Source organism: Flavobacterium panici, from assembly GCF_024499525.1.
Lineage (GTDB): Bacteria > Bacteroidota > Bacteroidia > Flavobacteriales > Flavobacteriaceae > Flavobacterium > Flavobacterium panici.
Genome location: NZ_CP100437.1, coordinates 3,402,619 through 3,460,289, shown reverse-complemented (window position 1 = coordinate 3,460,289; position 57,671 = coordinate 3,402,619). Strand labels below are relative to the sequence as shown.

The following is a 57,671-nucleotide window of genomic DNA, read 5'->3' as shown; positions in this document are numbered from 1 at the left end:
ACTGCTTCAATAAATTAAAATTTCAGATCAGAAGGAAATATTTTTTTTACTGTTTCTTTTTTTTGCCATTTTACGGGACAAAAGATAAAAATCATCTTTTGTCCTATTTTTTCACTTCGTAAATCAGTGTTAATTAGATACAATAACTCGATCTGGATACCTTTTTTGCTATAAAAAGTTAAGGCGGTTTTTAAAGATATTTCACCTGTTTAAGTTTTGCGGCAGAATCGTGGCACAGGGCTATTTTGAAAAACAAAAACTCAGCAAAATCACTGTATGCTAAGCTTAGGTTCGAAACTTTACAATCCCATAAAGAACTATATTCTTTATCCCATAATCTATCTATTTCAGATCCTATCAAGTAAATCTGATTCGAAAAATTGAGAAAGATATTTTTTAATAAATCTCAATTAAATCCGACCTATAGAAAAAAGTGCTTTGCATGATTATTTTTCTAAAATCCAGAATAAAGTACTAATTTCAAAATTTAGTACTGCCAATAAAACTCATTGAGTTCTAACCGAAACATGCCACTTTTGTTCAATAGCTAGATTCACAATATTTGAGCTCCATATTACATATCTACACTAAAATAACACATTCAAGTCCAATATCGAATACATTTCCATCCACTTTATTTTTTCTTAATTGATACTTTTACACCTCAGATTCTCTTTCTTATTGAAATAGATTATGACAAATAGAGATTATGCTGTTAATCAGTAAAGAATTCAATTTTTAAACTTAAAATATTTTAGTAAAAAAATCATTTATGAGTTATGCACTTCTTTTTACTTTCAATATATTCTTAAATTTTTATATTAATGAAAATGATACACTCGTTTTTTAATCTCGTAAAACTATAAGTAGTATTCTCTTTCATTCAAATATTAACCATAAAAAAATAGTTCTAAGAGTAGTTTTACAACAGTTTTTCTAGATTGGACAAATAGTTTTTATCCTTCATTACGAAATTGACAATTGCACTTTTTTTTCAAACTATTTACTTTCAGAACATTAAAACAAATAAAGCTAATTTTAGAAAAATTTACAAGTACCATTTTATTTAAAAAAAAATCTTTTAAGTCACAAAATAAATTTAAAAAATAACTAAATAATTATATGAATAATCGTAAACGAAATTGGTCATAAATACCAATGAAGATATCGAATTACATATTACCAATAAAAAAAATTCACCTATGAAAGGAAACAAAATATGTTTAAGCTTAATCACTACTGGATTGGTATTAGCATCTTGTGCTACTAAAAATTACAAAAAGACTAATAATGGCATAATTGTGAACATAAACACTGCTAAAGAGCACCAATTAAGCAAAGTCCGTTTAGAGGTTTTAGGAAACGATTTGATTCACGTGTCTGCAACACCAGAAAATGAATTTTCAAAAGATTCCAGTCTAATTATTGTACCTAATATAGAAACTGTTCCGTTTAAGGTTATCAAAGTAAGGGATTCTATCAAATTAGCTACCGAAACTTTAAACGTTATGATTTCCTCAAAAGATGGAGGTATTAAGTTTAAAGATAAAACCGGAAAACTTATTTTGTCTGAAAGTTCTGGCGGAGGCAAGACATTTAATCCGGTAGAAGTCGAAGGAACCAAGGGGTATACAATTCGTCAGATTTTTGAATCACCAAAAGATGAGGCCTTTTATGGTTTAGGACAACATCAGTCAGATGAGTTTAATTACAAAGATAAAAGCGAAGAATTATTTCAATATAACACTAAAGTTTCTGTACCATTTATTGTTTCAAATAAAAACTACGGGCTTTTATGGGATAGTTATTCATTAAGCCGTTTTGGTGACAGCCGTCCTTATGAACAGTTAAATGCTGTTTTTAAATTATACGATAAAAATGGTGAACCGGATAATTTAACAGGCACCTATATTACGCCGGATAATGGAAAAATAGAACTAGTTCGTAAAGAAGCATCTATTTTCTTTGAAGACATCAAAAGTTTTAAAAACTTACCGGCAAATTTTCCTTTAAAAAATGCTAATGTAACTTATGAAGGCGATATCGAAGCACCACAGGATGGGGAATATAAATTTACTTTATATTATTCAGGGTATGTCAAAGTGTATTTAAATAATCAGTTAGTAGTTCCAGAGCGCTGGAGAACTGCCTGGAATCCTAATAGCTACAAGTTTTCAATGCCTTTAGAAGCAGGTAAACGAATTCCTTTACGAATAGAATGGAAACCTAACGGGGGAACATCTTATTGCGGATTAAGAGTAAGAACTCCTCAACTCATTGAAGAGAAAAGCAATCAGGTATGGTGGAGTGAAATGAATAAAAAATTAGACTATTATTTTATTCATGGAAATTCTATGGATGAAATAGTTAAAGGATATCGTACTCTGACAGGAAAAGCTCAAATTATGCCAAAATGGGCAATGGGTTATTGGCAAAGCCGAGAGCGTTACAAAACAGAAGCCGAGATTCTAAGCAATTTTAAAGAATTTAGAGAACGTAAGATCCCTATAGATAATATTGTACTGGATTGGAATTATTGGGAAGAGGATTCCTGGGGAAGTCATAAATTTGATCCAAAACGTTTTCCTGATCCAAAAGCAATGGTAGATTCTATCCACGCGATGAATGGTAAAATGATGATTTCAGTATGGCCTAAGTTTTATAAAACAACGGAACATTTTAAAGAATTTGATCAAAAAGGATGGATGTACCAACAGGCCATTAAAGATAATGTTCGGGACTGGGTTGCTCCTGGTTATGTAGGTTCTTTTTATGATGCTTATTCAGGTGGTGCGCGAAAACTATTTTGGAAACAAATTTATGACAATTTATATCCGACGGGAGTTGATGCCTGGTGGATGGATGCCAGTGAACCAAATGTATTGGATTGTACAGATATGGATTATCGCAAATCCTTGCAAGGCCCAACAGCCTTAGGGTCAGCGACAGAATACTTTAATACTTATGCTTTGATGAATGCCGAAGCCATTTATGATGGGCAGCGTAGTGTAGAGCCAAATAAACGTGTGTTTTTATTAACCAGATCAGGTTTTGCAGGATTACAACGCTATTCGACAGCAACGTGGAGTGGTGACATTGCAACACGCTGGGAAGATTTAAAAGCACAAATTTCGGCAGGTTTAAACTTTGCAATTAGCGGTATTCCATATTGGACTATGGATATTGGCGGATTTTGTGTCGAAGATCGTTATGTAGATGCTCAAAAGCAATATGACAAAAATGGAATAGAAAATTCAGACAACAAAGAATGGAGAGAATTAAATACACGTTGGCATCAATTTGGTGTATTTGCACCATTATACAGATCGCACGGACAATTTCCTTATCGTGAGCCTTGGAATATAGCCCCAAAAGGTCATCCTGCTTATGAATCTATTTTGTTTTATGACAATTTGCGTTATAGATTAATGCCTTATATCTATACGATGGCCGGAATGACCCATTTTGACGATTATACCATTATGCGTCCTTTGGTTATGGATTTTTCAAACGATAAAAATGTTATAAATGCTAATGATCAATTTATGTTTGGTCAAAATTTCATGGTATGTCCAGTTTATAAATATGGTGTTCGTAAAAGAGAGGTTTACTTTCCTGCAGGAACTAACTGGTATGATTTTAACACTGGAAATTATATCAAAGGGGGACAAACTTTATCCGTAGATGCACCATACGGCCGTATTCCTTTATTTATTCCTGAAGGAGCAATTATTTCTGTTGGACCAGAAATACAATACACCGATGAAAAACCAGCAGATACTATTGTTCTTTACGTGTATAAGGGGAAAAATGGAAGTTTTAATTTATATGAAGATGAAGGTGTAAATTATAATTATGAAAAAGGACTCCATGCCAGCATTCCATTTATTTACAATGAAGCAAATGGCGTCTTAACTATTGGCGAGCGTAAAGGAGAATTTAATGGAATGTTGAAAAACAGAAAGTTTGTTATTGTAGCTATAAGTAAAGAAAACCGTAAAGCTTTTGTATATGATGCTCAAGGGCAGGTTGTCAATTATGACGGGCACCTACAGACCATTATATTAAAATAGCCGAAAAGCAAAATAATCGAAATGAAAAATTAATAAAACCAGGAAGAGTCTTTTTTGTTAAGCATCTATGATTAAAAATAATCCCGAAGGACTAATTCTTCAAAATGATTTCAATAAAAACCATATGAAAAATAAAATTTATATATCGCTTTTGTTTGTCTTATTAACTATAGTTGTTAAGGCTCAAGATTCTCATCGTTTCTTTCCGAAGGAAAATCTAATGTCCATGGGAATTTATTATTATCCAGAGCATTGGAATAAAAATGACTGGGAACGGGATATTAGCAATATTTCAAAGATTGGCTTTGAATTTATCCACATCGCTGAATTTGCATGGATAGATATGGAACCTCAAGAAGGCGATTATAAATTTGAATGGCTAGATGAAGTTATTACCCTGGCGGCTAAGTATAAATTGAAAGTTATTTTAGGTACACCAACTGCTATTTCGCCTGTATGGATGGGTATTAAATATCCGGAAATTTATGCCATGGGGTCTGATTATCAGCGTGCAGAACATGGAACCAGAGCACAGCAATCATTAAGCAATCCGGTTTGGAGAAATTTTTCTAAAAAAATAATTACAAAACTAGGCGAGCGCTATGGTAATAATCCTAACGTAATAGGCTGGCAATTAGATAATGAACCCGAAGCGAAGGAAGATTATAGTCCTTCTTCTCAAGAAGCTTTTAGAAAATGGTTAGAAAATAAATACAAAACCATAAGCGCTCTTAATAATGCTTGGGGAGCCCAGTTTTGGAGTCAAACTTATAGCGATTTTAGTCAAATTAAGATTCACAATGCAAATCATGTAGGATGGTGGGGAACTAATCCGCATGCCTTATTAGATTTTAAGCGGTATACCGCCGATACACAGGCAGAATTTTTAGATTATCAGGCGAATATTCTCAGACCTTTAATTTCTAAAAATCAATTCATTACGACTAACTACACCGCCACTACACCTTTTGCCGACCCCAGAAGAACCAAAGAATTAGATTTTAATTCGTTTACAAGTTATCTAAATAAAGGAAATGCCAATATAGGGGATAAAGGATTTCGACTGGGAGATCCCAAAGAACTTTCATTTGCCTTGAGCTTTTTCAAACCTGATAGTAAAATTTCCGGAATTATGGAACTTCAGCCAGGATTTGTGAATTGGGGAAATGTAAATCCATTATTGCAGCCGGGAGCAGTACGTATGTGGCTATTTCATTGTTTTGCAGAAGATATGTCATTTGCCTGCTCGTATCGATATAGACAAATTAATTATGGTGCAGAACAATACCACAGTGGCATTACCAAATTAGATGGCGTTACCTTATCTCAGGGCGGAAAAGATTACAAGCAAACGATTAGCGAAATGAAATTATTACGCGATGCTTACAAACCTAATGCAAAAGTTCCAAAAGAAATCAAAACGCGCAAAACTGCTTTATTATGGAATTATGATAATTTATGGAGCATGGGCCGTCAGGGGCAAACAAGTCAGTGGAATACCTTGCAATTTTTTCAAAAATATTTAGAAATAGTAAAATCGTTTGGAGCCCCTGTAAATATAGCCTATGAAGATGATGACTTAGACCAGTATGCTGTTGTCATTGCTCCTGCCTTTGAGTTGGTTGACAACAAGCTTATTACCAAATGGACTAATTATGTTAAAAAAGGTGGAAATTTGGTACTAACTGTGCGCACAGGGGTTAAAGATCGAAATGGCCATCTATTTGTCGGGGGTTGGGGACAATCTATTTATCCCTTAATTGATGCCAATATTGATGACTTTGATCATTTATTACCCTATGCTAAAGGAACTATAAAAGGCTTTAATAAAGATTATAATTGGAACAATTGGGCAGATTTGATTACTGCTAACAAGTCCGAAAATGTATTGGCAACCTATACCAATCAATTTTATGCGGGGAAAGCTGCAGTTGTTACCAATAAAATAGAAAAAGGAACCATCACTTATATTGGGGTTGATACAGACGATACCCAACTTGAGAGAGATGTCCTGAGAGAAGTATATGCTCAGGCGAATATAACAATCGAAAATTATCCTGAAGGCGTGTATGTAAAATGGCATGATGGTTTTTGGGTAGCGGTAAACTATTCCTCTGATAATTACGAACTAAAAAACATATCCGGTAAAGCAAAGATATTAATAGGAACTAAAACAGTACAACCCGGAGGAGTAACAGTTTGGCAAGAATCGGATTAGAAATTGACAAACAGTTTTTTAGGGTTAAAATAAAAGCTGAACAACCAAATGTATTATTTTTAATATAAAATTAAGAATCGTGCAAAGCTAGAGTATCCCTCATAGATATTATAAACTTATTATAAGATGAAAAAATATAAAATACAGTTATATATTCTTGGATTTATTTGGATTACTTCATTCCAAAATATTGTTGCACAGTCAAATTATATTTTTCATCATTTGAATACCAATGAAGGGCTTCCGAGCACCAATGTAAAGGCAATACTAAGAGACAATTACGGATTTCTTTGGATAGGAACTGAAGGGGGCTTAAACAGATACGACGGATATGGATTCAAAGTTTATACAACCAATCCAGGAAAGCCTAATGCATTGCTATCAAACAATATTTATGGATTACAAGAAGATGGTCGGGGAAATATTTGGGTAGACCTCGGGTATACTTATATGGTATACTGGAGAGATAAGGATTGTTTTATTTCAGACGTAAAATTATTTTTAAAAAAATTACACATACAGACTGATCAAAATTATAAGATTTATGTCGACAAAAAACGAAATTTATGGGTTCTAAACAATAAAAAAATTTTTCTCTACAATTTTAAGAAACAACATATATCGGTTTTCAATGTAAAGGATTCCATAAAGGACGTCTCTTCAATTAATATAACTGATAATGGCGAGTCTTTGTATTATATCCAACCCTCTGGTAAATGTTGGCAATTAAACGGTAAGTCGGGCAAACTTACTTTGATAAAATTACCCGACTCAATTAATAAAAAAACAGCTAATTATCCGGCCAAAATTTTTTTTGATAGCGACAACGATTTATGGGTATATGGTGATTCAGATCAGATTTCATATAGGAATAAACAAACTCAGCAATGGAAAACAATGGTATTAAAATCTCAGGTAACCATTGAAAGTAATACTGTTACAAGTATTGTTGAGAATAGTCCCGGAGAAGTTTGGATTGGTACAGACCACAATGGATTGTTCATTTATGACAAAACCAGAAATTTAATGACAAATATTGTTTATGATTCATGGAAAGATAACTCATTATCTTCCAACAACATAAACTGTTTATATCGCGATAATAATGAAACTATTTGGATTGGCCACAGTAAAAAAGGGCTTTCATTTTACAATGAGAGTTTTAGAAATTTCATAAATTTTAAATATCCCCAATGTTCCGATATTAGTGCAATAATGGAAGATCATAGGGAAAATATTTGGCTTGGAACTGATGGGAAAGGATTGTTTTTGAAAGAAAAGCAATCAGAAAACATCGTAAAACTTCCCATTTCAAATACTTCAATAATGTCTATAATAGAAGACCGTAAAGGCCGTATTTGGATAGGAACCTTTAAGAAAGGTTTGTTTTGCTATCAAAAAGGTAAAATGGTTCAATATACCAAAGAAAATAGTAAATTAAGCAATAACAATATTTGGAGCTTAATGGAGGACAGGTATGGGAATATTTGGATTGGAACGCTGGGGGGAAAAATCCAATTACTACCAGCTGCTGCTGCAAATTTTGATTTTTTGCTATCCCCTTTTAAAGAAGATGTATATGCACTGGATATGTTTTATGATGGAGGAGATAAAATCTTTGTCGGGACAAGCTATGGACTTTCTGTAATTGATATTACAAATAATAAAAATGTAATGTATTATGGAAATAAGAAGGGAAATCAAAAATTTAAGCAACTTCAAATATCAAGTGTTTATAAAGATAAACACGATGTTATATGGCTCGCTCATAATAACGGCTTAGACATATGGGATCAAAAGGAAGATACTATCTACTACTTTAACAAGTCAAATGGCTTATGTGATAATTCTACCAAAGGCATTCTGGAAGATGGCAGGAATAACATTTGGGTCACCACAAGTAATGGGCTCTCCATATTAACTGTTAAACGTAATATAAATGAAAAACTAATCATAACAAGTAAAAATTACTCCATTAAAGATGGCCTTATGGATAATTATTTCAATAGGCATTCCATAATTAAGCTAAGGAATGGAGATTTTTTACTTGGAAACATAGATGGATATACTATTCTTAATCCAAATAAATTAGTTGAAAAGAATCGGCCAATAGCAAAAATTGTTTTTGCCGGATTAAGCGTCGGTAATCAAAACATTGAAGTTGATTCGATTTATAATGGCCGTAAATTACTTGAGCATTCAACGGAATTAACTTCCGGGCTTACCTTCAAACATGACGATAAACTCATCACCTTAAAATTTACAACAGCCGATTTACTTAATGCTGATAAAGTGAAATACATTTATAAAATTGAAGGATTTGATACAGAATGGATTCCAATTCAAGAAAATAAAATAATATTATCTGCCCTCCCTCCTGGCGATTACAAACTTTTAATAAAGGCATCTAATAGCGATGGTGTATGGAAAAATAATGCCACAGTATTGCCTATAAGTGTAACACCCCCTTTTTATTTATCCCTTTGGGCATTTTGCATCTATGGAATAATAGGTATTGTTATCCTTTTATATCTTAACCATAAATCAAAAGTCCGCAATCTGTTAAAAATAGAAGAACATCGAATAAAAATGGATCGTGAAAAAGAATGGCAAATAAATGAGATGAAACTCAAGTTCTTTACAAATATAAGTCATGATTTGCGTACCCCATTGACCCTAATTACAACACCGCTTCAGGTTTTGCTAAGTGGTACAATGGAAGAAAATATGAGAAACAAGCTGAGCATTATGTATAAAAATGCCAATCAATTGCTTTCATTAATAAATTCGCTGCTGGACTTTCGCAAACTGGATGTTGGGATAGATACATTAAATTTAAAATCAGGAAATTTTATAAATTTCATCAGGGATATCCATGCCTCCTTTAGTGTTTATGCAGATGAACGCAACATTCACTTATCGGTAAGCAGTGAATTGGAAAACTTATTAATGCAATTTGATAAAGATAAAATACAGAAAACACTTACCAACCTTCTTTCTAATGCATTTAAATATACACCTGATGGCGGAAATATTAGCATACATATAAGCAAAGAGGAAGATGATGTTTGCGTAAGGGTCTCCGATACAGGTTCAGGAATAAATGATGAGGATAAAACACATGTTTTTGAACGATTTTATCAAGCTCCACAAAGACAAGGTGAAACCGGCAGCGGCATTGGCTTACATATTGCAAATGAATATGTAAATCTGCATGGCGGGACTATCACAATAAAGGATAACACACCAAAAGGATGCATATTTACTTTTAAAATTCCCATTAGGGAAATAGATAATGCCCAAAGGCCCCTTACAACTATACAATCCAGCTACGATAATGTGGAAAATATTGAAAAAAAAGAAATTATTCGTAGTAAGCCAATATTACTATTTGTAGATGATAATAAAGATTTTTGTGATTTCATGGCTGATAACCTTGGGGATGAATATTCTGTAGCAACAGCTTATAATGGACAAGAAGCAATAGAACAATTAAACAAATATGCTGTAACAATTATCGTAAGCGATGTTATGATGCCGGTTATGGATGGAATTGAGCTCTGCAAACAAGTAAAAACAAATATTCATTGGTCTCATATCCCAATTATTTTATTAACCGCGCGTACGGCAGAAGAACATCAGATAGAAGGATTAGAATTGGGTGCAGATGATTACATTACTAAACCATTTCACTTTAATCTTCTTAGACTGCGTATTCAAAAATTTATTGAATGGACAAAAAAAAGCCATAGGGCATTTAGTCAAAAAATCGATGTTAATCCTAGTGAAATCACCATTACATCTTTAGATGAAATGTTTATAAAAAAAGCAATAAAGATAGTAGAAGATAATTTAGGCAATCTCCAATTTTCAGTTGAAATTCTAGGAGCCGATCTAGGTCTAAGCCGAGGACATTTATATAAAAAATTAATAATAATTACAGGTAAAGGCCCCGCTGAATTTATTCGTACAATCCGATTAAAGCGAGGACGCCAGCTTCTTGAAAAAAGTCAATTGCAGATTTCTCAAATAGCACATCAGGTAGGTTTCAACTCTCCGAAAATATTTTCAAAATACTTCCGCGAAGAGTTTGGCTTATCACCATCTGAATACTTAAAAGCTTATAAAAAACTCTAAAAAAAAATATAGATAAAATCAAACTTCTTTTTATTTAAACGCAAATTAGCCTGTCAAATATTACTGAAAGTTATGTAATAATAATAAAAAAAAAGAGGGCTTTTGTACCATTCAAAATTAATTTTGGATACAATAACCCTCTTTTTTTGGATACTTTAAACACTATTTTTTAAATTTTAATAAAAACAAATCATTTTTCATTTTTCTTAATATATAAATCATTTCCTACCAGAATATTGAATACAAAGCAACTAACACTCCTATTATAATAAGGCTGCCTGCTAAAAAGCCATTATTGACTTTAAACATTTTTGTATCGACCTCTAATCCCTTTACATTGACTTGTCTCTTAGCATCAAATAGGCTAATTGCAATCATAAACAAAACACATATTACAAAAACAAATCCCATTCGGTCTAAAAAAGGAATTTCATAAACAAATGTCATATCTTTTTGTTCTACCAATGTGGCAAATCCTGTACTGCTCAAGAATTCTAAATTCATGAAATTTGGCAGGAATTTAAACATTACTGATAAAATGAAGCCTCCAATTGTAGCAAACATAGCTGCATTAGAACTTGTTTTTTTCCAGAAGAAACCTAAAATAAACATGGCAAAAATTCCAGGACTTACAAATCCAGTATACTCTTGAATAAATTCAAAACCCCCTTTTTTGTCAATACCCAGGAATGGAGCAATTATCACGGCAATAAACATAGAAACTACAACTGTCATTTTACCCACTTGCACCATTTTCTTTTCAGTAGCTTCAGGTTGAATTTTTTTCTTAAAAATATCAAGCGTAAAAATAGTGGAGATACTATTTACCTTTCCTGCCAATGATGCAACCACAGCTGCTGTTAACGCTGCAAATGACAAACCTTTTAATCCCGTTGGCAATAAGTTCAATAATACAGGGTAGGCTCTATCAGGATTTAACACTCCATCAGTTCCAAGCATTTCAGTTTGCAAACCACCTTTCATGTGAATGACAAAAGCAGCAATTCCTGGTAATACCACAATCACAGGCATCAATAGTTTTAAGAAAGCAGCAAACAAGATTCCGCTTCGGGCTGTTTTTAAATCAGCCCCTAAAGCTCTTTGAGTAATATATTGGTTGCAACCCCAATAATTTAGGTTTACAATCCACATTCCTCCCAATAAAACCGTCAATCCTGGTAAACTAGGAAAATTGGCATTATCCTTCTTGAAAATCATATGAAAATGATCCCCAGATTGATTCATCATATAGTTGAATCCATGAATTATACCCTGCTGTCCATTTAAGTCAGCAACTTTATCTAAAGCTAAATAAGTAGTTACTAAACCACCAAATATTAAGAAAACAACCTGAATAACATCGGTGTATCCAATAACTTTCATTCCCCCTAAGGCAATAATAATGGCAAAAATAGCTAAAGCATACATACATAAATCGACATTGATTCCCGAAATTCCATTTATGGCCAATGCCCCTAAATAAAGAATGGAAGTCAAATTAACAATCACATAAAGCAACAACCAAAATACAGCCATAATCATGGCAACATTTCCATTATAGCTTTCACTTAAAAATTGTGGCATAGTATATATCTTGTTTTTTAAATAAACAGGAATAAAAAAGACAGCTACTATAATTAATGTCAATGCAGCCATCCATTCATATGTGGCAATTGCTAATCCCATTTTGAAACCATTTCCGGACATAGCAATAAATTGTTCCGAAGAAATATTTGAAGCTATTAACGATGTTCCAATTGCCCACCACGTTAAAGAACCTTCTGCGAGAAAATAATCGTGAGAAGCCGAAATACTTGCTTTTTTCTTTCGATTATGGATATAAAATCCATAGCCCGCAACCAGGAAGAAATAGAATAAAAAAACCAGGTAATCATATATTTGTAATGAATTCATGTTATTTGTTGTTGGTTAGTTGTTAATGGTTGTATTTGAATTTTTTAAATTGACTGAACTTCTTCCATAGAAAAAAGTCCGATACTAATCCTGGAAAACCTCGGAAAAGTATTGTGGTGTCTAAAGTGTAAGTGAGCAACTCCCAATTAAGTTTCCTTTAGCTTTTATCGTCACGCTTTTATCAGCTCTTTAAATCTATCAGTGTTGTATTGGTCATAACGCTTGGTAATAATACGTTTTCTTGCTAATTAAAATTAATACTGTTACACCTTGATTACTTGGATATTATTTTTTCTTTGTCTCTTTGGCTCCTTCCATCATCGCTTTTAAAACCCCTCTATCCAATACTTGTCCTGAATCACGATTAAATAAGTTATTGGGAGTATCCCAATAATAGGGTATAATTCCGTTTTCAAGAGCCGATTTTACAACATATTTGCCATAGAATTCCACAGATCTTTCGTTAAGTACCTGATCTGAAGGGGCACTAAGTTTACGCTTATAGGCTCCAAATTCACCAAGTATTACTGGTATTCCTTTGTCAACATATTTTGTTTTCAAGTCGCCAAAAAGTTTATCAACCATTGTTTCTTCCCCCCAGGTAGAATTATGTTCCACATCAGTTTTAGAATGATTGTCCTTACCCCAATAGTAAAATGGCTTGCCCCATGCCGCCTCTTTTTCCATCAGACAAAATTGAAAAGGTGTATAATAATGCACTTCAACCATCATACGGTCTTGAATTTTATCTTTAGGCAAACTGTTCAGTAGATCGAGCGTTTTCTCGATATTTGTTTCTGGTCCCTGAACAATGATTGTTCTGGAAGCATTATTTCCTCCTGTTTCACGAACAGCATTTACAAAAGTCTGATAATAAGACATTAGAATATCGAGTTGTGCAGCATTAGCAGCATTAGGTTCATTTGCCCCTGCAAAAAGCAGGTGCTCGTCATAATTTTTAAAGTATTTTGCTATTTGGGTCCAATAAATATGTTGTCTTTTGTTTACCTCTTTCTGATTGGCTGTATTAATTCTGTTTTCTAACCAACCTTTGTCCCAGTGCATATTAATGATTACATAGAGATCGTCCTTAATACAATAATCAACTACCTCTTTTACACGTGCTATCCACTTTTCATTTATTTTATTGGAAACTGTATCAGAATGACAAAACCAGGATACCGGAATTCGCACTGTATTAAATCCGGCTGCCTTAACAGAATCAATTAGTTTTTGTGATGTCTTTCCTGCTCCCCAGGCATTTTCATCACACGTTGCTTCGAGTGTATTGCCTAAGTTCCACCCAACATGCATCCTTTTAGCAATTTCCTGTGCCTTTGGCAACTGAGACCACACATTTGCAGACATTAAAAGTCCGGTAACAATGATTAATGATTTGGTTGATTTTCTCATTTTTAAATATTTAATTGGCTAGTTTTTATAATATGATATTCTCCTTTTGTGATGATGATTGTTTATCTGATTAAAACCGTGTCTTAATTCAGGTTGGTTTATTAACTATATAATTATCATTAAAACAATCATTTTAAAGGAGGGTAAAACTAACTTTTATTAAATATCTAAAAGGCTTTAAAATGTATTAGATATCAGGCCTTAATGTATTATTTGCCTTTTTTTAGCTTTGGAATCGCAAGTTTATAGTGAACTCATCTGTTTTTAAAGTTTTTTAATTCGTTTCATTTAGTTAAAAGCGAATAAAAATTATATACTGCATAAGAAGTAAAAAAGTAATTATTGCCATAAGCTTTTTTTCAAGCGTTTATTTGCCCTTAGAAAGTATCTTAATCGCGCATTGATTCATTTTTTATTCTTTAATTCAACCCATTTTTTTTCTTTTTTCTGATTTCGAAAAAAAACTACTTCGGTTTTCGAATCAATATGTGAGTTGTATGCTTCTAATAAATCACTCAGTGAATTTACTTGTATTTTATTAAAAGTAAGAATTACGTCATTCACCTGTAAAAATTTAGCAGCTTCAGAAGTTTTTGCTACTTCCAATACAAGAACACCTCTGGTATCGTCCATTCCTGTTGCAGAGCTTTCTCCCAAAGTATTTAAGTTTTTAACTTTTGCTCCCAGAAAATCTATTACCACATCATCACTATTCTTTTTAAAAATATCTCTTTTAGGAATGCTAACTTTTTTAGACAATGTCTTTAATCTTGTAGAAATTATCCCAAAGTTGTTCATTGGAAAATTTTTGAACCCTACTGAAAAAGCTATGGAACCTTCTTTTAGTCTAAAATCTCCTTCTTCAGGATTCACAAAATCAAAACCTCCATATACAGAATGTTGATCTGTTCCTCTTGCTTGAGCTTGTACTAGAGAAGCTAAATCTGGAAAAACATTATAATCTGTTTCTTTTCCCCAGACCTCAATGCTAATCGGTTCATATCCTTTGAAAACAATATTATGTTTAAAGACATCATTGCTATTTTTAAACCACACATGCGGATGAAAAGTATTATTGACTAAAATATTGTTTTCAACCACTCTATTTACACCTTCACGCAATTTAATGCCTCCATTTAGGCATAAATTATTACGAATAATGTAATTACCAGAACCATCATCCAAATCGATATCCCAGCCATGGTCGCAGCGCATGCGGTTATTTTGGATAACAATTGGTTTGACCACATCGGCTAGGGCCAGCTTATAATTATTTTCAACAATTGAATCCATCACTTTTTTATCTGGATGCCAGTAACGGTCTCTCCCCCATGAATTGAACGAGCCATGATCTCCAGTTTCTTTTACAGTGTTAAAAATATCGTTGTATTCTATGATATGACCGCCCCAAGTGCCTTCATTAATATTTACCCCTGCTCTTGGAATATCATAAATAGTATTGTGACTTACTGTTATATTTTGGCACATGGAGAGTTGTACACCAGCAGATTGTTTTTCTACTGTTCCTAAATCAAACATTAAATTATCGTACACTTTACACTCTGCCGGGTAATTGTTTGTTTTTGGCCCCGGCATACGGTCCATTTTATCTAACGGTACATATTGATAATATTGAAAACTTGGAGAACGTACTGCATTAGGATCTCCTACAAAACAAAATGCGCTGGCACCTATTTCTGAGATCAAGCATCCGGAAACCTCACAGTTACGATTATAATTATTAAAAAACACCGCATTACTGCCAAGATTGCTAAGTGTACAATTTTTGAGAGAACAATTGACCGCGCCATCATAAAATACTGCACCTCCTCGATAAATAGTCCAGTCACTGCGTAGCAATGGCTCCTTATTATCCATAAAGGTGCGTACAGTTTGGGTCAGAGTCACTCCTTCAATATCAATATTTTTTACGGGCTTGGTTTCCGAGCCTTTAAATTCAATTAAATGAGGTATTTGAGGTGTTTCAAACTTTGCTTTTTTTATGTCCTGTCCATTTGGAGGATAATAATATAATACTTTAGTTTTCTTATTATAAAACCATTCATTAATTGTATCCAATTCCTCAAAAATATTTTCTACAAATCGGAGCTCATTATGCATTCCCATTTGTCGGTTATTTTGCCAACCGCCTTCAAGAACCAGTTCTCCTTGTTTGTCTTTTCCTTTAATAAGGTAATGATAATCACCCCATTTTGATGAATGCAGTGCATGCACATAACCTCCTTCAGGCGACTTCCACAGGCTGGCCCGTTCTTTTGATACTGCATCTGCCGCTGAACCATTATAATATTGAGCTCTGGAATCGAAATTTGGATATCGAGCCATTCGCTGTATTTTCCCATTCACAAATAATTGGTCGAAAATGAGGTTCTCCGCTACTTTTGCCTGCCATATTCCATTTTTATAAGGTTTCCAATTTAAATTCAAAACCTCGCTGCCACTGATAGTTACTTTTTGATTATCAAAATTTTTTATAGTCAGTTTTTCATTTTGTTTTCGGGAATCTTCAGCTGTGAATACTATAGGGCAGTGTAAATAAAAAGTTCCTTCCTTGAGGTAGATATCAACATTTCCCGAAATTTTACGAGCTTCAGCTATTGCTTTGCTTATTGTAGCAAATGGTTTTGTTTTCGTCCCTTCACTAGTATCATTTCCTTTAGGAGCAACATAAAAAGTGGTTTGTCCAAACAAAGCTTTTGAACACAAAAGAATCAATATTATAATTATTTTTTGAATTTTATTCATCTTATTCTGTATATTTTAAATTTCAGACGTTAATATAATATGCAGAATCAACGATGTGTTTTAAAGCTAAATCCCTCATTTTCTTTTATAGTATTCGCTCATAATATACCAGGCTTTTTTCTTATCACCATTTTCAGATATCAATCCTTTTCTATTATATCCTTTTTGATAAACCGGATGCATCCTGCCTAATGATCTGTAATCATACAATATCCATGGACAAACACCGCTCAAATTAGGAATGGTATTAAACATTTCTATTTGATCTTTATAAATCTGCTGCTGATATTCTTCAGACCAAGAAGAAGCTTGGTCAGTTGGAACATTTTTGTTTGCAAATAGGGCCTCTCCCCCGAATTCAGAGATAAACACAGGTTTGTTAGGAAAGGCCACTTTCCATGTTGCCTCCAAAGGTTTTCCTTGCCAGGGAACATACCAGCCTACGTATTCGTTAATAGCAATTAAATCGGAATAATTATATAGTGTGTCCCAAACATTAAATGAGTTGTTTGTATAACCTTGTGTATTTATAACATGCGTTACTAATCTTGTAGAATCGATTGCCTTGCACTTTTCAGTCAAATCAAGAAGTGCTTTATCCCTGTTTGGAGTACTCGAATACGTTTCGTTCGAAAGACTCCAGACAACAACTCCACAACGGTTTTTATCTCTGCTAATCATTTCTTTTAGCATTGTCTCCATTTTTTTAGGAACAAGACTATCCGAAAATTGAATATTCTGATATACTGGAAGTTCATTCCATATCATTAATCCCATTTTTTCAGCTTCTTTAATCATATTTTCATTATGTGGATAGTGTGCTAACCTAACCAGATTACATCCTAATTCTTTGGCTGAATTCAATAATAACTTGGCATCATCCAATGAATATGCTCTCGATTTTTTCAATGGGTTTTCTTCATGAATATTTACAGCCTTAATGAAAATAGTTTTTTTATTTAGCAGGATTTTACTTCCTTCAACTTCGATACTCCTAAAACCAATTTCATCAATAATAGAATCGGTTTCGCTTTCAAGAATTACTTTATAAAGTTTAGGGTTTTCAGGTGACCATAACTTAAAACGAGAAGAAAAATCAATCTTTGCATAACCGCTGTCATCAGTTGTAGTTTTATAAACGATATTTAGTTCAGGTATTTTTACTTTAATTTTTTGGTTCGTTTTCTCTCCGTTTAGTTGAATCCAACCAAGTACATTATTCAAACTTCCTTTTTTTAACTGAATAGAATAGTCGTCAATGTAAGTGTTTTGCGTTTCAATAATATTTACATCGCGTGTTATCCCTCCATAATTTAACCAGTCATAACCATAACCAGGAATTCCATTCCCTACACGGCGGTTATCTACTTGTACAATTAATATATTATTGCCTTCTTTTATTTTATCTGTAATTTCAAATTGAAAGGGAGTGAAACCTCCTTCATGACTTCCCACTTTTTCTTCATTCAGATACACATCGGCAATATAATTGACTGCTCCAAAATGCAGGAACTGTCTTGATTCTTTTTTTTTGGAAACATGAAATGTTTTTTTGTACCAAACAGAACCTTCATAAAAAGCGAGTTCACACAGCTGCGAATTAAAATCACCGGGAACATTCAATTCCGGCGCACCATTAAAGGAATATTCAAAGAAATCAGTTTTTTTCTGAGGCTTTGGTTCTATCCAAAATTTTTTCCAACCCCCAATATTTCCTGGATCTAGTAATACATTCCACTTCCCATTCAAACTTGTTAAATGCCTGGATTGAACATTGACCATTGCCGTTTGGGCCTGTAAACAATTACAAAAAAGAATGATTAGAGTAACCAAAATCTCTTTTTTAAACACTATTTTCTCTCTTTTTTTATTCATTGTTCTTTTAATTATTTTATTAATCCCGAGTTACTAGCAAAATACTATTAAACCTAGATTACTCTAAACTTCCCGGTTTGTATATAAACCTATCAAAATCGGCGTAAGCTTTGGTGTTTTTACTTTGGGATACGGCATATAATCCAATATAAACCCCTGTGAAACCTCCATTGGTTTCAGAACTCAGATACCATACGTTTATCTTGCTTAAAAAATTAAATTGCTTACCATCCAGGGAATAATAAAACGAGTAAAAATCCTTATCTCCTTTAACTTTAAAATAAATTTTATCAGCAGGAATTTCCATCTCATACGCCGTTTGGTTCAACAGCCCCATATGATAACGTACTACTAGTTTACGTTTACCTTTTTCCGGTTTTTTCAAAAAGATCTCATAATACGCCTGAGTCGAGTAGTAAATTGTCATTCCTGCTTTGTCACCTTCCATTGCATCATTTAACGATAACACAGTGGTAGCCGAAAAATCAACATGCTCCTGTCTGCGTCCCACAAACGTAGGAGAATCAGCATCATCCAAAGAAACCAGGCTTGCTTTGAGCCTCAATGAACCTTTCTTTTCCGTTAGGGAATAATTATTCATGAATGGGTTTCGGAGGTAATTCCAATCAACGCCTAGCTTCGCTTCATCAAAATCGGTAGCGAAAGCTTGCTGCTTTACGGGTTTTAAAGGCAAAGTAGGTACATTCATATTTATATCTACTGTCCCGTTGCCATTTATCACCGGCCAGGCATTTGCATCCCATCTTACCGGAGCTAAAAATGTTTCGCGTCCCAATACATGATGCAGTAAGCTTTGTGGACGAAAGCCCAGTAATACCATCCACCACGAACCATCATGTGCCTGAATAAAATCACCATGTCCAGTGCCTTGAATTGGATTGTTTTGTGCGTTTTCATTCATATGGGTGACAATCGGATTAGATGGATTCGAGTCATAAGGTCCATAAATAGATCTGCTGCGTGCAATTGTCATTTTATGTCCGTATTCAGTACCACCTTCTGAAATCAGCAAATAATACCATCCGTCTTTTTTATAAATATGCGGTGCTTCGGGATAACGTCCTCCTGTGCCATTCCATACAATTCTGCTTTCGGTAAGTTTTTTTCCAGTTTTAATATCTATTTCACAAATTGTGATGCCTTTACCATTTGACATAAAGTAACATTTGTCGTCTTCAAAGTATAACGTAGGATCAATACCTCCCTGTTCTACAAAAACAGGCTCTGACCATTCTCCTGCAGGATTATCAGTATGCACATAGAAGTTTCCACCACCAGATACATTTGTGGTAACCATATAAAAACGACCTTCATGATAACGAATTGTAGGGGCGTAAATACCAGAAGAAGGAGCGCATTTATCTAATTTGACTTGGGAAGGGCGGGTCAGACAATGCCCTATTTTTGTCCAGTTAATTAAGTCTTTACTGTGAAAGACCGGAACTCCCGGAAAATATTCGAAACTACTGGTAACTAAATAATAATCATCACCCACCCTGCACACACTGGGATCTGGATGAAAACCAGAAATAACAGGATTTTTATATCCCTGAGCGTTTGAATAGTGATAGAAACCAAAAATATAAACTAAAAGAATAATTACTTTTTTCATGTTAAATTAAAATTTATTATAAAGCCTTATTTCAAAATAAAATCTACTGTACCCTTGATATCGGTGGCCGAAGCGCCAATCAAAATTTTGAAATTACCAGGTTCTGCAATCCATGTATTTTTTTTGTCATCATAATAAGAAAGATCCTCTTTCGTTAAGGTAAAACTCACCGTCTTTTCCTCTCCTGGCTCTAAAGAAATTTTCTTAAATCCTTTTAATTCTTTAATTGGACGTGGCAAACTTGATTTTTCATCATTAACATACAATTGAACTGTTTCCTTTCCCGTAACCTTGCCTGTATTTTTTACTGAAATTGTCACCATTAATGAATCGGTTGCTGTAATTGATTTCGAAGAAACGGTAGGTTTCCCGTATTGGAATGTTGTATAACTCAATCCATATCCGAAAGGAAACAGAACAGGAATTTTTTTAGTGTCATACCAACGGTATCCTACTAAAATATCCTCTTTGTAATCCACGTTGACACCATCACCGGGATAACTGAGTTTACCAAAGGCATGTGCCCCGACATCCTCCATTTTTTTAGGAAATGAGAAAGGGAGTTTCCCTGAAGGGTTTACATCACCAGAAATAATATCTGCCAAGGCGTTTCCTGCCTCAGAACCAAGATACCACCCTTGCACAACAGCTGGTGTTTTATCCAGCCAAGGCATTAAAACCGCATTTCCGCTTAGTAAAACTACAGCAACATTTTTATTGACATTCTGTATCGCTTCAATTAGCTTATCTTGCCCGAATGACAAACTAAGAGATTTACGGTCTCCACTTTCACAATCCTGAAAATAATTTTTATTCAACCCGCCAACAAAAAGAACCACATCCGCATGACGGGCAACCTCAATAGCTGCGTTTTGCAATGAGTCTATGTTTAACTTAGAGGGCTCTTCCGATCCATATAGCGAACGGCCTGAAGCATATCCCATACTGTAAAGAATATGATTTTCACCGTATTTATTCTTTAATCCCTGTAATGGCGTAACTTCATAAGCAGCTTTCAGCGACGTGGAACCTCCACCAACAATCAGACTACGTGTCGCATTTTCTCCTATCACAGCAATTTTCTTATATTTTCCTTGTGGGATAGGCAAAAACTGCTTGTCGTTTTTAAGAAGAACAATTCCTTCTTGTGCTATTTGTCGCGCTGCCAGGCTATGTTCAGGTGATACAAAACGACCGAAAGGACGATTGGCACTCATGGTAGTGCGAAAAATCATCCGCAGGATTCGGCTTGCTTTATCATCAATCTTCGATATTTCGTATTTCCCCGATTTAATTCCTTTCAGGAAGGGATCGGCCAAATAATAACTGGAAAAAGGGAAGTGGCCTTGTGTTGTCAATCCATTGGTATAAGTCCCCATCTCAATATCAAGACCGCCATTGACAGCTTCATCAGTATTGTGTACACCACCCCAGTCACTGACCACTACACCATCGAAATTCCAATCATTTTTTAGAATTTTATTCAACAAAATGTCGTTGTGACAGCAATGCACACCCCATATTTTGTTATATGCGCCCATGATTGACCATACATTCCCTTGCTGAACCGCAGCTTTAAAGGCCGGAAAATAAATCTCATGCAATGCACGGTCACTTACATTTACATTAATTTCGCCACGGGAAATTTCCTGATTGTTCAATGCAAAGTGCTTAACGCACGCAGCAACTCCATTAGACTGTACACCCTGAATGTAGGGAACTACCATGCTTGAAGCCAAAAAAGGATCTTCACCCATATATTCAAAATTCCGGCCATTGAGCGGTGTACGATAAATATTGACTCCCGGTCCCAGCAACATGGTCTTGTTTCGGTATCGGGCTTCTTCTCCAATAGATTGGCCGTAAAGCAAAGAAATTTCAGGATTGAATGTTGCCGCAAGACATGTTAAGGCAGGAAAAGCGGTACAGGAGTCATTGGTCCACTGAGCGCCGCTCCATTCATCCCATAATTTCTCATCGCTCACACCATGCGACCCATCGGCAGACCATACCTCAGGAATACCCAGTCTCGCAACTCCTTTTGAACTGAATTTCGACTGAGCATGGCAAAGTGCCACTTTTTCTTCTAGGGTCATCCTTGACAATGCATCTTTTATACGAGTTTCTATAGGTTTGCTTTGATCTAAGTATATAGGCTCTTGTGCCCATCCATAGACAGACAACAGCGTAAATAGTAATATTAAAACGTTAATTTTTCTTTTTTTCATGATATTGTATTCTTTCTATTTATTTATCAAACTACTGCCATGTCATTTATTGATGGCAGAATTGATGGCTGGTACTGTCTTTCAATTAACTTTAAAAACAGACTATTTTTATTTCATTTCATATGTAGTCACTTTGTAAACAGCAGGAGTCTGAACTTCAACATTCTTGGCTGATTCCGGTACAGGTTGATTTAGTCCGGGCTGGGGAGGAATTATTTGTCCTTCTAAAGTCTGAGCAATCATTGCCTGACGCCCTTTTACAAGCAGGCGGTCATGATGCCAGGTTTCGTCACCATTAAGCATACGGGAGGTTATCCATTGTTCTCCCTCAAACTTTCCTTCAAAGACTTGTCCAATGCGAATTTTCTTTGATGGATTACCCGATTCAAATTTTAATCGTGCCGTAATTCCTGCTACTATATATTCATCCGGGGCAGTTTGAATAATCAGGCCATATCCAGTAGTGTTCCAATTATCATATTCTACAATTACCTTATCATCACCAAATGTAAGGGTGTCGGTAGTACTATTTTTAGTACGCATAAAACCTCGCATTTTACCTGTTCCCTGATATTTAATTATGTGTGGCATTAATTCATTTATTACAGAAATTGACTGCCTATATGCTAAATTGGTATAAGCATCTTCAATTCCAAAAGGAGCAAAGCAAATAGCATCATGTTCTGCATAGGCATAAAAAGCACGGGCCTGTTCAGTAGTGCTTTCGGGAATAAAAAGTGGATTATCAGAACGATGATACATCGCCACTATTTCTTTATAGTTGGGTTCATAGATATCGGGTGCGCAGAAATCAACATCGGGTGCAATAGCTTTGTAAATATCCATTACTCTCGATACTGGCCCTCCATTTGGATATACCCCGGGCAAATCAGTAGGTTTTAGAACCAGCCAGCAATTTACATACATAGGAAGGTTTAGTTCGTTTTTGCCCAAACGGGCTATTTCATTTATATATTTGGCATATTGCCATGTCATGAAAAAGTTTTGTGCACTTTTCATTTCATCAGCAAATATTTCTGACCATGTTCCTTTAGTTTTACTTCCATTTCTTTGCCAGACAGATTTCATTTCAGGACTCAGATTATTTGTGTTTTTTTGCAAATACCGAATCAAGGTTTCCGGAACCTGGGACTTAAATAGATCAAGTGCTTGCTTATTGTAATCGATATCCTGAAAAGCACCAACTTCATTCTCTACCTGCATCATTATAACAGTATGATCCTTGTCTATTTCTTTTATTCGTTTCATTAACTCTACGAATGCCTTTGCATCGGCCGTCTGTGCTTCCTTGCAAAAAGCTGAAATTACTTCACTGGTGTCGCCATTGCTTTGTTTCAATTTAAAAAAACGTTTTGAATCTTTTTTTACCCAAAGCGGTGTATAGGTGGAAAGTCCATTTTTCCAGCTTGCAAACCATATGATACAAAGTTTCAGATTGTTTGCACGAGCCTGGGCTATCATCCCATCAATAATAGAATAATCAAATTTCCCCTCCTCAGGTTCAAATTGTTCCCATGCAATAGATGCGATAGCGGTATTTAGTCCCATTTCTTTTAATTTAGGAAAAATGGGGGCCAAATAAGTTAAATTGGAGGAAGTAGAGTTATGCAACTCTCCGGCAACCATAACAAATGGTTTACCATCTACATACAATCTGGTCGTGTTGCCTTCTTTTTTTAATTGGGGCAATTCCTGAGCGTTTAAGTCATAAAACTGTATAGTTGTGCAAAATAAAAAAGTGATTAGAATTATTTTTTTCATAAAATAAATTTTTTAGTGATTTCAACAAAAAACAAATGCTTGTTGAATATTAAATTTGTATTTAATTTGTTAGCTGATATTTCATTATTCAGTTATTACATCTATTTCAGCGTAACCGCAATTGGAATTGTTTTCTGTATTCTTTATTGCACGTAGCCTAATATATCGAGCCTTTTCTGGCGAAATTCTTTTGATTTGCCACAACGGATTGTTTTTTATATTCGAAAATTCCCCTTGGTCGGCTAATTTCCACTTTTCGTTATCAGAAGACACATAAAACTCATAATGGGTTATAATACCAGGTCCCCACATTCCCTGATCAGGGTGATATTTAAAACCTGATAAGTTCTGTTCTTTTCCTAAATCAATCACCAAATCGACAGGCATTTTTTGGTCTTTGCCTTGGTGCCATACTGTAGCTGTGTTCCCATCCAAAATTGAATAAGCATTTTTATCTTGTGTTTCCAAAATTCTCCAGTCTTTTCTGCAAATATCGAACTGCTCTACTGCCACCGGACTACTTTTAGATGTAGCAGGATCATAAGCAATTGCTTTTACTGCTGGCTTACCGTTTGTTGAAACTGGTCCTGTATATTTTTCTGAATGAGATGTTGGCTCACTTCCATCGAGTGTATAAAAAAACAATGGACCTATGTCATTAGTACTAATTATAATATCCCCAGACTGATTTCTTGTAATAGAAGGCGCATCAAGGAATACTGGTGCATTATAAACTCCAATGTTTGAAATTGTTGGACAACTTTTTGAATCAGTAATGTTTAGACGAACCTTCGTTGCTTCAACACTAGGAAAACGAACAATACGTTTATAACCGATAGTTGTACCTCTAGTTATTTCTTTCCAATTTCCATCTACAAAGGCTTCAATAGTAAAAGATTTTACTCGTTGTCCCAAACGGATATACTCCTGCACTAAAAAACGGTTGACCATAGTTGGTTTTCCTAAATCTATCGTTAAAGAAGCTGCTGTAATAGCATCATCAGTCGCCCAGTAAGAATCTTTATTATTGTCTATGGCTTTGTCAGCTCCAAATTTTTCCGAATTACCACGAACATTTGTCCCCTTTGCTTTAGCTTTCAGAGCAAGGTTATTTACAAATGCTTCTTTTACCGCTTTACCAAATTCAATTGCTGCTTTCTCATCATTTTGATGAATCAGGCCATTAGGCATAATTGGAAAGTTAAGCAGTAGTGTACCATTACGTCCGATAGAATTATAGTAAAGATCCATCAATTGCGAGACTGTTTTTACCTTAGTATCTTCGTCTGGATGATAAAACCATTCCGGTCTGATAGAAGTATTTACTTCGGCAGGTACCCAGGCATTCCCGTTCTCTACACCAAAATGCAAATTATTCCAGGGCACTTCACCTGTTGCGTTCAGTAAACTCCAATTGGTTTCGCCAACATAACCTGATTCTGTTCCTACCCAACGAAAATCTCCGCGATCTCCACCATCATTCCAAATCATGCAATTGGGCTGCAGCTTATGAATCAACTCATACGTTTTTTTCCAATCATAATAAGTAGTACGGTCAATAGTACGGGTTTCATTGGCTCCCCCATAGTACCCATTACCGCCGTTAGCACCGTCAAACCACACTTCAAAAACTTCTCCATAATTGGTAAGCAGTTCAGTAAGTTGATTACGGAAATAGGTAATGTACTCCGGTTTTCCGTAATCTGGATGATTGCGGTCCCATGGTGAGAGATAAACACCGAATTTTAGTCCGTACTCTTTACACGCATCGGCCATTTCACGCACCATATCGCCTTTTCCGTTTTTCCATGGCGCATTTTTTACTGAATATTCAGTGTATTTTGATGGCCAAAGACAAAAACCACCATGGTGTTTTGCCGTGATTATAATTCCTTTCATTCCGGCTGCTTTACAAATGCGGGCCCATTGGCGGCAATCAGATTTTTCGGGATTAAACAGTTTGATATCTTCGTTACCAAATCCCCACGATTGATCAGTATAGGTATTTAACGAAAAATGGACAAAAGCATAACTTTCCATTTCCTGCACCCTCATTTGGTTCTTTGTCGGAACAGGACCAAATGCTGCTGGTGCTTTTACCTGGGAAATACCAACACTAGTTGATAAAAACACAAGAACGACTACGTTTAAAAAAAATCTATTCATTTGATATATTATATATTGTTAATATGTTTAATTAATTACATCACTTAAAAAAGATGACCTATTATTCTCTACTATTTTTCAGGACTAATTATCATTGCGAAACCACCTCCATTAGCCATATTTACTGCTAGCTTATCAGTACTTGTTACTTTAACTATTTCGCTTTTATAATCTGTCGCATCTTTTTCTGCATTAATTCCATCTTTGAAAATTTCAACGGAGTAGATTCCCTTGTCCAGAAAAGACAGATCTATTACCTGCCCCCTTGCCAACCAGTTAGTTAAACCTCCTACAAACCATGTATCACCTTTTTTTCTAGCAATAACAACGTATTCCCCTACTTTCCCATCAAGGGCAATTGTTTCATCAAAAGTGGTAGGGATCTGAGCAATGAAGTTGGTGCTTTGCTGCTCTTTCATATAGGCGGTAGGACTATCAGCCATCATTTGAAGCGGTGCTTCATAAACAATATACATGCCCAATTGGTGGCATCTTGTTCCCTGGCTCATCGGCATGGAATTACTTGGGCGAAAATCTCCCCTTGTTGCATTACGCATTGCCCCTGGTGTATAATCCATAGGCCCAGCCAGCATTCTGATGAAGGGAATACTGGTTTCATAGTGAGGCATATCATCATTTGGCGTCCATTTGGCATTCTCTAACCCTTTAACACCTTCAAAATTGACAATATTCGGATAGGTTCGCTGAATACCGGTAGGTTTATACATGCCATGGTAATCAATAAAAAGTTTATACGATGCCGCCTTTTTAGCAATGTCATAAATTGATTTTACTATTTTTTGATCATCACGATCCATGAAATCTATTTTAAAGCCCTTTACTCCCATTTTTGAATACTGAGAAAAAACATTATCTAAAACCTGATTTAAGGCATACCATGAAGCCCAGAGAATAATACCGACATTTTTTTGCTTTCCATAATTGATGAGTTCCTCTATATTCATGCTGGGTGAAACTTTCAGCAAATCGGTTTCTTCACTCCAGCCTTCATCCAGCACTACATACTCAATGTGGTTTTTGGAAGCAAAATCAATGTAGTGTTTATAGGTTTCAGTGTTAATTCCTGCCTTAAAATCAACCTTCGAAATATTCCAGTCATTCCACCAATCCCAGGCTACTTTTCCTGGTTTTATCCAGCTTATGTCGGTAATTTGTGAAGGTGCAGAAAGCTTTTGGACCATATCATTATTTCCCAGGTCTTTATCACTCTCACTTATTATTATCGCTCTCCATGGGAAATTTCGGGTACCTTCTGTTTTAGCTATATAAGATTCCCGCTTCACCACCATATAGTTCATTTTATTATAGCCTCCTAAACGTTCCTCCTTTGGATAATGAGCAAATGTTCCTTGCAAACCTTGTTGAGCTTCATTATTCTTTGTTAAGAACATACCGGGATAATCCTCCAGCTCAGCTTCTATAATAGCAGCCTTTTTTCCATTTCCTAAATCCACAAGAAGCGGAGAAATAGCCAATGAATCTTTTACAAATTTAGAAAGCGGGATTTCATCATACATGGCCTCAAAAGCAGATGTATACATATCATTTTCCCTTAAATCCCGTACATAAGGGATAAAAGCTTTATAATCTTTGCTGAAGTTAAAATTAGCTTGTTCAGATTCAATAATAATTTGCCCTTTCTTAGTTGTAAAAAAGCGATAGGCTACACCATCATCATAAGCTCTTAAAATCAAACCAAAGCCACCCTTAAAAGTTACAGTAAGCTGATTGTAGGCATCAATCACTGTTTTCTTTTTATAAACCGGTGTAGCAAAAGAGGTGTTGACCCTTGAACTTTTAACATTCATAACTTTTACATTGTTTCCTAAAACTACTCCGCTACCAAGTGCTAATGAGATCGCAGAAGGAGCAATGACTTCTGTGTTTTCATGTTTGACAGACCATAAAATTTTTGCACCACTTTCCAAAGCCATATCAATCTTCCCATTGGGAGACTTTATATGGAATCCCTGAGCGATACCAATACTTGTCGATAAAAACATAATAATAACTCCGTATAAAAAAAATCGATTCATTTGATATATTGGCTCTTCTAATTACTGTTTAACCGTTTTTATATTTATTGCTGTTTGTGTCAAAGCGGGAGAAGTAACAGTTAGTTTAATATCACCAGCGTTATGTGCGCTCCTTATTACTACTAAAACTCTACCTTTCCACGCCTTACGAGTATTACCTACGTATTGTTCGAAGTCTTTTATATCGGCGTTATCTACTCCTAAAATGACACCCGGTCCATCGATTTTAAAATTCAAACGGTTGGTGGCGTTAGGCTGGAATGTCCCGTCTTTATCCGTTATTTCAATAGTTATGAATGATAAATCCTGTCCGTTGGCCAGGATTTCTTTTCGATCGGCTGTCAGTTTTATTTTTGAGGCATCCCCGGCAGTTTGAAGAATTGTAGATTCCATTTCCTTATCATTTTCTACTCCGACTGCTTTAAGCAAACCTGCCGCATATGGAATCGGAAAAGTAGCCTTAAATTGCTCCTCTTTACTCGTTTTTTGTTCCCCAATCAGTTTGTTGTTGAGGTACAATCTCACTTTTGGATATTTTGAATATACCTCTACCTCGATATTTTTCCCTTCAAAACCCGGCCATGTCCAGCTTTCCCATGTTGGATAAACTGACCACCATGTTTCTTTAATTTCTAACGGTTCCGGGGCTGGTTCGCGAACAGCCATGTAGAGTTTCTCATTCGTATTATACAACATGCTTCTGTAATGGGAAATGGGTTTTCTCCATCCAATCAAATCTATATCACCACAATAAGCACCGTGATAAGGGAAAAAATCATTTTCCCAATGCTGGCCAGGAACTTCTCCCGAATAATAATAACGACCAATTCCTGATTCCCCTAAATAATCCAGCGCTGTCCAAACGAAATCCCCGATTACATAATTGTTTTCCTGTACCAGTTTCCAATTATTAAAAGCATCTTTAGGATAGGATTCGGTTTGAACGATAATGCGCGAAGGCACTCTTTTATGATCGTCCGGAGCAGTATGCAGGTTGTAATTATAACCGGCAACATCGTGTGCCGCCATCAACGGATCGAACACTTCCCAATTCTTACCACTATTTACGATTGCAGATGTAACAGGACGGGTATTGTCTATTTTCTTTAATGCGTCTGAAAGCATTTGGGCTGTTTTCACAGCTTCAGGATCTGCCCTCTCAGGTATTTCGTTACCTATACTCCACATAAAAACGGAAGGATGATTGCGATCACGCAACACCATTGCTTCCAAATCACGTTGCCACCATTCCTTGAAATACTTAGAATAATCGTTACTATTTTTTCCAATTTTCCAGCAGTCGAAAGATTCGTCCATTACCAGTAATCCCAGCCTATCGCAGGCATTAAGGAAAGCTTCAGAAGGCGGATTGTGAGAAGTTCTCACGGCATTGAATCCACCGGCTTTAAGCAATTCAATTTTACGTTCCTCGGCACGGTCAAAAGCAGCAGCACCTAAGCAGCCATTATCATGATGTACGCAACCGCCGTTTATTTTTACCGTTTTTCCATTCAGCTGAAACCCATTTCCGGCAGTAAATTTTATAGAACGGATGCCAAAATTGGTTTTTGTATCATCCAGCACTTTTTTATCTTTTACTACCTGAACCTGAGCCTGATATAAATGGGGCGTTTCCGGTGTCCAAAGCATCGGATTTGATATTTGTATGGTTTGGGTAATTTCTTTCTCGCTATTAGCAGGAACCTCAACCTGTGTCTGATTGTTCCCAATATTTTTAGAACTCTTACTGAAAAGATTGGTTTTAACAACAATTCTCTGTGGCAATGCTGTTCTATTTTTAATTTTGGTTTTCACCAGTACAGTTGCTTTTTTTGAAGATACTTCGGGAGTTGAAACCGCAACGCCCCAGTTTGCAACATGTACAGGATCAGTGACCATCATCCAGACATGACGATAAATTCCTGATCCACTGTACCAACGGCTGTTCATCTGTTGTGAATTGTCGACTCGTACTGCAATAATATTTTCTTTTCCAATTTTTAAATAAGGTGTAATATCATAACTGAATGAGGAATAACCATAAGGATAACCACCAAGTGATTTTCCGTTGATAAAAACTTCAGAATTCATATAAACACCTTCAAAATAAATAGAAGCTTTTTTTGCTTTCCAGTTGTCTGGTACGAGAAAGGTTTTGCGGTACCAGCCAATTCCTGACGGAAAATATCCGCCACCTCCACCAGTAGTGTTTTTAGGATGAATTTTTCCTTCAATACTCCAATCGTGGGGCAGATCAAGTTTACGCCAACTCTGATCATTGAAATCGTTTGTTTTGGCTTCAGGAGCGTCTCCTAAAAAGAATTTCCAGTCATAATCAAATAATTGTTTTCTCTCGGTGCCATCTTGTGCATATCCTGAAAGAAAGCTTACACATAGTATAAATAGGAATACTAGTTGTTTTGTAAAATATTGTTTTTTATATGAATTTAAGCTGTACATTTTGTTACGTTTTATATTTCTAAATACCTTAGGATTGTATATAGTAGTATTATTATTCTATTATGGGGAAATATCTATGGTCTCGAAATTCCATTTAAACAAATGACTTCTGGCAGGGCCGTTACAAACGTATACACCATTGATATATAACTTATAACGATTATCCGCCGACACATGAATAATAAATTTTTCAGGTTTGGTATTAATTGAAATTTCTTTTCTCAACAGAAAAACTCCATAATCCGTATTTGAATTATCGGGATAAGAAATCCATTTTGCAGCCCAAGGTTTTCCAAGCAGTTCAGGATTTATTTCTGTTGCCTGTTTTGCCGAAAGCCTTTTCCCAGCATATGATAAACTCTTTTCTTGTGCACAAAGATTTAGTGACAGAAAAAAGAGTAGTATCATTCTACTCATTAAAAGAGGACGAATTGGAATTTTCCTTTTCATGGATAGTATTTAGAATTTTCTTATTAACTTATTTAACGGTTTTAATAACAACTTCAACTCCTTTTAGATTTTCTGACAATGCATTTATCTTGATTTCACCAACCTGTTTGTCTGACTGCACCAACACCATGCAATAGCCATTGAAAGCCATCCTTTGGCTGGCTTTATCAGGTTCGTGACTATTAGGATTACCGTTTCCTACACCAATAATTTTTCCGGGACCTTCAATACTAAACTTCACCAGATTATCAGCTGTTGGCACAACTCTGGCATTGGCATCTTTTATAGCAACCTTAATTACGGCTACATCACATCCATCCGCTTTTAGTGTATTTACATCGCTGTCTAAAGCAACCTGAGCAGCAGCAGCGGTTGTTTCCACAATGTCCTTGGTAATTAATTTTCCTGCTTTATAACCACGTGCTTCGAGTTTTCCGGGCTTGTAAACAAGATTCCAGATTAATTTCTTATAAGAAACTGTTTTTTGCTTCCCTACACTCTTACCATTGAGGAGCAGTTCAACTTCATCACAATTGGTGTAACAATGTACCTGAATGCTATCTCCTTCTTTTCCTGCCCAATTCCAATGCGGGAAAATGTGTACAGTCGGAATATCGGTCCAGGCTGCTTTATAAGCATAGTAACCGTCTTTAGGAAAACCACAAACATCCATAAACCCAAACTGAGAGGCTACACTAGGCCATGTAAATGGCGTTGGCTCACCACGATAATCAAACCCTGTCCAAACAAATAAACCTCCGAGATAGGGATATTTAACTATATCAGCCCAGTCTTCTCCTGGATAGGGACCCCATTCGGGCTGCCATAAGGTTGCGTTTGAACAAATGTGTTTCCACCAACTATTTTCATATTCTCCACGGGTCGATACAAAGCTTGTCCCCTCGGTACAAAACATAACCCTATCAGGGTGATTTTCTTTATCTTTTACATAGGCCAGTTGTTTATCTCCGTAATTATACCCTACGACATCAAGCACATCACTGTATCCCCCTTCATTACGGGCATGGTTCATAGCTGCGGTTACTTTTCTTGTTGGATCGATTCTGTGACTTGTTTCAACCATCGTTTCCATTATTCTGGTCCCCATCACCGTACCTTGCATCGCTTCTTCATTTTCCAGACTCCACATAAATATTGATGGGTGATTCCTATCTCGATACAGCATAGCGGATAAATCTTTTAGTCCATCTTCAGAACTTGACAAATGACGGTTTTCATCCAATACCAGCATCCCTATACTATCGCACATATCAAGCACTTCAGGATTCGGTAAGTGATGTGTACAACGATAAGCATTACTTCCTGCTTCTTTGAGCAACTTTATTTTATACCAATTTATTTTATCAGGAACAGCAACACCAATTCCTGCAAAATCCTGATGGTTGCAAGTTCCTTTTACTGGATACAATTTACCATTGAGGAAGACACCATTTTTGTTGATTTCTACCGTTCGAACACCAAAAATGGTTTCATAAGTATCTATAATATTTCCAGCTTCAGAGATTTCAGTCAAAACTTTGTAAAGGTTTGGTGTTTCCGGAGACCAAAGTTTAGGTGCCTTAATTAAACCTGTTTGAGAAATTTCAATTTCTTCAAAAGGGGCAAGTAACTGACTGGAGGTTTTAGTATCAAGTACCACTCCTGTTTTGTCCACTATTTTCGAAACAAGTGAAATGTTCTTTGCAGTTTTATATTCATTTTTCAATGTGGTTTTAATACTCACAGTTGCTTCTGCATCGGATATGGACGGCGTTGTAATGTAAGTGCCAAACCTGTTCACATGGAGCTTATCTGTCTTTACAAGCCAAACATGTCTGTAAATACCACAGCCTTCATACCACCAACCTTCGGGCTGTGTAGCATCAACCCTCACCAAAATGACATTTTTGCCTTCATTGCCATAGCGTAAGAAATCACTTAGGTCATAGTTTGAAGGTGTATATCCGCTAAGGTGATTGCCAATGAGATGACCATTTACCCAAACCGTACTGTTTCTGAAAATCCCATCAAATTCGATAGTGATTTTCTTCCCTTTGTCGCTTTCTTGTATTTCAAACTCTTTTCTGTAAAATCCAATACCTACGGGTAAGTACCCATTACCTCCAGGCTGACTTCCCAGTGTATTATCATTAACAAAAGTCCCTTCTATACACCAATCGTGTGGAAGGTTTACTTCTCTCCAATCAGTTGGAAAAAATGAAGAGCTACTTTTAAAATTGGTATAGTCAATGACTGTATCTCTCTTTGTAATAACCGGAACATTAATGTCAGTTATCCCACCCTGACCAACTCTAACAACAAGTTTCATGGCGATATCTCCTTTGTGGAATTGCCAGCTTTGATCAAAATTTATTTTTGCTCTTTTAAATTGTGTTGTTTGTTTAATAATTTGAGATCTTCCTTCAATTTGTATCAACGATAAAACAAGGGAAAACCATAAAACCGGAATCAATTTTTTCTGTTTAAATAGCATGCATATGACTTTTAATTTTATATAAACTGTATTTTTAAATAGATGCTAATGGGCAATTATAAAGGGTATACTTTTTTTATAGCTGCTGTTTTTTACTGATAAAAAATACGAACCGGCAGAAAATTTACTCACGTCAAGAACCTGTATTACTTCGGGGTCGCTATTTACAGTCCAAACTTTTAGTTTTTGCCCCGCCATATTATATACGGCTAATTGGGTTGGTTCTGTAATTGCCAAATTAAATTTTATCTGAAGTTTATCGTTTGCAGGGTTAGGATAAAGCATTATTGTTTCACTGGTAGGGAGTGTGTTATTATCTCCAACTGACAATATGGTGGCTGCCTTAAGCAAAACTGCTGTTGTAGATAAAGCAGGCACATAAATCGTAAATGCATTTGAATTAACAATTACAGTGCTCTTTTTTAAGGCATTATTGGTATGAGATACAAATGTTTCTGTTGCTGGCAGCGCGGAAAGCTGGAGTGTTTCTGAATTTCCATTCGCGACAGAAAAACCACTAAGATTTACCGTTACAGTACGTGATGCATTCATGTCCTTGTTCACAATAATTACAGTCATCGCGTCAGCAGCTTGGTTTACAGAGGTGTAAGCCGAAACCGTGTTTTCCAGCGATGAAGTACTGGAAACGCTATAGTCTTTGGCATAACGACTGAAAAGATGCAAAGTTTCCCACATCCCTATAGACCAGTTCCATGGACTAAATAATTCAACACCATTATTGGCAAACGTACCAAGATGCGAAGCATAAATAACCGATTCAAGACTTGGATTGCTGCCTGACATGGTACCCCATTCGCTAACACCGGTAGTTATGCCGTGATTGGCGCCAAAATGTTCGTTTAACCAGCCGTCGATACGCTTAAATATATATTGCTTTTTAATTGAGGTATCCCAACCGCCGTTAATTTTACTAATACCGTTTGAGCCCGGATAATCATAGGTTTGATCAAAATAAATCCGGTGTCCCTGCAGTGCCTCAGCATCATTATTATAAGCAGGGTAATTATGAAGATCCACTACATCTACCAGTTTTATACCGGTTGCCTTATACTCATCTCCAAGGCGTTTGATGAAATACTCAATCCAGGGATAATATCTGCCATTGATCCATATATTTTCATTTTGCCAGTTGTACCAAAACCATTCAGATGTTCCAACCGGACCACACAGCTTGATACCCGGGTACAAAGCTTTTGCTTTCTTCGCTAATTCAATGTAGCGGTCCATAAAGGCAGAGGCCGATAGCTGCGTTGGCATTGCCCAATCATGAGTAGCAAACCATATATCTGTCTCGTTGTCCATACTCCAGTATACAAACTGGTCTTTATTATACCCTTTACCATTGGTTCCAAACCAATCATTAAGAATTCCCACAGACGAGTCTGCTGGCCAAGGCACAGAAAACAAATTGATGTCACCGTCAACCAAGGCCTTAGCCCCGCCATTTGTATTAACTACTCCACCTCCGGCTAAATTTTGACCAAGTCCAGACCAATATTTAGATTGGTTAAACTCCCAGTCATTGAAATTATGCTGGTTGCTGGATGCAACTCTGCCCAGTAACTGAAAGGTAAACATACCCTGAATGTTGTTCGGGATATTATCCATAACTCTTTGTGCCACTACATCCCAATCAGAAGCATAAACATTATTATACCAGTCAGGATGAACATCAAGTTTTGCCTGCCAGTTATAAGTCGTCGCGTTATTACCACCAACACGAGCGAAGTGCAATCCCGCATCATTATAATATTGCACAGATTGTTCCAGTCCGTCATTTTTTCCATAGATATTCGGAGATATCTTTTTTTTGTTTACAGCAGCATTTACTGTAATCTGAACAGTCTGAGCAAACGTTGCAGTACTGGAAAGACAACAAAAGCTTACTATAAAAAAACATTTTAAGGTCAAAAATTTAATATCCATATCTATTTATTTATCATTATTTTTTTTAGTTGGCGTCATTACTTATTTTACAAACACACATCAACGAAGAGTATATGATAACAATTTCTTTTTCTATTCTTATTGTTATTTATTGATCCAGTGCTGAAACAAAATCTGCTGTTTATTTGTCCATTTTATAAATCTGCTCCATTAGTTGCCATTTTTGGTCAGCAGTTGCCTGCGAATCGCTATTCTGGAATTGGGACATATAAGCTTCCCATTCATTCTGACGTGGTTTTAGTGCCAATACAGTCATCGCTTTTTCATGATCAAAATCAGCGATGGTATCCATAATCATAAAAAGCCTTGTTCCAAGAAGGTAAATTTCCATATCAATAATTCCTACTTCTTTCATGCCCTCTGTTATCTCAGGCCAAGCGGCTCCTTTGGCATGCGCTTTTTTATAGGCATCTATTAATGCTGGATTTTTACGCAATTCCATGGTTTTACAATAACGTTTAAGTGTTTTTTGCATATTCTAAAATCAATTAATTATTTATGTTTTCTTATTGAATTTAAGTCGTAATTTACCCCCTGTGTATATAACTTTCTGATTAGGTGCCATAACTAACTCTGCCCCACCAACTCCTTTGTTCATATTTTCTTTAAATAAACCAATATCGTGTACGACTAGTATTATTATTCCAAGACTGTAATGGATTTGGTTTTTAAAACTTTTGTATCGGAACTATTTCCGTAATACACTTCATATTCACCGGGTGTCACCATCATTTTTCGCTGGCTCCAATCGAAAAATTCAAATGAAGAAGGATTCAGATCAATGACAACTTGTTGGGTTTTACCTGCCGGAATTTCTACCCGTTGGTATCCCCTCAATGTTTTTAACGGACCTTCAATATCGTTTACTTTACGGACGTACACCTGAACAACTTCAGTACCAATACGTTTACCCGTGTTTGTAACTGGTACGGTCAATTGGATGGTCTCATTGGCTTTGAATGTGGTTTTGCTTAACTTGGCATTACCTATTTTGAAAGCTGTATAACTTAATCCGTATCCAAAAGGATACAACGCATCGTCCATAAACCGGTAGGTTCTTCCTTTCATAGAATAATCTTCAATATCGCCGAGCTTTTCTGAATTCCTGTAGAAAGTAACAGGCAATTTTCCTGAAGGATTGTAATCTCCGAAAAGGACATCGGCCACAGCCTGACCTCCGGATTGCCCACCATACCAAGCCTGAAGGATGGCATCGCAGTTTTCGGTTTCTGGGGTTAATGCCATGGCAGCCCCTGAGCAGTTTACAAACACCACTTTTTTGCCTGCTTTTTTCAACGCCTGCAAACATTTGCGCTGCGATTCAGGAAGTTCAATATTGGTTCGGTCGCCACCTTTGAAACCGTGGAATTCTACTGGCATTTCTTCCCCTTCTAATTTTGGTGAAATCCCACCAACAAAAATCACTTCATCTATACCTTTTAATTTATGCAGCAATTCATCATAATTAACTGGAATCTCCCTGCCGATATTTAATTTAAGACTTGCTTCTACGCCATCGTTAACGGCAGAAAATTTAACCTCAACCTTGTAATCTTTCCCTTTTTCAACCTTATACGGAAGTCGTATTGGAGCTAATTGCCATAATTCTTTGGAGAACAAGATCTCATTGTTTACCATTACATCACATTTTCCGCCAAATTCCAATCTAAAAACGATTTCCTCTGATTGGCCGGCATGATAAACCGCTTCATATTTTCCCGAAAAGCCTTTAAGATTTACTCCACGGCTAAATTGGTTCTGACCAGCAGTAGTCAATTGTATCGGATTTACAATCTGCTCTTGTGCTACAGCATCTCCCTTAAATTCTTTGTTGTTCCAATAAGTTGCTTTGATTCCTGCTTTTCCATCTAAAGAGCAATTTTCGAAAAGGCTTCGGGTAATCATCTCTTCAATCAGGTCACAGCCTTTATCATAAAATACTTTATCTGCAGGAAGTTTTGTTTTAACACCCTCTAAAATAGTAGTAATACTTGATGGAAAGCCATTGTAATTGCCTAACAACATAGGCTCATCGTCGGCGTTAGGCCCAATCACAGCAATTTTTTTTGCTGATCTTGACAATGGAAGGATATTATTTTTATTTTGAAGCAATGTCATCGATTCCTGAGCCATTTTAAGAGCCAGTTCCTTATGCTCTTTGGAATCAATTACCGACATCGGAATTTTTGACCATGAGACCAATGAATCATCATCCATTTCACCTAAGTCGAAACGTCCGACCAAAACCCTTAACAAACGTTCATCTATCTCCTTTTCATCAATCAATCCTTTATCAACTGCCTGCGGCAATTTATTGTAGGCATAGCCCCAACCACATTCTACATCGGTACCAGACAGGACAGCTTTAGCAGCCGCATGCATTTCATCTGACGAAACTTTATGACTACTATGAAAATCCGCAATGGCACCACAATCGGAAACAACCAGGTATTTGAAACCCCAATCGTTGCGAAGGATTTTTTGCAGCAGGCGTGTACTGCCACAACAAGGTTCATCATCTAAACGCTGATAGGCGCACATAACTTCACGCACATCGGCCTGCTGAACCAACGCTTTGAATGCCGGCAAATAGGTTTCCCATAAATCACGCGGATTAACGTTGTTCAGGTTCAGCGAATGCCTGCTCCACTCAGGGCCGGAGTGCACCGCAAAATGTTTGGCACACGCCAATAGCTTTTTGTATTTTGAATCGACAGGACCCTGAAGTCCATTTACTACGGAAATCCCGATACGGGTGGTCAGGTAGGGATCCTCTCCATAGGTTTCCTGTCCGCGTCCCCAGCGTGGATCACGGAATATGTTTATGTTGGGGGTCCAAACTGACAAATTCATAAATTTGCTGTTTTCCTGCCCAGTTCTTCGAAGCTCATGATATTTGGCACGAAATTCATCAGAAACAGCGCTGAAAACATTGTAAACCAACTTATCGTCAAACGATGCTGCCATCCCGATGGATTGCGGAAAAACAGATACATTATAGCCATATCTTATACCGTGCAATCCTTCGCTCCACCAGTTGAATTTTTTTATACCTAAACGAGGAATTGCTTCTGACTCATCGATCATTAAAGCCGCCTTTTCCTTCAACGTAAGACGGGAGATTAAATCCTTTGCGCGTTCCTCAGCACTTAATTCGGGATTCTGATAAGGGTATTGCTGTCCCCATAAATTTATTGTAACAAACAAACTTAGAGAAAACCAAAATTTTAATTTTAATAACATTATAAATCTTTAAATTATATTTTTAGACCTCACTTTTTAAGTCTTGAAAACCTGCCATCGCTTTTTTCAAAACATTCCTTAGGAATAATTCTTTGAAAAAAAATCTAATTCTTCTAAAAAAATATCCTGTTAAGCGCAAATAACAACTAACTAGCTCTGATATATAAAAATCACCAGCGCCAAAAAAAAAACTATAACCAACTTATAGTTAACACTTAAACCTTAAAAAATTGGACGCTGGTGGATATTTTATCTGGAACAATAATTATTTTAATTCTATAAATTCAGGCTCATAAGGAGCAATAATAAAATTATCTGAGAACTCTTTATCGAAAAGAATACTTCGTGACTTTCCTTTCATTTCTATCTTTTTTGGTTCGCCAGTCGTATTAAAATACAAGAAATGATTTTTATCAATTTGCCTTGCCATTACTCCTACAGGCACCACTGGTCCCTTCTTAATTCCCAGTTCATCTATTAGCTCGTCAAGCAATGGGTTAAGCACATTTCCATCAACTGGAAGTCCTACATAAATAGCCCTGCCTTTGCCATATTTATTAGAAAACAATATCGGATAATCCTTATCTAAACTGGTTATACTGGCCATAATCTTAGCTCCTTTGGACTCTATTATCTCAAAACGCTCTGAGTCTGTATCTACTGCTTTTCCTTTATAAATTACTTCCAACTTTTTGCCTTTGTATGCCTTGCGGGATATTTCATTAAATGCTTCTGTTTCTTCAAAACTTGCCACGCGAACACCAAACACGTCACTGAGCATTCCCGGACGGGTTGTTTTGAATATTTGCCCTGTTTCATCAACAAGCCCCGAATTGCTGCTCATTATTACTGTACCACCATTCTTAACAAATTCTCGTATTTTATTTGCTGCTGTTTCATCCATTACAGTAACACCTGGAATTATTAACAATTTATAATTCAAAGTACTTTTACCAATGTCAAGAATTCGGGTATCCATATTTCTATAATAAAAGATACCAAAAGCTCCCTGTAGCTGTTCGTCATGTTTTTTTGGAAAATCATTACTAGCTATCTGACTTGGAAAGGAAAAAGCCAAACCTACTTCTGCTTGCAAATTGTAGGGGAAATATTTTTCTATTTTTTTAAATTCAGTTGCAATTTGCTTGTATTCATCGTATTTTCTATTCGGTATCCCGTCCCAATCAAGCATGCCTTGAAGATATTGTTCTTCACCAGCCCACATGCTTTGCCACGTCCAGCCGCACACCATTTGGTTTCCATACATTAGCGTTGCATAAGCTGATTTTCTAATCGAATTAGGGACAGCAGTCATAGTTGTGAACTCGCTGCACCAAAATGGATTTGTACTTTCAAATTGAATGCGTGCTATTCCAAACAACGAATTCATAACTCCCCAATTTGTTGTCAGGGAATTTCCTGGATAGAATCCAGCACCATGTCGTGTCATTTTACCAGAATAAGCCATAGGTGCATAATCAAAATATTTAAGCGCACTATAATACCAGGCATTAGTATTGGTTAATGCGTTTGGAGCATTGGTATTCACCTTATCGATGACTTTGAATAGGAACTGATTGATTTCATCTGAAATGAAGCGTCTGAAATCAAGCATTTTCTCAGGGGTATCATGAGCATAAATTTCAACTGGAAGACCAATTTCCTCAAATTCATTATGTCTTTTAGACCAACGCTGTGTAGCCCACTCCTTGTTTACTTTGTCAATGGTTGTATATTTATTTTTTAACCAAACTATAAATCTTTGTCTTACTGTTTCAGAGTAAGAAATAGGACCATCTCCTGACTCATTATCGATACCAAAAGCAGCCAGTGCAGGATGATTCGCATATCTTTTGGTAATTATATCCGCATATCTTAATGCGTATTTTTGATAATTTACATCACCAACATCTTCCATATAACGGTGGTTTGGAAATATTGTATTCCCTTTTTGATCCACAATATCAATAGATGGAAATTTTTTGTGCAGCCACATAGGAGCAGGACGTACCGCAATATCCAGTATAACTTTAATTCCGGCCTGATTCATCATATCCATAACTTTATCAAACCATTCAAAATCAAAATTACCTTCAGATGGTTCGTAACTGTCCCATGCCAAATGCCCCATACGGACTGCAGTGAATCCACCAGCTTTCATTAATTGAATATCCTTTTTTATTTTCTCCATATTCTTATCATCGTGCGGATGATAATTAGCACCTACATATAATTTCTGGGCACTTAAAGTGAAATTAAATATAACTGAGAATAGAATTAGTACAGTTAATTTGCTCTTTGTAATCTTCATTTTTTCTATTTTATATTATTATTCGCTTATTATTTGTTAGTTAGATATTCATTAAACTAAAAAAACAAATAAGAAACATTAGAGATACTTTTTAAACATTATCATTTTCACCTCAAAGCTTATTCTGCTTTTCTAACAATAAATAGCGCTTAAACTAATCTCTTTCTTCTTTAATATAATACCAATTATAAAGGCTAAATGATGCAATCTTTGCTCTCTTGCCGCAAAAGGTCGAGGTAAGGATAAATTAACATGCCATCTACCATTTATAATTGGTATAAAATATTGGTATTATTTTTTTATAAGGTAAACTTGTTATTATTAGGTGTTATTTTTTCACAACTTTAAAGGATTTAGACCAACCTGTCCCATTTACTTTTACAATATATAAACCTGATTTTAGAGAAGCTCCAATAGCTATTTTATCAGACTCATTATCAACTTTGATACTTTGTAACACCCTTCCTAACATATCTGTAACTTCTATTTGAAGTTCACCTTTATAATCTGATACCTCTAATTTTAAACTATCGACAAATGGATTTGGATACAATAACACCTGGTTTTCTGTCTGTTCAACATTTACAATTTTGGTAGTTAATGATGCTGGCTTTTGAGTTCCACCACCAAACGTAGTTATTGTCCATTGCTGTGGATCTCCTGTACTTGCTGTATATTGCCCCAAATCTGAATTGGAACCTCTCCACATTCCATCAAGGTACAATCCAGTGTTACGATTTTTAAATTTGGTATATGCTCCAACTGTTTCCTTTGACCAATGTAAATTCCAATCAGTACTGTTGTTAGCCTGATAAACTGCTGATCCGGCAGTGGTCTGCCCACTACCATTAAGGTATAGACCTGAAGCTACATTCTTAAATTTAAAATAATTTCCTTCAACTACTTGTTCCCACTGTTGTGCAGTGTTTCCACTGTAAGTCCACTGTCCTGCAATAGCGCCATTATCAAACCTATACATTCCATCAATTGCCAGCCCGGTAGCCTTATTCTGTATCGTAATAACTACTGAGGCTTTTTTAAGCAGAATAGCTGTAGTAGAAAGCTTTGGCACAGATATAGTTAACGAATTTGAGTTGACTGAAACCTGGCTTGTTTTGAGCGCATTTTGTGTTTCAGATACAAAAGTTTCAGTAGCAGGCAAAGACGACAATTGTAAAGTCTTATAATTTCCATTATTTACCGAAAATCCGTTAAGGTTTACTGTCAGATTTTGAGCTGAGTTCATGTCTTTGTTTACAATTATTACAGTCATCTCGTCTGCGGCTTCATTTATTGAGGAGTAAGCCGAAACTGTATTTTCTGCTGAAGAAACACTTGAAACACTATATTCTTTAGCATTCGTGCTAAACAAATGCAACGTTTCCCACATACCAATAGACCAGTTCCATGGAGTAAACAATTCAACTCCATTGTTTGCAAATGTGCCCAAATGCGAAGCATAAATAACAGATTCAAGGCTTGGGTTGCTGCTTGACATGGTGCCCCATTCGCTTACACCAACTGTGATACCACTATTTGCACCAAACTCTTCGGTTACCCAATCATTGATACGCTTGAAAATATATTGTTTTTTAAGTGTATCATCCCAGCCACCATTAATTGATCTAATACCGCTTGAACCCGGATAATCATAGGTTTCATCATAATAAATTCGGTGTCCTTGCAGTGCCTCAGCATCGTTATTATAAGCAGGATAGTTGTGAATATCTATTACATCTACCAGCTTGATACCGGTTGCCTTATACTCATCGCCAAGACGTTTTATAAAATACTCAAGCCATGGATAATACTTGCCATTGATCCATATACTCTCATTTGCCCATTTGTACCAGAACCATTCGGAAGTGTTAACAGGACCGCAAAGTTTGATACCAGGATATAAAGCTTTTGCCTTCTTCGCTAATTCGATATAGCGGTCCATGAATGCAGAGGCCGATATCTGTGTTGGCATAGCATAATCATGCGTACCACTCCATATATCTACCTCATTGTCCATACTCCAGTATATAAAACGGTTTTTATCATATCCTTTACCGCCTGCTCCAAACCAGTCATTTAGAATTGCCACTGAAGAATCGGCTGGCCAAGGTTTGGTAAACAGATCAATGTTACCATCAACCAAAGCTGCTCCGCCACCAGCTGGATTAACAACTCCTCCACCGGCTAAATTTTGATTAAGACCTGACCAATATTGTGCTTGGTTGAAAGCCCAGTCATTAAAGTTATGCTCGTTGCTCGATGCAACTCTGCCCAGTAACTGAAAGGTAAACATCCCCTGAATGTTGTTGGAGCTATTGTTCATAACTCTTTGTGCCACTACATCCCAATCAGAAGCATAAACATTATTATACCAGTCTGGATGAACATCTAGTTTTGCCTGCCAGTTATAAGTTGTCGCATTATTACCACCGATACGCGCAAAACGCAGACCCGCATCTTTATAAAATTGAACAGTATTCTCCAAGCCTTCATTCCGTCCATATATGTATGGAGATATCTTTTTTTTGTTTACAGCAGCATTTACTGTAATTTGGATTGATTGCCCAGAAGCTGTAGCAGTGATAAGACAACAAAAGCTAAACAATAAAATCTTAAGAAAATATAATTTGTTTGTTTTCATTTTTAAAAAATTTGGTTAGTAGTTAATAGCAAAATAATGTAAATAATGAGTATAAAAAATAATGCTGATACGTTGAAAAACACCAGCTTAACAAAACACTTTCTATAGACAAAATGTGGTTAATACATCATTACTATGAGTCATTGTTTTACTACCACAGATAGTAGTTTAAAATAGCCCATTGGAACGAGTTAGCTTTAATACTAATTCCAATGGGACCAATAGATTAATTACCAGCAGCCATAATAGCATTTAATGAACGCTGATCATTTACGGTATTGGTTCCTCTATCAAAAATCCCACCTGTATCCCAAACAAATGGAGCGCCACCAATAGCTTTGCATTGTTTGGTATTAAAGGTGTACCAATCATCAATTGACTTATTGTGCTTATCCAATTCTTTAGGTTTAAATTTACTTGTGGCATTCCATCTGTTAGAGCTGTATTCTCCCATAAGACAAGGAATCCCTTTATCAATAAATTTTGTTTTGATTCGAGTATAATCCACCAATATTTCAGCTTCTTCCCCATATTGACAGTTTCTATCTGGTTCAATAGTTGAATGATTGGCTTCACTCCAGTAAAAACGCACATTATCCCAACCCCCGTTTATTTTATCGTCAGCTAAAATTGTCATACTACTTGGTGTGTAATTATGCCATTCAAATGCCAAACGATTTGGAGTCGGGTCTTTAAATGCCGCAAAGTTCTCTGCATAAATATGTTCCGGATGCCCTTGTACCACTAAGGTGCGATAGGTATTGCGGCCGCCTGTTGAACGAACAGCATCGATGAAAGTCTTATGAAATGTTAGTAATATTTTCGTTTCTGCATCATCATCAGCATTTGGTTCATTAGCACTGGCAAACATCAGATGTTCGTCAAAATCACGCAATGTTGTGGCCATTTGTTCCCAAAGCGCTTTTTGTCTGGCATTTATCTCTTCTTGCTTAACTGCGGTAATATTATTCTCTAACCAGCCACCATCCCAGTGGATATTAACCAATACATACAAGTCATTCTCTACGCACCATTGCACTACTTTTTTTATTTTATTAAGATAATCAGCATCTATTTTTGCAACACTGGATTTGTCCGCATTGCCAACATAATTTGGCCCACATGGTAGACGAACGGCATTAAAACCTATTTGCTTTATAAATTTGATATTCTCTTCTGTAGGATCTGCATTCACACCTCTTAATTCGAATGTATTGCCAATATTTATTCCGTATTTAATTGCTGCAATAACTTCAGTTGCTGTATGATTCATTCCAGTCATATCTGGTGCCTTTGGTGATAAATTATACGTTGGATATTTATTAGCTGTTTGCTCAATAGTAATTCTTCGGGCCTGACCATTATCAGCTACAACAGTTAATACAACAGATCGGGTATATGCAGTTCCATTAGCTGAAGCTGTAAATGTAATAGCAGTATTTCCACTATCACCAGATTCTTTACTTAACTGTAACCATGATGCTGCCGAATTACTAACGCTCCATTTACTGTTTGCAGCAATGGTAATTTCTTCTGATGTACCCCCTTCAGGTCCAAAAGAAACAGTTTTTGCTGAAACAGATAATTGTGCGTCTTCGTCTCCATTATTTGAACAATAGACTGAAAGCCCTGTAACAATGAGCAGTAGTAAAATTTTATAGAAATGTTTAAAATTCATTTTGTTTTTTTTAGATGAATAAATTTTATTATAAGGTCTGCGCGAGCATCGAATTTTTATTGATACGCACAGACCTTAATTTTAATTAATCAGTTATTATTAATAAATAGCTTTATTCTTTGATTTTGACCACCCTGATATTGTCAATGGCTCCGCGGAAACCAGTTGCTGTTGGTGTGCTGCCATCATTGATAATAAAAAAGTTTATACCGCCTTTTCCAGAATCACCCACTAATTGGGTTAAGCTTGTAGCCTGATCTCCTGTACCATCTTTTCCATCCTTTTTTGTACGGAATTCAGTTAAAGGGATTGTCACTGTTACCCATTTTCCGCCAGTGGTAACCTCAGCCGATTGCGTAGAAGAAATTTTCCATGGTTCATAACGGGCTAAATATGTCCAGTTGTAATCTTTTACAATAAAGATAGAGCCGCCGTTCCAGGTACCCGGAATATTGATCTCAAACTTAAGGGCAAATTGATCTACACCTTTTCCTAAATCAGCTGTTGGAATCCATTGCTGTGCCTGTTCAATATTAATTCCTCGGCCTCCTTCCCACCAGGAACCATTACCTGCATTAAGAATACCACTGTTTAAAATAGGATACCACCCGTGATTACCTGAAAAATCGGGATCATTGTTACTTGTCGATGTACCCCAGGCCATACTTCCAATAGTATCGAAATTACAAATCATACCAGTGGTTAAATCATTGACATTAAATGTTGTAAGAATTTGACCTGATGCTGTAGTTATTTTTAAAGGTCCGCTTGTTGTAATATTTGGCATTACAAAGCTAATTGACGTCCCATCATCTTTGGCTGTATAATCAGTTATGGCTGCACCGCCAAAACTAACTTCGTTAATAAGAAATAAATTTGAACCTAATACAGTGACAATTTCTCCCTGAACCGGAATCTCGTTTGAAATATAAAAAAATGCAGGTGGTCCCGCAACGATATCAATATTGAACGTAGCCGAACCACTTTCATTAACAACTTCAACAGTATTTAACTGATTTTCAGGAACTGAAGGAAATGGTATTACTGAGGGCACCTGAACAACAGCATAGTCATCTGAAAACAACCCCCCATTAAAATCAACTGATACACCATTAAATGCTATCTTAACAGCATTTTTTAAATTAGACCCTTTCAAAACTACCCACTGACCAGGCACCAATTTATTTACAAGAGTATCATTGGGAGAAGCAGCATAATTTCTCACTTCTGTAATTACAGGTGCACCATTTGAATCATCATCATTATTACAAGACGTTAACATTGTAATAGTCAGTGTCAACATCAAAAACAGCAAATGATTAATACGGTTATTTACTAACTTTTTCATATTTATATATTTTTTATCACTATTCATAATAAGGTACTGATGGTTCATTCAACTTAGGATTAACAATCACTTCTGATGTCGGCAATTGTAAAGTAAAAGTAGCAAAGGTAGCAGGAGAAATAGCTCCAATAGGATCTTTAGGTGTAGCCACTTTGGTATCTTTATTATAGTCAAATTCTACTCTTTGCTGATTGGTTAGAAGATTAACTGCTTTGACAGGATCATAATAAGAAAGTCGTACCAAATCAAACCAATATTGTCCCTCACAAGCAAATTCAACTCTTCTTTCTTTAAAAATAGCATCTCCATCAAGCACTGTTACCGGATCAACACCTGCACGCTCTCTTACCTTATTAAAATATAATAATGCATTAGGATCACTTGTGGTAAAATTATTACCAAGTATAGCTTCAGCATATATTAAATATATATCTGCTAATCTGAGTAATGAATTATGCTCTATAGAACCCAAATGAGTCATTGTAGGGGTATTATTATCTACCTCATTCCCAATAATATGTTTCTTTATAGCTGGTCCTCCAGGGTTAAAACCGCCGCCGGCAGCATTCAACTCAGCATAATGATCTCCTGGCAGCATAAATGTTGCTTTTCGTCTTATTGAATCCTGCGGGGTATAATGCTGATATAGATCATAAGAAATTCCTGGAGATCCCCACGCGCCATCCTTGTGGGGATTAATATCGTTACTTGGAGAATATGTCAATAATTGGTTACCCAGCATCCATGAATTGGTTGCAGACCATTGCAGTGCAAATAAGGACTCCTGATTGTCATTATACTGCGACTTAAAAAGATTGGCATAACTTGGAAGCAATGCTAATCCACTTTTTTCAATCACATCTTTTGCATATTTTTTAGCCAGGTCTAAATAGGCCTGATTACGCATCCCCCCTGATTGTCCTAATCCGGCCATAGTTAAATATACCTTACTTAGCATCCCTTTTGCTGACCAGGCAGTAACCCTGCCAGGGGTATCAGTATTGGGAAGATTTTCAGCAGCAAAAATTAAGTCCTCTGTGATGAATCGATAAACATCTGTTACTCTGTTTTTATTTATCATAGGCGATGCTATTAACCTGGTGTTATCCTCAATAATAGGTACCTCTCCCCACAACATTACTATATGGTAGTAGGCCATGGCGCGCATAAATTTTGCTTCCGCTATTGCCGCATTTTTATCAGCTGTGGATATTGTTTCCGGCGTATTTTCATTAATAGCTTTAATGGTGGTATTACAATGCGCAACTGTGCGATATAACGCTCTCCAGCCTGATATCAAAATATCGTTAGATCCTGAAAGCGTAAAAGTATTAAGCTGGACTAATGCCGCACCTCGATACTGAAAAATCAAGTTTCCACTTAAAATGTCCCCTAAAGGAAGGTAGGCTGAATTATTCCATTCTGCCCATACTTTAGTTCCATAAAGAGCAGCAGTAGCTAATCTAATTTCATCTTTTGTCTGGTAAAAATTCTCACTGCTTATCTCTGAATCTGAAGGTCGGTCAAGAAAATCATCCTGGCAGCTTACTGTAAAAAAAACAGTAAACAACACACAAACCATTTTTAAATTTATATTTTTCATAATAGTTAGTTTTTTTGTTTAAAGTCCTAGATTAAGCCCGAAAGTAAAGGTTCGGGATTGTGGATAAAAGCCACTATCAATTCCAGCCTGTAATGGATTCCACGAACCTACTTCGGGATCCATACCTTTATAGTTTGTAATAAGATAGGAATTGGTAATATTGAAATACACACGTAAAGAACTCATACGTATTTTCTGAATCAATGCTGTAGGGAATCTATAACCAATGGTAACATTTTTACACCTGATATGAGATCCGTTTTCAACATACCTGTCAGAAAAACGGTTATTTCTATTGCTGTCATTATTTTTAAGCCCTACAATATTAGTATTGGGATTGGTGACATATACATTATTAATATCTGAAGCTGAACCATTTGGATCAATTAAGGCTAATTGAGCATAATCTTTCAATGATGTCAGGAAGCCATTATTTGTCAAAGGATTATCACCATTAACCCTCATTCCATTTACGACTTCATTACCCAGATTCGCCGTAAAGAAAATATTCAAATCAAAATTCTTATAGGTAAAGGAATTACCAAGACCAAATTGAAAATCAGGAATAGGAGAACCCAATTTTTTTTGATCCCTTTCCGTAATAACGCCGTCTCCATCTAAATCTTTAAATTTAAGGTCTCCATACCAAACCCCACCCGAATTTGGCGTAATTGGCAAAACGGTACCATCTGTATTGGTTGGTAAAGCATGAGTTTTAAAATCCTCCGCTGTGGCAAATACCCCATCTGTTACATAGCCATAAAAATCACCAATAGAGCCTCCAACTACAGTTCTGGAAACTACCTCAGAACCCAGATATCCAGGTAATGAAGCCCCATCAGTATTTAATTTCAATACTTCATTTTTATTATGTGATAAAGTAAAATCTGTAGTCCAGGTAAAATCCTTGTTCGTTATGTTTGTGGAATTTAAGTGAAGATCTATTCCTCTATTTCTAACAGAACCTATATTTACATAAGGTGAATTAATCCCTCCGTTTCCAATCCCGGAATATAGTGGTAATGGAATCTGCATTAATAATCCGTCAGTATAGCGATTATACACATCAACAGAAAGGTCAAGTTTTCTTCCAAATAACCTCGCATCGATCCCGATATTGGAATATTCTGTTTTTTCCCATTCCACCACAGGATTTCCCAGATTAGAAGTAAGTTGTGAAATACCTGATAAACCCGTAGAAACAGTTTCTAAAGTGGACAGATAAGCATTGTTTCTAACATTTTGATTATTGGTCAGACCATAGCCTACCCTCAGCTTTAATTCATTGACAATTTTTGAGCCCTTTAAAAAATTTTCATTATTGAGCTTCCATCCAAAGGCACCCGAATAAGTGGTTACCCAACGGTTGTCCGATGCAAATTTTGAGGAACCATCAGCACGGCCATTAATAGTAAATAAATATTTATCATCATAAATAAAATTAACACGTCCAAAAAAAGATTCCTGGGCACTGTCTCCTTTGCTTCCGCCATTGGTTGCTGTTTCCATATCACCAGAACCAATATTGGTGACATTGTTTGAAATGAAATTTTTTCTTCCCGCAGAAACATTCTCAAACTGGGACAACTGTGCCTCATGACCTGCCAGGATATTGACATTGTATTTACTTTTAAATACCTTAGCATATGTAAGGTAACTTCTAAAAGTGGTATAATAATCTTGACTATAAGAATAAAAAGCTTCGTTGGTAAGTCTTTCCGCTAAGCCAAACTTATAAGTGGGAAAAAATTTATCCTCTGTTTTATATGCAAAATTTCCTGACAGTTCATTTTTAAATGACAAATCCTTTGTAAAGGCTATATCAATATACAAATTGCCGAAAAACTGATTTCTTTTAGCCTCGTTTTTATTTACAAGTGCAAGGGCATAAGGATTTACACGTTTTGCAATCCATCCTTCATTACTTTCTTCTCCGGCATAACTGCCGTCTGCATTTCTTACCGGTATATCCGGGGTCTGACTTAATGCTTCGGAAATTACACTTGAACCTGTTGAATTTACATTCTCATCAATATGAGTTAATTGTAAGCTGGTTCCTATTTTTAGCCAGTTTGTAGTTTGGTTATCTAAATTTAATCTTACTGATGCTCTTCCAAATTCAGATCCCAGTGCAATCCCTTCCTGATTAAAATAAGAGCCTGATAATAAATACTGCGTTTTATCATTACCCCCACTTAAAGTAAGCACATGATTTTTTACCGGGGCCTGTCTGAATAATTCATCTTGCCAGTTTGTCCCCTCACCCAAATACTGAGGATTGGCAAACTCAGGTCTATTATCAAAACCCCAAACAGCAGCTCTGTCATTGATAAACTTAGCATATTCTCTCAAATTCATCGTTGGATACTGTTTAATCAGTTCCTGTACACCTGTTGAAAACTCGTAGGAGATTTTTGGTAGTCCTTCTCTACCTCTTTTTGTGGTAATAACAATTACACCATTTGTTGCCTGCGATCCGTAAATGGCAGTAGCTGATGCGTCTTTTAAAACGTCAACAGATTCAATATCCGATGGACTTATAGTTGCTAATGGATTGGTACCGTTAGCACCATCATAGCTTTGCCCAATTATAACTCCATCAATTACATATAGTGGAGAACTACTTCCAAACGAAGACAGACCACGTATTTGTATATTAACCCCTCCTCCAGGCTGCCCAGATGTTTGTTGCACCACGACACCAGCTACTTTTCCTTGTAGTGCCTGATCAAAAGTAACAGGTTGGGTTTTGCGAAGCTCATTACCCGATATGGAAGATATTGACCCTGTAAGATCTCCTCTTTTTGCTTTACCATATCCAATTACAACCACTTCATTTAAGGCTTTTACATCCTCTTTCAAACGGACAGTTAATTTATTGTTGGTAATCTTCAATTCTTGTTTAATAAATCCTATATAGCTAAGGACAAGTACTTCTCCAATTTTAGCCTTGATAGAAAACGAACCATCAAGATCTGTTGATACAGCATTGCTTGTTCCTTTTAGAAGAACGGTTACACCAAAAAGTGGCTGCCCATTTGGGTCTGCTACAACACCAGTAATTTTTTCATCGGAATTTTGAGCTGATGCCAGGCTAAAAGAACAAAGCATAAGCAGCAGGGCATAGTTTTTAAAAAGCTTTTTTGCCTTAACAAAGCGTTGAATTACATCTTTTTCATTCATAGTTAATTTGGTTTTAGTTAGTTAAAGTGGTTAAAAGTTAAATAATTGTCTCTTCATTATTTTATTTAGATAATATTTTGCAAATTCACATTTTTATACTTGTAAAATTGCGTTATTAAAAAAATAAAGAGCGTGTGTAAAAGTAATTTAAGTTTAGTTTTGTCATAGGAGACTTATGTATCCAAAATACCTCTTAAATGTTGCTTTATAAGGGAATACAAATAAAATAATCAAGATTTCATTGAAAAAAGTTTCCCTTTTGAGTATATTTTAAATCTTTAATTTGAAGTAATCGTCATTTAAAGCATAACGTAATTAGACTATAATTTGAAATCAAAAATGGGCTATCAGACGCATTTTTGAAACAACCATAAAGCAAAGTTAGCAGTATGCATATTACTGATCAGTAAGGCATACTTTTTCAAACCTAATTAAGATATATATATATTATGTGTGATTTTATTTTAATCCAGACTGGATATGGAAACAAAAATTGGAGTAAAAGTTAAAATAAATTTCTCCGTTCTGAATCTAGGGCAACAAACGTGGATTTATTGATTGGAGTGAATATCTTTTCTGCCACAAAAAGTTAAAGCTACCATTTTCAGTTTTGTTTTATAAAGTTTTATTTACATTTGATTCATAAAGCGAATCATAACACATTATAGAACAAATATTTAAGTCTTGAAATTTGACAATTTGAAATTTGTGGCAGAATCGTGGCGCACTAGATTTGGACTTACTACCTTTTCTACCACATGAAGCTAAGGCGAATTTTAAAGATTATTCCTTATATATAAGTGATTTTATAAAAATAATTAAGGAGGCATATTTGCACCTTTATCTTAATCTCAAATTTTCGTTAACATATCTATCTTGTACTGTAGACAAAAAAACAGTAATTACTAGATTAATATAATTTTTTATATAATTTTGCAATACACTAATGAGAGTGTGAATTTGTACTGTACCTATGGGTGTACCAAGTTTTAAAAAATACTGAGAATACCAGCAATTACTGGGATCAAAATAAGGAAAGCGGGCCTCTTTCTTCCGCGGATGAAGTAAAAGGAAACTTTTCAAATTCTACAAAAAATCCAAAATTCATGGAAACTCTTCATTTTAAATATTTATAATATATTGTAAAACAAAAAGAATAATACTACTGTTAGTATTTTAATTTTTGTGAATGATTTAATATTGAAATAGTAAAATTGAATTTGGGTGCAGGGTCGGTGCAAGTAGAATTAAGACAAAGAATAAAACACAGAAAAACAGCAACTTAAAAGTTTAGGTTCGAAACATTACTAAAGGCTGGTTATTTAAGTTATTTTTCAGTCTCGGTAGCAATAAATAATTATTAATTTGCTTTATCTAGATCTTGTGGATAGAAACGCACCTCTATTTATGTAATGCATATATCATTAAGATATATTTTCTATGCATATTGGGATTAAAGTTTCCTGGCCCAAAAGGCATTCCTATTAGATAGAAGATTCAAAAATCAACTATGCCCTTATTCCCTACTTAGCACAAGAAGACAGCAGAAAGAGTTCCTGCGATCCGTCGAACCAGTTTTCATAACTACCAAATTGAGATACCCTATTATTGACAGACTACACCATTTAAATTATTTTGATTTTTCATAACTACGCAAAACAACCGCGTACCAACTGTATATCTTTGATTTATAAAATTTGTAAAACAAAAGATTATTCTAAGAAGTAGCAAGACAAGAAGATAACGGTAAGGTGAGTATTCCATTTTTGATTCTGGCGATGCTGAATATGAAGATCCAGTGGAATTTTATGCTAATACTTTTATTGGAAACTGCTTCTCACTGATGAAAGATGTTGTTCTAGCCAAAAAGCCCCATTTCCTTTTCCTCTTGAATTAGATAAAACAGATGTAAAAAAAAACGCCAAACTAAATCTATTTTGGAAGTATCTTATTTTTGAAGAATTTATAATTTAAATCATTTTATTGGCAGCTGTTTTATAAGTAATTAAGTTATCTATATAAAAGCCGATTAAAAAATTAACATTTAAAAATAAATTTGGTTTCAGAATAAAGTATTACTGGCTCTCTTTATATCGGTTTTGCTATTTCCTTAAATACAAAACCTGAATCATTAAATTCTATTGGAACCTCCGCTGTGTAATATACAATTCCCATATAGGTAACACCATTTCCCAGAATCAGTTTTTTGCTGCTACGAAGAAAAATCACAGGGGCAATTTTAACCCCGCCTCCGTAGCTTCTATGCTTAACTTACCTCTAAGTGTGTCCTCCGAAATAACTCCTTCAACAGCTGCGGAGTCTCTTGTGGACCTGCTTCCATACCATCTTCATACTTTCCGAAAAATCGAACCTCAGAACTTGGGCGTATCATAATTTTAGCTGTACAACCAGTAGTAAAAAAGCCCGTCAAGGATAATAAAAATTTATAAACAGGCTTTTCGCATATTTTTAATTTTTAAGATTTATAATTTGTTCTGTCCAGGTTGGGGGATTAATATAGAATCTGCCATTGGCATATTGTACGGGCTCAATTCCCATCTGGGGAAACTTCTCCCATGACTCAAAGCTCTGACTGTACGGATAAGGTCTTTTTTCATACATAAAATAATGACATGAAGTCCATAAATTCCCATCCGGCCCTTCAAACAGGGCGTTATGTCCGGTTTCTTGATAAGGGTCCTGAGTATCTGTAAACTGCAGATGATCGTAACCTCCACTTACGGCCATCTCGGGACGATAGCCTTTTTTTCGGGTACCAAATATCGGTTCCTGAGAAACTAATTCCCACGGACCAAGCGGTGAGTTAGATTTTAAAAGACCAACCTCATATCCTCGTGTCCAGGTAGAGAAAAACATAAAATAAGTCCCTTCTTTTTTAATCACATAAGGCCCTTCAATTCCGCCAATCATCCACTCGGGATAACCGGGCTGTTTTTTATCCAGAAACTTCTCAATGGGTGTGGTTAACTTACCTGATTTTAAATCAATTTTTGCCTGAAAAAGCCCGTTGCCGCTGCAGTACAGATAAGTTTCTCCATTATCATCCTCAAAGAGTGTGGAATCATTATTATACTGGCTGGTCAGCGGTCCGTTGACCAATTGATACGGCCCCGTAACTTTATCGGATGAAAAAAGCCAGATACTGTGTGTGCTCATCCCTTTAGGGTCTTCCTTGGTTACCTTGCCGCTGTTTACCGTCAGCCAGTATTTATTCTGGATCAAATGGATCTCAGGTGCCCAGAAACGGCCATTGTAAGGGCAGTCCTTGGGCAGTTTGGCAGCATCAATGAGATAGGAATGAAATTTCCAGTTTACCAAATCATCGGAAACCAAAAGTTTTACACCGGGATTAAGTCCTGTCCATACAGGATTTGATGTACCTGTTGCGTACCACTTACCCTCTGATTTTACAATCATATAATCACGCATGGAAAGAACAGAGTCCCGGGTCATAGGATTGGTATATTTAAATACTTTTGATGCTGTGCCTGTTTTAATTTCTTTGCCGGAAGTACCGGTTTGGGCAAAAATGGCAGAAGAAAAAATGGAAATAAATAAAAAAAGGTGGTTTCTCATAATGTTTTTATTACTCTTTAATATTCTTTAATTGATCAGGCAGTTTTTACAAAGACCTGTGCTATTTTGAATTATGCTGTATGGGGACTGCGCCAAAATAGCTGGTGTGGCTGTTATCAGGATTCACTACAATTTTCTCCAGCACAATTTCGGGATCAATCATAAAAACCTTTAAGGTATGAATGCCCGGCTGCTCTGTGTCAAGTTCTATATCCAGCCATCGCAGGTTATCAAAAACCTCATTGCGGCGCAGTTTTCCATTGCCGATAAAATCAATATCCATGCTTAGGGTCGGAAGTGGTTTTAAAACTTTTGAATGCGCTAAATTCGAAGGAGTATACTCACCAAAAGTGTCTACCAGGCCTTTGCGGGCATCCAGGATCTGCGGGGTTTGATTGTCCAGTGACACTGCCATTCTAAGCCCCCTTTCAGGATTAATATCCTGAACAGGGAGAATGCCCAGGCAGAATTTGGCTTTACCTTTTTTGGGAAGGAATACTTTATACTCCAATCTGGGAGCTGATTCAATAGTGGCACTTGGTGCCGTTACAGGATCAATTCCCATACAGGCATCAGACCTGCCCAAATCCGGCAGCACTACCCATTTAGCTTATCACCTGGTATATTGGCATTGTATTTATCAGACGGTATGGAAAACTCACCGGCTAAACTTCCAAAATAGGGCTCATTAATTTTAGGTATTACATCTTTTATAGCTGTAATATGCACCAACACTATTTTTTTCCCCTGTTTAATTTCAATTACAGCCTCTGAGGTTCCAACAGACAAAATATCCCAGTCTATATTCACCTCAAGACGGCTTTCTTTTTCAACAAGACCCTTATTCCGGCTTAATTTGACCCATGGCTTATCTGCTTTGGCTTCAAATTCAAAAGCTCCTATACTGCGGTTGAACACATCTATATAATAACTTGGTTTAGCCAGAGCGTCAAATAAGGGCAATGCCGCTTTTTGGGCTGCATCCGGCCAAGACAATTCACTTCCTTCAAGGGCTACACCCATCGAAGGCTCAGGCAATGGCTTGATTTCTTTCATCTCAGGAAGTGTATTGGCTGTGGGCATTGACCACATTTTATAGCCGATATGAATATCACTCATCATGTTTTTCCATTTTCCCCCTGCTATGGAGTCGTTATAAAAAGCGCTCAGCTTCTGATCCCGTTCAAAGAGCTCATGAGCTCTTTTGTAATAATCATTTGCACTTACCCTTCCCTGTTTTGCATAAAGCCTGTTTTTATCGGCTGCCAGATAAATTTCAGCCACTCCGGCAGAAGCCTTTGCAGGATATAAAACCAGTTGATAGTAGGCATCCCGCGCTTGGGCAGGTATCTTTGACTGAAGCGATTCTGCTTTTTCTACCAAATCTTTCCATAGTTTCAAAACGCGGTCAGATTCATGGTGATTCACAATACTGAAAATATTGGACACCTGCGCTTCGGGCTTACGCCAAAGGTTGTACTTAGCATATTTTGACACGATATCCGCAATCTGTTCTGCATGCTCTTTTCCAAATATCCTCGCTGCCCAATCAACCGTATAGGCCAAGGTCTTGTCAGCCGGAATTGCATCGGGGTTCCAGGCAAAGCGCATAATAAAATCAATGGGAAGCTCTTTGGGCTTAAGATCCCCTACATTTACAATCCATATTCTATCCAAGCCGGACTCGTATGCCAGATGAAACTGCTGCTGTAATTTCGGGATCGTGGTGGTGTTGATCCAGCGGTCATTCCAGGGACCGCCGTTCATATCAATGTGATAGTAGAGCCCTGCCCCTCCTTTTCTGTTTTTTTCCTTCTCGGGCATCGTGCGGCGGATATATCCCCAGTTGTTATCACAAAACAAAAGCGTCACATCATCAGGCACTGTTAATCCCGCATCGTAATAGCGCTGCACTTCAGTGAATATGGCCCACAGCTGGGGATGCTTTGCAGGATTGTCCATATATACTTTCTCCATGATTTCCCGCTGTCCCCGAACAACATTCTGCAGTGTTTTGATATTTTCCAGATCATTGCCTTCTCCCATTGCTACATCACCCTCACCGCGCATCCCGATGGTAATGAGGTTGTCAAAATTTTTATTGCGCTGCAGCCCTTCCAGAAAAAACTGATCTATATTTTTTTTATTGGTGGCGTAGTTCCATTCCCCTATCTGTTCTTTCCTGTTGGTATATTCTTTTTGTGAACGCATCATGGGCTCATGGTGTGACGTTCCCATCACTATTCCATATTCATCGGCAATTAAAGGATTAAGAGGATCATCCTCATTAAAGGATTTGCCCCACATGGCAGGCCATAGATAATTGGCTTTTAGGCGCAAGAGCAATTCGAAAATATTGGCGTACATTTTTGAATTGATTCCCCCATAAGCATTTCTTGCCCACTGCCCAAATGAAGGCTCCTCATCATTGAT

General features: G+C 36.2%; 27 protein-coding genes (1 of these 27 running past the window's edge). 3 read left to right on the top strand and 24 right to left on the bottom strand.

What is annotated here, in order from left to right; genetic code table 11:
• Positions 1-1,202: 1,202 nt before the first annotated feature.
• From NLJ00_RS14625 to NLJ00_RS14615, 3 genes are all read left to right on the top strand, one after another.
• The gene (locus tag NLJ00_RS14625; RefSeq protein WP_256634302.1) at positions 1,203-4,073 is read left to right on the top strand and encodes a TIM-barrel domain-containing protein; all 2,871 of its coding nucleotides are present in this window, start codon (positions 1,203-1,205) and stop codon (positions 4,071-4,073) included.
• A gap of 226 nt (positions 4,074-4,299) precedes the next feature.
• Positions 4,300-6,291: a beta-galactosidase gene (locus NLJ00_RS14620; RefSeq protein WP_256634301.1), complete on the top strand. Its 1,992-nt coding sequence runs from the start codon at positions 4,300-4,302 to the stop codon at positions 6,289-6,291.
• A gap of 126 nt (positions 6,292-6,417) precedes the next feature.
• Positions 6,418-10,428: a hybrid sensor histidine kinase/response regulator transcription factor gene (locus tag NLJ00_RS14615; RefSeq protein WP_256634300.1), complete on the top strand. Its 4,011-nt coding sequence runs from the start codon at positions 6,418-6,420 to the stop codon at positions 10,426-10,428.
• Positions 10,429-10,653: 225 nt separating this feature from the next.
• Here the strand turns inward: NLJ00_RS14615 and NLJ00_RS14610 are convergent, their stop codons facing one another.
• The 24 genes from NLJ00_RS14610 to NLJ00_RS14495 all read right to left on the bottom strand — a co-directional run.
• A complete protein-coding gene (locus NLJ00_RS14610) occupies positions 10,654-12,342 on the bottom strand; it encodes a sodium:solute symporter family transporter (RefSeq protein WP_256634299.1) in 1,689 nt (562 codons plus the stop codon).
• A 285-nt stretch (positions 12,343-12,627) separates the two neighbouring features.
• A complete protein-coding gene (locus tag NLJ00_RS14605) occupies positions 12,628-13,755 on the bottom strand; it encodes a glycoside hydrolase family 5 protein (RefSeq protein ID WP_256634298.1) in 1,128 nt (375 codons plus the stop codon).
• Positions 13,756-14,160: 405 nt separating this feature from the next.
• Positions 14,161-16,521, bottom strand: a complete 2,361-nt coding sequence (locus NLJ00_RS14600; RefSeq protein ID WP_256634297.1) for a right-handed parallel beta-helix repeat-containing protein — start codon at positions 16,519-16,521, stop codon at positions 14,161-14,163.
• 75 nt (positions 16,522-16,596) lie between these two features.
• Complete coding sequence (locus NLJ00_RS14595) at positions 16,597-18,396, bottom strand: glycoside hydrolase family 2 protein (protein WP_256634296.1); 1,800 nt, start codon at positions 18,394-18,396, stop codon at positions 16,597-16,599.
• A gap of 58 nt (positions 18,397-18,454) precedes the next feature.
• Positions 18,455-20,029: a glycoside hydrolase family 43 protein gene (locus NLJ00_RS14590; protein WP_408611577.1), complete on the bottom strand. Its 1,575-nt coding sequence runs from the start codon at positions 20,027-20,029 to the stop codon at positions 18,455-18,457.
• A 26-nt stretch (positions 20,030-20,055) separates the two neighbouring features.
• Positions 20,056-22,257, bottom strand: coding sequence for a beta-glucosidase family protein (locus NLJ00_RS14585; protein WP_256634294.1), 2,202 nt, complete (start codon positions 22,255-22,257; stop codon positions 20,056-20,058).
• 108 nt (positions 22,258-22,365) lie between these two features.
• Positions 22,366-24,039: a GH35 family beta-galactosidase gene (locus NLJ00_RS14580; RefSeq protein WP_256634293.1), complete on the bottom strand. Its 1,674-nt coding sequence runs from the start codon at positions 24,037-24,039 to the stop codon at positions 22,366-22,368.
• A gap of 84 nt (positions 24,040-24,123) precedes the next feature.
• The gene (locus NLJ00_RS14575) at positions 24,124-26,205 is read right to left on the bottom strand and encodes an alpha-L-fucosidase (RefSeq protein ID WP_256634292.1); all 2,082 of its coding nucleotides are present in this window, start codon (positions 26,203-26,205) and stop codon (positions 24,124-24,126) included.
• Between the two features lie 71 nt (positions 26,206-26,276).
• Entirely contained in the window at positions 26,277-28,262 is a 1,986-nt protein-coding gene (locus NLJ00_RS14570) for a glycoside hydrolase family 97 protein (RefSeq protein WP_256634291.1), read from the bottom strand.
• A 21-nt stretch (positions 28,263-28,283) separates the two neighbouring features.
• Positions 28,284-30,722: a sugar-binding domain-containing protein gene (locus tag NLJ00_RS14565; RefSeq protein ID WP_256634290.1), complete on the bottom strand. Its 2,439-nt coding sequence runs from the start codon at positions 30,720-30,722 to the stop codon at positions 28,284-28,286.
• A 60-nt stretch (positions 30,723-30,782) separates the two neighbouring features.
• On the bottom strand, positions 30,783-31,172 hold the full coding sequence (locus NLJ00_RS14560) for a hypothetical protein (protein ID WP_256634289.1): 390 nt from the start codon (positions 31,170-31,172) through the stop codon (positions 30,783-30,785).
• A 28-nt stretch (positions 31,173-31,200) separates the two neighbouring features.
• Positions 31,201-33,666 carry a beta-galactosidase GalA gene (gene galA / locus NLJ00_RS14555; RefSeq protein WP_256634288.1) on the bottom strand — a complete coding sequence of 822 codons (2,466 nt, stop codon included), beginning with the start codon at positions 33,664-33,666 and terminating at the stop codon, positions 31,201-31,203.
• A 45-nt stretch (positions 33,667-33,711) separates the two neighbouring features.
• Positions 33,712-35,613 carry a glycoside hydrolase family 44 protein gene (locus tag NLJ00_RS14550; RefSeq protein WP_256634287.1) on the bottom strand — a complete coding sequence of 634 codons (1,902 nt, stop codon included), beginning with the start codon at positions 35,611-35,613 and terminating at the stop codon, positions 33,712-33,714.
• A gap of 142 nt (positions 35,614-35,755) precedes the next feature.
• Positions 35,756-36,109 carry an L-rhamnose mutarotase gene (locus tag NLJ00_RS14545; RefSeq protein WP_256634286.1) on the bottom strand — a complete coding sequence of 118 codons (354 nt, stop codon included), beginning with the start codon at positions 36,107-36,109 and terminating at the stop codon, positions 35,756-35,758.
• 164 nt (positions 36,110-36,273) lie between these two features.
• The gene (xyl3A, locus tag NLJ00_RS14540) at positions 36,274-38,877 is read right to left on the bottom strand and encodes a xylan 1,4-beta-xylosidase (protein ID WP_256634285.1); all 2,604 of its coding nucleotides are present in this window, start codon (positions 38,875-38,877) and stop codon (positions 36,274-36,276) included.
• A gap of 265 nt (positions 38,878-39,142) precedes the next feature.
• Positions 39,143-41,188, bottom strand: a complete 2,046-nt coding sequence (locus NLJ00_RS14535) for a beta-galactosidase (RefSeq protein ID WP_256634284.1) — start codon at positions 41,186-41,188, stop codon at positions 39,143-39,145.
• A 328-nt stretch (positions 41,189-41,516) separates the two neighbouring features.
• Complete coding sequence (locus NLJ00_RS14530; protein ID WP_256634283.1) at positions 41,517-43,673, bottom strand: glycoside hydrolase family 44 protein; 2,157 nt, start codon at positions 43,671-43,673, stop codon at positions 41,517-41,519.
• A 382-nt stretch (positions 43,674-44,055) separates the two neighbouring features.
• Positions 44,056-45,507 (bottom strand): cellulase family glycosylhydrolase, encoded by a 1,452-nt coding sequence (locus NLJ00_RS14525; protein ID WP_256634282.1) that lies wholly within the window; start codon positions 45,505-45,507, stop codon positions 44,056-44,058.
• A 112-nt stretch (positions 45,508-45,619) separates the two neighbouring features.
• Positions 45,620-46,855 carry a glycan-binding surface protein gene (locus NLJ00_RS14520; protein WP_256634281.1) on the bottom strand — a complete coding sequence of 412 codons (1,236 nt, stop codon included), beginning with the start codon at positions 46,853-46,855 and terminating at the stop codon, positions 45,620-45,622.
• A gap of 19 nt (positions 46,856-46,874) precedes the next feature.
• Positions 46,875-48,458 carry a RagB/SusD family nutrient uptake outer membrane protein gene (locus tag NLJ00_RS14515; protein ID WP_256634280.1) on the bottom strand — a complete coding sequence of 528 codons (1,584 nt, stop codon included), beginning with the start codon at positions 48,456-48,458 and terminating at the stop codon, positions 46,875-46,877.
• Between the two features lie 18 nt (positions 48,459-48,476).
• Positions 48,477-51,641, bottom strand: a complete 3,165-nt coding sequence (locus NLJ00_RS14510) for a SusC/RagA family TonB-linked outer membrane protein (RefSeq protein WP_256634279.1) — start codon at positions 51,639-51,641, stop codon at positions 48,477-48,479.
• Between the two features lie 2,469 nt (positions 51,642-54,110).
• Positions 54,111-55,115: a glycoside hydrolase family 43 protein gene (locus tag NLJ00_RS14505; protein WP_256634278.1), complete on the bottom strand. Its 1,005-nt coding sequence runs from the start codon at positions 55,113-55,115 to the stop codon at positions 54,111-54,113.
• Between the two features lie 184 nt (positions 55,116-55,299).
• On the bottom strand, positions 55,300-55,803 hold the full coding sequence (locus NLJ00_RS14500; protein WP_256634277.1) for a hypothetical protein: 504 nt from the start codon (positions 55,801-55,803) through the stop codon (positions 55,300-55,302).
• A gap of 32 nt (positions 55,804-55,835) precedes the next feature.
• Positions 55,836-57,671, bottom strand: partial view of a glycosyl hydrolase 115 family protein gene (locus NLJ00_RS14495; RefSeq protein ID WP_256634276.1) — the 3' portion only. It continues 606 nt past the right edge of the window; 1,836 of the gene's 2,442 nt are visible here — the last part of the coding sequence; its start codon lies beyond the right edge, outside the window; it ends in the stop codon at positions 55,836-55,838.

What these genes read in the sequence shown, in the direction of transcription:
- NLJ00_RS14585 (WP_256634294.1), bottom strand. Translation starts at nt 22,257, where the DNA reads ATGAAAAAAAGAAAAATTAACGTTTTAATATTACTATTTACGCTGTTG.
- NLJ00_RS14605 (WP_256634298.1), bottom strand. Translation starts at nt 13,755, where the DNA reads ATGAGAAAATCAACCAAATCATTAATCATTGTTACCGGACTTTTAATG.
- NLJ00_RS14550 (WP_256634287.1), bottom strand. Translation starts at nt 35,613, where the DNA reads ATGGATATTAAATTTTTGACCTTAAAATGTTTTTTTATAGTAAGCTTT.
- NLJ00_RS14500 (WP_256634277.1), bottom strand. Translation starts at nt 55,803, where the DNA reads ATGGGAATTGATCCTGTAACGGCACCAAGTGCCACTATTGAATCAGCT.
- NLJ00_RS14505 (WP_256634278.1), bottom strand. Translation starts at nt 55,115, where the DNA reads ATGACCCGGGACTCTGTTCTTTCCATGCGTGATTATATGATTGTAAAA.
- NLJ00_RS14625 (WP_256634302.1), top strand. Translation starts at nt 1,203, where the DNA reads ATGAAAGGAAACAAAATATGTTTAAGCTTAATCACTACTGGATTGGTA.
- xyl3A (WP_256634285.1), bottom strand. Translation starts at nt 38,877, where the DNA reads ATGTTATTAAAATTAAAATTTTGGTTTTCTCTAAGTTTGTTTGTTACA.
- NLJ00_RS14620 (WP_256634301.1), top strand. Translation starts at nt 4,300, where the DNA reads ATGGGAATTTATTATTATCCAGAGCATTGGAATAAAAATGACTGGGAA.
- galA (WP_256634288.1), bottom strand. Translation starts at nt 33,666, where the DNA reads ATGCTATTTAAACAGAAAAAATTGATTCCGGTTTTATGGTTTTCCCTT.
- NLJ00_RS14515 (WP_256634280.1), bottom strand. Translation starts at nt 48,458, where the DNA reads ATGAAAAATATAAATTTAAAAATGGTTTGTGTGTTGTTTACTGTTTTT.
- NLJ00_RS14560 (WP_256634289.1), bottom strand. Translation starts at nt 31,172, where the DNA reads ATGAAAAGGAAAATTCCAATTCGTCCTCTTTTAATGAGTAGAATGATA.
- NLJ00_RS14600 (WP_256634297.1), bottom strand. Translation starts at nt 16,521, where the DNA reads ATGAATAAAATTCAAAAAATAATTATAATATTGATTCTTTTGTGTTCA.
- NLJ00_RS14525 (WP_256634282.1), bottom strand. Translation starts at nt 45,507, where the DNA reads ATGAATTTTAAACATTTCTATAAAATTTTACTACTGCTCATTGTTACA.
- NLJ00_RS14575 (WP_256634292.1), bottom strand. Translation starts at nt 26,205, where the DNA reads ATGAATAGATTTTTTTTAAACGTAGTCGTTCTTGTGTTTTTATCAACT.
- NLJ00_RS14590 (WP_408611577.1), bottom strand. Translation starts at nt 20,029, where the DNA reads ATGAAAAAAGTAATTATTCTTTTAGTTTATATTTTTGGTTTCTATCAC.
- NLJ00_RS14545 (WP_256634286.1), bottom strand. Translation starts at nt 36,109, where the DNA reads ATGCAAAAAACACTTAAACGTTATTGTAAAACCATGGAATTGCGTAAA.
- NLJ00_RS14520 (WP_256634281.1), bottom strand. Translation starts at nt 46,855, where the DNA reads ATGAAAAAGTTAGTAAATAACCGTATTAATCATTTGCTGTTTTTGATG.
- NLJ00_RS14610 (WP_256634299.1), bottom strand. Translation starts at nt 12,342, where the DNA reads ATGAATTCATTACAAATATATGATTACCTGGTTTTTTTATTCTATTTC.
- NLJ00_RS14580 (WP_256634293.1), bottom strand. Translation starts at nt 24,039, where the DNA reads ATGAAAAAAATAATTCTAATCACTTTTTTATTTTGCACAACTATACAG.
- NLJ00_RS14570 (WP_256634291.1), bottom strand. Translation starts at nt 28,262, where the DNA reads ATGAATCGATTTTTTTTATACGGAGTTATTATTATGTTTTTATCGACA.
- NLJ00_RS14615 (WP_256634300.1), top strand. Translation starts at nt 6,418, where the DNA reads ATGAAAAAATATAAAATACAGTTATATATTCTTGGATTTATTTGGATT.
- NLJ00_RS14565 (WP_256634290.1), bottom strand. Translation starts at nt 30,722, where the DNA reads ATGTACAGCTTAAATTCATATAAAAAACAATATTTTACAAAACAACTA.
- NLJ00_RS14535 (WP_256634284.1), bottom strand. Translation starts at nt 41,188, where the DNA reads ATGAAGATTACAAAGAGCAAATTAACTGTACTAATTCTATTCTCAGTT.
- NLJ00_RS14595 (WP_256634296.1), bottom strand. Translation starts at nt 18,396, where the DNA reads ATGAATAAAAAAAGAGAGAAAATAGTGTTTAAAAAAGAGATTTTGGTT.
- NLJ00_RS14510 (WP_256634279.1), bottom strand. Translation starts at nt 51,641, where the DNA reads ATGAATGAAAAAGATGTAATTCAACGCTTTGTTAAGGCAAAAAAGCTT.